Origin of the sequence: Seonamhaeicola sp. (assembly GCF_028281565.1) — a bacterium.
GTDB lineage: Bacteria > Bacteroidota > Bacteroidia > Flavobacteriales > Flavobacteriaceae > Seonamhaeicola.
In genome coordinates this window covers 173,014-230,684 of record NZ_JANQJQ010000021.1, presented here as the reverse complement: position 1 = coordinate 230,684, position 57,671 = coordinate 173,014, and the positions used below count along the sequence as shown (strand labels likewise).

The following is a 57,671-nucleotide window of genomic DNA, read 5'->3' as shown; positions in this document are numbered from 1 at the left end:
CTTGTACCACATAGTGATCGATAGTTGGCGCAAATACGTTCATTAATAATATGGCCAACATCACACCTTCCGGATACGCCGGGTTGAATACGCGAATCATAATGGAGATAAATCCGACTAAGAAACCGTAAATCCACTTTCCTTTATTGGTTTGCGACGCAGTAACGGGGTCTGTTGCCATAAACACCGTACCAAAAGCAAAACCACCAATTAATAGATGATGCCACCATACAGTGCTCATCAATCCGTAAAACTTGCTACTTTCCGCAATCACTCCGGCATCAACCACCCAATTGAAAATTAATCCCATGGCAATCGCTCCTAAAGCTGACGATAACATAATTCTCCAGCTTCCTATTTTCGTGAAGATCAGAAATAAGCCTCCCAGCAATATTAATAAAGTAGAGGTTTCACCGACTGACCCCGGGATAAACCCAAGGAACATATCCATGATGCTATGGTCAACCGGGTTATTCTGTGCTAAACTCCCTAAGATAGTTTCACCGGAAATAGCATCAGGTGTTCCGGCACGTTCAACTGCCCCGTGAACCCAAACCTTATCTCCGGACATCCAGGTAGGATATGCAAAGAATAAGAAGGCTCTAATAGTTAAGGCAGGATTTAAAATATTCATACCCGTTCCTCCAAAAACTTCTTTACCAATTACAACACCAAAAGCGACTGCAACCGCCAACATCCAAAGCGGAATATCAACCGGTACAATAAGTGGTACTAACATCCCTGTCACCAGGTACCCTTCTTCCACTTCGTGTTTTTTGATTACTGCAAATAAGAATTCTATGGCTAAACCAACCCCGTAAGATACCACTACCAAAGGCAGGATCTTAAGAGCTCCAATCCCCAGATTTTCTAAGGTCCAAAATTCACCACTAAAAAATGACATACCTCTTGTAAAATCACCAATAGCGGCATTGTGTTGGTAACCTGCATTAAACATTCCAAAGATCAAACACGGTACCATAGCCATAATAACTATATTCATGGTACGCTTTAAATCGTCGGCAGCTTTTATATGGGTCCCTCCGTGAGTGGTCTCATTCGGCAAGTACAAAAATGTATGAATGGCATTAAAGGCAGGTGCCATTTTAGTGCCCTGATACTTTAATTTAAGTTTATGAAATTTACTTTTTAGTCCCATTATCCAATCTCTTTAAGCATTAAGTCTAAACCGTCTCTTATTATTTTTTGATGTGGCTGTTTAGACACACAAACAAATTCTGTCAACGCAAAATCTTCAGGAGCAACTTCATACATTCCCAAAGCTTCCATTTCATCCAGATCTTTATACATACAGGCCTTTAAGATCTGTAACGGATAAATATCTAAAGGAAACACCTCTTCATAACCACCGGTAACCACAAATGCTCTGTGCTCCCCATTAGTATTTGTATTTAAATCGTATTCTTTCCTAGGGTTTAACCATGAGAACGTTAACGCTCTGGAAGTCGATACTTTATTGAAGATCGGTTTGTTCCATCCGAACAATTCATAATCGTCACCTTCCGGAATTACGGTAATAACATTGCTGTAATAATCTAAGGCGCCATCAGGCTGCACTTCTTTTCCACTAAGCACATTACCGGAAATAATCCTGGCATTAGCATCTTTAGCGATTCCCTTATCGTAAACCATGGTTGATACCTCACTACCTATTTTCGTAGAAAAATACCTGGGAGATTCAATTGAAGACCCCACTAAAGCAACTACGCGTTCGGCATTGAATTTTCCGGTCAACAATAACTCACCTATAATGACTAGGTCCTGAGCACTGACGGTCCAAACAACCTCGCCTTTGTTTATTGGATCGATCTTATTGATCAGCGTTCCTACATTTCCTGACGGATGCGGGCCAGACACTTTGTGAATGGTTGCTCCTGAAACAGATGCCAACGGTGAATTAGAATTTTTACCTACTGACATGTGAACGGTTCCCTCTGTTAGTTTTCCTAAAGCGGTAACCGCCGCTTGCAATTCAGCTTCTTTTCCTTGTAGTGTAAAATCCAAATCGGCAGCTAAAGGGGCGCTGGCATAACCTGAAACAAAAATAGCTTTAGGTGTCTTGTCCGGATTTGCAATAACATCGTACGGACGTTGTTTTACAAATGGCCAACACCCGGAGTTCAGTAATTTATCCAATACTTCTTCCCTGGTTGCAGCATTTACATCAAGTGTTCCGTTGTCCTGATATGTTTGCGATTTGTCTGCCTGAATTTTAATGGCTAAAATTCGTCTTTTTTCACCACGTACAATTTCCGATACTTCTCCTGAAACCGGAGAAACAAATTTTACATTTTCGTTAGACTTATCATGAAAAACAGGACCTCCTGCTTTTACTTTAGCTCCAACTTTTAAAATCAATTTAGGAATAACGCCGTGGAAATCTTCAGGTCTAATGGTGCAAAAATTGCTTACTATTGCCGTATCTAACGTTTTTTCGGCTGCACCCTTAAGTTTAATGTCTAGACCTTTTTTAATGCGAATGTCGTTTGACATATTTTTTCTATTGAGATTAGTTGTCTAAAAATCGGTGCAAAAGTACAAATTTAATATGCAGTTTTCATAATAAAATACGTAGAAATTTATGAGCTTTAACATATGTCAGACTTTAGGCATTAAATTTGATTATATTTACACCAAACTACTTGTACATGTCAATAAAATTCATTCCGGTTTTTATCCTTTTTTTCAGTATAAATATTGGTTATGGTCAACTAAATGAGGTGACCCCTCCTGACTTTATAAAAACCGTTAATTTTAAGGGAAGTACGCCCGAAACTCAATTACCGGTATTAAGGTTGGGCGATCCCCTGGTATTGGAATTTGACGCTTTAAATGGGAATGAAGATGATTATTATTATAAAATTCAGCACTGTAACTTTGACTGGACCCCTTCTATTTTAGCTAAAACGGAATATTTGGATGGCTTTGACAACCAACGCATCAGAAATTATGAAAATTCATATAATACACTTCAAATTTATTCGCATTATAAATTAACGGTCCCTAATCAGTTTACAAGACGCCTAAAAAAATCCGGCAACTATGTAATTAGCATCTTTGACAGTTATGACGAGTTGGTGTTTTCAAGAAAATTTATGATCTACGAAGACAGGGCCGACGTTGGCTTAAGCCTAAAACGTTCCAGGGACATTCAATACATTGAAGAAAAACAACGCGTAGATATCATCATTGCCCCAAGAGGTATGCAGCTTAATAATCCCATGCAAACTGTAAAAACTTTGGTAGTACAAAACAATAATCTGAATACGGCTATTTCAAACTTAAAACCGCAATACACGGTTGGTAATCAGCTTATTTACAAATACGATATAGAGTCCAGTTTTTGGGGTGGCAACGAGTACTTATATTTTGAGAATAAAGATGTAAGAGCCGCCAGCAACGGTGTACAGCGTATTGAATTACAAGACCTGTATCACAATTACTTATTCACTAACATTCAACGCAGTAACAGGCCTTATACCTATAACCCGGACATTAACGGGAACTACCTAATTACAAATATCAACAATGTGGATGTAAGTATAGAATCCGATTATGTTTGGATCCATTTTTCATTGCGGCCAAACCCCGATTTTGATACTAACACCAGCGTTTTTGTATACGGCAATTTTAACAATTACGTTATTAACGAAAGTAATAAAATGACCTATGATCCTTCAGGAAGGGTCTACAGGGCTTCTATATTATTAAAACAAGGGTTTTACAATTACAAATACGTGACACTGGATGACGACACCATTAATGAAGGTGCTATTGGCGGCAACTTTTACCAAACCGAAAACAACTACAAAGTATTGGTGTATTACAGAGATCTGGGCGGGCGTTATGACAAAATTATCGGGTTGGGAGAAGCCAGCTCTGTTAATATCAGTAACTAAATAATTTAATAAGATCCCTTTGTCAAGGGAATGGCAATTTCGACGGAAACTCCGACGTTATACAGTACATCGGGGAATTCTTTTCGATTAAAACAGCATTTTAACTAATTTTTTAATTGTAGCCATTAAAAAATACTATTTTTGCTGTTTAAACGTATTGTATATCAGTCAATAAAAGTTTTTTAATCTCTTATTGAGATTCCCATTTTCATGGGAATGATAATTTTATAGGAAACCACGACGCAAAGCGTCGCGCAATTCTTTTTCGATTAATTCATGGTACAACAGGTAACCAAAGGCATAAAGATTTCGGTGGAAACCACTTTCGAAGGCTCATTTTATAGAAACTATAAAATACAGTACGCTTTTGGTTATAAAGTCACTATAGAAAACCAAAGTAAAGATTCCGTACAACTTCAGGCACGTCATTGGGAGATTCTGGATGCTTTAAATAATGTTGAGATTGTTGATGGCGAAGGAGTTATTGGTAAAAAACCGGTTTTAAAACCTGGTGAATCTCATACTTATACGTCCGGATGTTTATTAACCTCACCGTTTGGTGCTATGCAAGGGTATTACAGTATGGTAAACTTTACTACTACCAAAAAGTTTAATGTAGCTATCCCGACATTTAAGCTAAGTGCGCCTTTTGCTATAAACTAGGAAGATTACCCAATTTTAAAATAGAGATTCTTCACTCTAGCCTGTCTTGAGCGACAGTCAAAAGATTCAGAATGTCATAGTATTAACTTTCAATTCTTTCAAACCTAAAAACAGTGCCGTTTTGCTGTATATGAAAGAATTTACAATTGGAATAATGTACAAACTCAAACCGCTCCTGATAAGTAAACATGTTATCTTCAACTTTAAAAAGGGCATCCACATCAATATGACCGTAAGGTGAGAGTCGCCTAAAACGGTATTCCAGTTCATTTTCCGTTTCATGCAATTCAAACCAGGCACCAGCTGCTATACCGGAGAGCCATTGTGCGGCTTCATGAATTTCATCATTAGGCTTTGGTTCTAAAGTCCCAACCAAATTTACTTCATGATCTTTGAGCTTATCCAAAAAACAACGTAAATTTTCACTTTTCTGTGAGCCCGTAAATTCAGAGAGCACTCCTGCTTGAGAAACTTCATAAACATGGTTTTCGGTATCAGCCAACAACACATTACCAACTGTACTGGGTGTAAACCACTTTGATTTAACAAGTCGTTTTTTAATAACCTGATCCGTTACCGAAGCAATCAAACTATCGGTTACAAAACGGGCACAATTGCAGGCATCTTTTATAAACGCAGCATAACGAATAAAATGCTTTTCCTGCATCATGGTTATATGTCTTCTGGCCTTTTCATAATCCACTGCCTTACAAACCGACGCTACTAATTTACCATCACCATGGGTTAACTTGGGATGTGTTCCCAAAAACTCTAAAATGGTATTTAAATTCTTTATCTCATCACCGTCAATCTTGGCTTTTAAAGGGAAGTCAAGTTCATTATCGGTATCTCGCCCGCGTACACGTCCGGTTGGTTCCGGGGTTATATAACGCCCAAAATCATGGTATTCCAAAACACCTGTAGTCTTATTAATCAGCACTAAAGCCGCATGGCCAGCACGTAAATAATCTTTCTTGCCAATACCTAAATAGCGTAAAAAAGGAGAAAACCACTCTTCAGAAACCATCACAATAGTTTCCGGATAGGCCAGCGTTAAAATAATTCCGGTACTATTCATTAACTATCTGCGGTAAACTAAATGTTTTATTAGCGATAGTTCCGTCCTGAAGATTTTCATAGGACATGTCTACGGCATCACCCTGTTTTTCAACCTGTGTAATACTGGTGGTTTTTACAAAATACCTGTCCATAATAACACCATAATCCTCATTATCGCCTCCAGCCTCTTTATGAAACGTCAATATAGATTCGGCATTCAAATCATTTTCAGCTTTAAATATCTTAAACCACCGTTGTCGCTCCTTTTTCATGGCTTCCGTATACAACGTTGAAGACGACCATAATTTGGGTTCTAATGGTAATTCCGAAACATGTTTTTTGCTTCCGTCCCAAACCAATTCAAAAAGCTGCAAACCGGCAGTCCAATCCACTATCACCATAGTAAATGGTTCAATGCCCTTTAAATCATACTTACCCACAAGAGAAATTACATCCTCTGCAATCATGAAATCCTTAGCCACCACACCCCTGCTTTTTCTATATTCGGCCTGCCTTTCATGAATAATAAAACCGCCGTTAAGCACACAAATCAATCGGTTTTTTTCGCTTACACCAATCCAGGTTCCTTCTGATAATTCATCTTTAGGAAACAGTGTCTTAACGCCTTCAATAGTATAAAACTCCGGCGAAGACGATATTCTGTTTGGTGCTTCATCTCTATTTGAAGTGAGCACAAAATCATTAGTTCCTTTAGGGATAATTGTTACGGTACACATGAAATCTGTAGTCTTAATATCGTGTAGCAACTTACAAAAAATAAATAAAAATTAACTAGATTTTAAGAAGTTCTGTTTTTAATTAATAATTAAAATATTCGTAAATTTGCACCCAATTCACTGAAAATTTTTTAATAAAAATAGACATATTATGGGAAAAGGCTTTTTTAACGTACCAATTGCGGTCAATGAACCTGTAAAAAGTTATGCTCCGGGCTCTCCTGAAAGGGAGGCTGTTTTACAGGCTTACAAAGACATGTTTAACAGTAAAATTGATGTGCCTTTATATATAAATGGAAATGATGTTGAAACCGGAACTACCAGGATGATGTCTCCTCCTCATGATCACCAACATATTGTTGGCACCTATCATTTAGCAGAACAATCCCATATAGAGGATGCTATTGCTACAGCTTTAGAGGCCAGAAAAACCTGGTCTCAAATGCCCTGGGAACAACGTGCCGGTATCTTTTTACGAGCTGCCGAACTTATTGCAGGACCATACAGAGCCAAAATAAATGCCGCGACCATGATAGCGCAGTCTAAAACCATTCACCAGGCTGAAATTGATTCGGCTTGTGAGTTAATAGATTTTTTGCGCTTTAACGTGCAGTTTATGACTGACATCTATGCTGAACAACCGGAAAGTACTTCTGATGCCTGGAACCGGATTGAGTACAGGCCCCTTGAAGGGTTTACTTATGCTGTTACACCATTTAACTTTACTGCTATTGCCGGTAATCTACCAGCTTGTATGGCCTTAATGGGTAATGTGGTTGTCTGGAAACCCAGTGACAGTCAAATATACTCTGCCAAAGTCATTATGGATGTATTTAAAGAAGCCGGTGTACCTGCAGGTGTCATAAATGTTGTTTTTGGTGACCCTGTAATGATCACCAATACGGTTTTAGCCAGTCCTGATTTTTCCGGATTGCATTTTACCGGTTCTACATTCATCTTTAGAGAACTGTGGAAACAAATAGGCAATAATATTCATAACTATAAAACCTACCCGAGAATTGTTGGAGAAACCGGTGGCAAAGACTTCATCGTTGCGCATAAATCGGCTAATGACAAACAGGTAGCTACAGCCATTTCCAGAGGCGCCTTTGAATTTCAGGGACAAAAATGTAGTGCGGCCTCCAGAGCCTATATACCACAAAGCATATGGGAAGACGTAAAAAACTTTGTCATAGAGGACGTAAACTCTTTTAAAATAGGATCTCCCGAAGATATGAGCAATTTTGTTACGGCTGTTATTCACGAAGGGTCTTTTGATAAATTGGCTAAATATATTGATCAGGCAAAAGCCGATGCTGACGCAGATATTATAGTTGGTGGCGGTTATGACAAAAGCAAGGGGTATTTTATTGAACCAACGGTTATTGTTACTTCAAATCCGAAATACACTACCATGTGTACCGAATTATTTGGGCCGGTGATCACTATTTATGTCTATGAAGATGATGCCTATTCCGAAACGTTAAAACTGGTTGATGAGACCAGTGAATATGCGCTTACCGGAGCTATTCTTGCTACTGACAGATACGCCATAGTTGAAGCCACAAAAGCATTACAAAATAGTGCCGGTAATTTCTACATTAATGATAAACCTACAGGAGCCGTTGTTGGCCAACAACCATTTGGTGGTGCCCGGGCTTCCGGGACTAACGATAAAGCCGGAAGTGCTCAAAACCTGTTGCGTTGGGTCTCACCAAGGATGATCAAAGAAACGTTTGTAACGCCCACAGATTACAGGTATCCATTTTTAGGAGCATAGGAGGAAACAGTACACATAATACTTCAATAAAAAAGCAATTAGGAATTATTCCTAATTGCTTTTTTCAACATTGCTACTAATCAAAACAAACGTGTTTCAATGTTTAATACCCCTTAAAGCCTTACTAAACCACGCTCCCGTTAGCCTAGAAAAAAACATATTATAAAGTGTGGTACATAAGATTAATGGGGGTCAATCTTTTTTTACAATCAAATATTATATTTTATTACAATATCTCACTTACCTACAAAACTATTTATTTTGCTTTTAAGCACCTAAGCTAACAAGTAGAAAAAGCACTACGCACTTACTACGCATCTTGTCCATAAATATCCTTAATAGAGCGTGTTAGAACAAATATCTTTATATTCTAATGTCTCTTTTCTTCTAAAATGGCATCCTTTTTTACCAGGTAAAAATTAAAAAGTTTATTTTTTCAATTAAATTTGAAAATAAGTGTCCCCTTATCCATTCTAACATACGTCTTAATAATATAAACCTTAAAAATATTCAATTATGAAAGAATTTATGATGATTTTTGTTGGAGCAGATTACGCTGATTTAGGCCTGTCTCCGGAAGAATTGCAAACCAGGATGGGCAAATGGTTTGCCTGGAATGATAAAATGTCCCAGGCCGGTATCCTTCGTGGCGGTAATGCTTTAACACCACAAATAAGACGTGTTGTTGGGAAAAACAGAACTGTGACCGATTTAACTTCGGCGGAAGTTAAAGAAATAGTTGGCGGGTATTATCTGGTAGAAGCCAAAGACTTTGACAGCGTTCAGGAAATTGCCGAAGACTACCCGGATTATGATTTGGGCGGTACAGTAGAAATTCGTGAAATCATGGTTTTTGATCGCTAATGGAACCTAAACTCATAGACCATCTTTTCCGTTATCACAGCGGAAAGATGGTTTCTGTTTTAACGAGAATTTTTGGATTATCAAATCTTGAAATTATTGAAGATGCCGTTCAGGACACCTTTATAAAGGCAAGTATCTCCTGGAGAAGCAAACAACCTGACAATCCTGAAGCTTGGCTGACTCAGGCAGCTAAAAACAGGGTTTTAGATATTTTCAGGAAACTTAAAGCTGAGCAAAAACACCTTCCAAACATCAATCAGGGAACGGACGCTATTGCCATAAATGATCTCTTTTTAGATTCTGAAATAGAAGACGCACAACTTAGAATGATCTTTACCGCTTGCCACCCTAAATTAGATTCAAGAGATCAGATCGCTTTTGCTTTAAAAACGGTTTCCGGGTTTAGTATTAAGGAAATATCATCGGCATTGCTTACCAAAGAAGACACCATAAAAAAACGCTTGTCAAGGGCCCGTAAGGCTATTCAAAAATCCAAACTAAAGTTTAAAATTCCACAAGGTAAATCACTTCCGCAACGCCTGGAAAATGTCATGGAAGTTCTTTATTTAATTTTTAATGAAGGATTTCATTCAAACAAAAAGGAGATCCTGATCAGAAAAGAACTATGCGGAGAAGCCATAAGACTCTCCCAACTTTTGTTGAAAAACACCTTAACCAGAACACCTGATGTTTATGCTTTATGCGCTTTAATGTATTTTCATGCTTCCAGGTTAGAGAGCAAAACCAATACCGAAAATGAGCTGTTAGATCTAAAAAATCAGGATAGAAGCAAATGGTATTTTCCTTTGATCAAATTAGGCAACGTCATGATGAATAAAGCGGTGGAAACCGATGAATTTTCATGTTATCATTATGAAGCCGCTATTGCTGCAGAACATTTACGGGCTGCCCGTTTTGAAGACACTAACTGGGATAAAATTTTACATTGGTATCAGTGTTTAAACGCGTTACAACCCATGCCTTCCAACCTCCTTACTATGGCGGTAGTTTGTTTACAAAATAAAAATTACAACATGGCAAAGCACTATCTTGATCAGTTACAACCGGAAGATTTTGAATCCCGATCTTACCTTTATTTTGGTGCTTTATCAGATTATTATAACGCAACAAATAGCCCTGATCAAGCCTTAAACTATTTAGACCTGGCCCTGAATTCCGTGAATAATTCCCTTGAAAAAGAGTTTTTATTAAAGAAGAAAACATCGTTACTAGCCAGGTTGAAACACTAGTATTACTTTAAAATAATTTTCTTTTTGAAGATACCATTCTCCGTTTTAATTTCTAAAAGATAAACGCCATTGCTAACGCTTACAGGTATGAAAATATTTTTCCTGGTGCGATACATTTCATGTTTAACCTCCTGACCAAGCATGTTATATATTTTAACATATGAAACAAAAGTATTCACTTTGTTGATTACCCTGATTTCAGAAGTCTCTGTATCATAGTAAGTAATGAAGTCATTGGAAAGCGTATTGATCTCATCTGAACCTAAAGATTGACCTGACGCTTGAAATACCAATTTAAATCTGTCATTATAGACTCCCTCTTCCAAGTAAATTTCAAATGGTTCCTCATTTATCTGAAAGGTTTCTCCCGTTACATTATCTTTTATGTATAAAGAAGGATTAGGTTCTATATTTTCCAGAGCATCAACCCTTATTCTGGCAATCCCACTGCTTTTAACTATAAGCCCTAACAAAAACTCCTGAGATTCATTGAATTCATCAACTCCCTGAATTACAAACTTGTCGCCATTTATATTCCAGTACATATCCTCTTCACTGACATCCACCATAAAAGCATCATATCCTAAATCAAAATCTAATGACGCCTTCATATGAGCCCCTAATACCAATTGCCTATGGTACCCGGAAGGAGAATGGTAAATCAATCTAATTATAGGAGTATCATCTTTAGTATTTTCAATTTCCTTATTAGTAACACCTTTTCTCTTAGCAGGCTTTAAAAACAAAGATGTTGAACCATTTTCTGTTGCAAACACACGTTGGCTGTTTTTAAACATAATATCTCCTCCATCTACAACATCGATCGGTGTTCCATTGTTATCATCAAAGCCATCCAATGCAGTGCTAACAAAAAAGCCTTGATTTACAGGAATGTATTGCCCCGGAACTTTGGTTCCTGTGGCAGCACTCCCTCCATTGGAGGTATTATTAATTCGTGCGTCATTCGAAATAGCAGCCGCTCCACCCGTTAAATTTCGCGTAGCATAACCACCAACATAATCTTTCAAATTATGCGAGTTCTCTTCTCCAAAATGATCCCAAAAATATAAAGCGCCATTGAATATGGTTCCCGTTGCATTGTTACCGCCATCTGCCGTACTCATATTATCAAGAATAAACGCTGTAGCATCAATAGCTGATGGGTATGGATTACCAATTAGGCGATCAACATCTCCCGAAGTTTTATCAAGTTCTAAAATTATATCCCCATTATTGGGCAAGCCTTCAAACACGTAATTTTGCTGATTGACAATTGAAACTGAGCCTGAAGTCCCTTTCATTGTGAACCCTTCTCCCGGGAGTAACGATGATGTTTCATCAATCTTTTCCCAGGCGTTATAATCGTCATCATCACCATAAAACTTATACATCCAGTAAGAACTGACAGTTCTGGCAAACCCCGGAGGTGGCGGTGTACCATCACTGGCATTAGGAGAAGCATCAAAAGTCAGATCCTGGTAAAGCCCTGAAATGGTTCCATCGTGCAAGACTCCTGATATAGTGTGATTAGCGTTAGTGCTGGACACACCTGTACCACGTGTAGCGGTATTACCGGACCTTGGCCCTACAGAGGATGACCAATAATTATAATTAAATCCGTTGGCTGTGCCTTGTTGATCTCTTTCAATATAACCGCCGCTATCTGCGTCAATAATGCTCCCATCGGTTTGTATTAACTGAGACTCCCCAACCAGATCAATCACGCCGTCTAACTCTAAATAACCGGAAATAGTCAAAGCCCGACCGGAGTTTGTCTCATCCTGATCTTCTCCGGGATCAGAAACTGTTAAAGTCCCTGTAGTAGAGATAAGCCCCAGCAGGCTGATATTTCTGTCACCGGAACTAACATCATTGGTTAAATCAACAATATTCCAATCAATAGAAGTGGTACCATCCAGTCCCGTAGTGTTAGGAATGTATAAATTATCATAATTCAACCAGGTTGTATTGGTATCCCAGCTGGAATCCCCATCGGTTTCATACGGCAATGGTGCCGATACTATTTGTGATGATTTGATTTCATGAGGTGTGCCATCTATACCATAACCGGAACTATCAAATGCGGTATTGGAATCCAATGGATAATACCCCCGCAAATTAGTCCATAACAACCCTCCGGAAATATTTACCGGTAGTGTCATACCTTTAACATTAGTGGTATTTTCCTCTATATGCTGATTCATCATCTCCCTTATTTGAGTAGCTGTTAAGGCTACATCCCATACCCGGGCTTCCTGAATAGCACCATTAAAAAAATTAACGTTTATCGGTGTTGTTGCGTAATTCGCCGTTTCTGCTCCTATTTTAAAATGTTGCGGTACATCTAATGGAGCTGCTGAAGGAGCCCCTGATATCACTTCAATACCATCTAAATATAATCTTGCCGTAGTACCGTCATAGGTGGCTGCAATGTGATGCCACTCATTATTCGGAATAGCGTATGGTGACGTTACGTTTAGCACTTCACTATTGGCATTGTCATACCAGGTCAAGTTAGGATAGCCATTATCTATGGTTAAATGATAGCCTGTTTTTAAAGTCAGATCCGTATTTCCTTTAGATATAATTGTGCCCTTAGCAACGGTTGCTTCCTGTAACACCCAGGATTCTAAGGAAAATGAACTTGTCAAATCATGATTATCTCCAAAGTCAATATACTCATCAACGCCGTCGAAATCAACCAAATAATCAATAACATTTATGGAATAGTCTTCTACTTCACCATCAAAACCGGAATCACAACTTGACGGATAACTTTGCCACTTTGTGGCAACACGCATTTCAGTTAAACCAATTTCAGCATTTGCAGGTACTGTTATTGATAATGGGGAATTTGATGTCAGGCCGTCTACCACGTTTGTGGCAGACCCTAAATCATATGCTTCTCCGGCATCATCATAATCTCCATCATTATTCCAATCTATCCAGGCAATGGTAAACACCTGAAAATTCCCGTCTGTATTTACCCTTACCGTTAAATCATGTGTTGAATTTTTATAAACATTAGTGGATAAATTGGTAAAATCTTCATAGGCGTTATCCTTTGGTATCTCATTGTCTGCATTACTAATGGTATTAAACGATACGAATGTAACACTGGTGTTATAATCTGTACTTCCGTTGGAGCTGCAATACTCGCCTTTTCCCTGAATAAGAAAAGTGTATGGGTTTTCATCAGAATCATTATTTGCTATAGAAACCATTGCTAAATGTGTCCCTGATGTGGTGGGGTCATAGGTAATACTAAAAGTGGTACTTCCGGCTGCGGCAATTGGAGTGGACGGATTAGCAACCAAAGTAAAATCTGCCGTACTACCTATAATTACTATATATGGGCTGGGGTTGTCTAAAGTCAAATCTGTGCTTCCTAAATTTTGAATGGTATAAGTACGAGTTACTGAGGTTACCCCGGAAGCTTCAACTTCTCCAAAATCGGTATGATCACTTAATGAAATAGCTGTATTTCCATCTAAAATACTGATGCCGTTTCCTAATACATTCATTTCAGGGCCAGGATATGTAGTTTGTAAAGCACTTAAATCAACAATTTGTATTTCATGAGATACTGTATTACCACTTCTATGCACCCAATGAGCCGCCTCTGTAGTTGAATTTAAGTAATAATTTCTCCACCCCCTCCCATAAGCGGTTCCGTTACCACTGGATGTTGTTGACCCAACAATAAATGCTTGATTTACATCTGTAAGCCCCGCAGCTGTTATGTCAATAGTTGTTTGTCCTGCACTATTTGTTGTATTTTGGAACCTGGTAACATTAAGCCCTGAATTCGTCAAGACATGTACAAAATGCCTGTTAGTACCTGCAGAATCATGATTGCTATGAAAAACCCAATCTACACTTTGATTGTTTGACCCTGGTTCCAAAACCGGCCATAAATCTGATATGTTGTCATTGGCACCACTGGCTCCGGTATCGGCTCTAAAATGCCCAAAAATTACGGCATCGCTCCAGGAAGATACATTTGTTGCAGAACCCGTACCGGCAGATCCATCCCGCAAAGTTATAGTCCCGGTATCAGCATTTACAGCTCCTGAATCACCATGTAATACCGTCCAATTTGCTCCGGTAAATTCCACAACAGTTATATAAATCGTTACATTATTTCCATTGGAACCCTTCTGTACTCTTAGTGTAGTGGCATTTTCCAAATAAGCCACTGCCGTACCTGAATCCGCATCATTACCGGTAGCATTATTAATAATTCCCGTAATGAAAGGAATACACTTATTGGCATTAACAACACCTGATATAGCCTGGGTCGTGCTATTGGTAGTACCATTGAGAGCAATAGCATACCGTCCTCTTACAATAAATTCATTATTACCATTGGCTGCTCCAATATATTCCCATAAAGAGCTATTAAACCTGGCATCTCTACTATCAGATCCTGAAGCTCTGTAATAAGTTAAGGTATTAACGCCGGTAAGTTGCCTGGCCCCGGACATGTCGTCACCTTCTTTGTTTCCTGAATGCGTGTTTGGACCTCCGTGTGTTTTACGATTATTATTAGCTAATTCCACAACGCTATTTAAAGAACCGAGCGTTGTAAATGACGTATTGGTTCCGCCTGTATTCCCTACTTCATCCTGAATATGCTGAACCTTAAAATCAGCCGTTTGGGAAAAAGCCAAGTGAGCAATTCCCATAAATAGAAGCAATAGATGGAATTTTATTTGATTCGAGAGCAGATCAATCCCCATGTATTATAACGACCTTTAAAAGGTCTTATTTTTTTGTTTGAGAGTAATAGCAATTATAATTCAACGATACAAATCTAACATTTTTTAACAAATTGTAAAAATAATTCTACTTTGGCAAGAAATATGATGGTAATAATTGTGTGTTTTTAAAATATGTTTAAATTTATTCATTGACACAGTTGCATTTTTAACGCTGTATGCCTTAAATAAATGAAAAAGATTATCTTATTTACCTTGATTGTATTTCCATTAGTGGTATTGGGTCAAGCCAATAAACTTTACCGAAAAGCCCTGAGAACTGTTGATTTAAATGAAAAGGTAAACCTTCTTGACCAGGCTATAGCCATAGACCCTAATCACCTTGATGCCTATTTTCAAAGGGCTTTGGTAAAAAATGATTTAGGGGATTATAGTGGAGCCATTGTAGATTATTCCAAAATAATTCTAAATAAACCGGATGCTGATAGTTATTTTAACCGGGGAAATTCCAGGTTCAGCTTAAAAGATTTTGTCGGTGCCAGGAACGATTATGCCAAAGCGTATGAATTGGACTCTAATTTTATTGATGCCCTATACAGTTTAGCATGTGTAAAATATGATTTAGAAGACTATAATGGTGCCATAGAAGATTTTAATAAGGTTTTGAAAATAGCTCCTAATTTTCCGGAAGTTTATATGCTCAGGGCTGCATCGTATAAAGCTCTTAATAAGCTTAAAAAGGCCTTAGAGGATTACACCTTAGCCATCTATATTTCACCTAATGCGAATACGTATTACAACCGTGGTGTGTTCTATATGGACATTAATTACTATGCAAAAGCCAATAGAGATCTCACTAAATCGATTCGAATAAACAGTAACAATACCTTTGCCCACTTTTATAGAGGGGCTTCGTTTATGCTCCTGGGAAAATATCAAAATGCCATTGAAGATTTTTCCAATGCACTGGTATTGGATTCTATGGATTTTGATGCCCTTTTAGGTTTAGCCTTAACGTATTATAAAATGAACGACCTCTCAAAAGCGAAACTTCATTTAAATAAAGCGAATGCCATTTTAAACCCTGACGGCAAAACCAATAACCTGGATATTTATAAAAACACCTATTGGTATCAAAACCAATATTACTTCTTTGTGAACAACATTCAGGCGTTAGAAAAAGCTGTTCAAAACTAGCCCCTAAACTTCAACGGTAAGTACACCAATTTCTTGGTTTCAAAGAAGTCTTCAGAGTAATAATCGGATAAATTATAGATAGAAGCGGTGGTATAACTTTTAAGCTCTTCCTCCAAATCACCGCCTTTCAAATAAAGAATACCATTTTTTAAATCGTGGTTTTGTTTTTTAGCAATTTTACCTTTTACCCAATGCACAAAAGTTGGCATGGCAGCAACGGCCCTGCTTACTATAAATTCGTATGTATCATCTATTGCTTCCACCCTACTATGGGTGGTCTTTACATTGGTTAATCCCAAACCATCAACTACCTGATTGACTACTTTTAACTTTTTTGCAATGCTATCGACCAAATGGAAAGAGCATTCCGGAAACATAATTGCCAATGGAATTCCCGGGAAACCACCGCCCGTACCAACATCCATTATTTTCGTACCGTCCTTAAAGGTTATTAACTTTGAAATAGCCAAAGAATGCAACACATGGCGCAAATAAAGTTCATCTATATCCTTACGGGATACCACGTTTATTTTTAAGTTCCAATCTTGATAAAGTGCCTCTAATTTTTCAAATTTTGAAATCTGGTCATCAGTAAGATCCGGAAAATATTTTAAGATGAGTTGCATTCTGTTAAATTTTCAACAAAAATATGTTTTTTATGTGCATATTTTTATAAAAAAACGTTACTACTTAAGTTGGTTTATACCTATCTTTGCCCGTTGTAAACTATAAACCTTGTTAAGGATAAGATAAATTCATAGTATGACGAAACAAACCCTTTCATTTTCCAGAATAGATTCTGCAAAGTTTTTTAGGACCTTAAATAAACGCGTTAACAGTTACTTTAAAGACAATAATATAAAACGTACCGGAAACTGGGAATTATATACCAAAGCTATTTTTATGTTTGCCGTATTTATAGTTCCGGTAGTTCTAATCCTTACTATAAAAGATCTTCCTGGTTGGGCACAGGTGTTATTAATGATCACTGTGGGTATTGGTATGGCAGGTGTAGGTATGAATGTTATGCATGATGCTAATCATGGCTCATTTTCCAGTAAAAAATGGGTTAACAAATTAATGGGAAGCAGTATTTACATATTAGCCGGAAACGATTATAATTGGAAAGTACAACACAATGTTTTACACCATACATACACAAACATTCAAGGACATGATGAAGATATTGATGCCGGTAGAATCATTAGATTTTCCAAACATGCCAGATGGTTTAAATTTCATAAATACCAAAGGTTTTATGCCTTCTTTTTATATGGTTTCCTAACTGCAAATTGGGCTATTACAACAGATTTTACACAGACGTATCAATATTTAAAGAGAAAACTGGCCTACGGTAAATTTCCTAATCCGGCTACGCAATGGACCAAACTAATCATTGGAAAGATTGTGTATTATGCTATTTGGATTGTTTTACCGCTAGTCTTAGGTTTTGCCTGGTGGCAAGTTTTAATTGGTTTCTTTATTATGCATTACACTGCGGGATTAATTTTAAGTGTAATTTTTCAATTGGCACATGTAATGCCTAACACGGAAATGCCACTTCCCGATAAAGATGGTAATATGAAAAATACCTGGGCTATTCATCAGTTATTTACTACTTCAAATTTTTCTCCTAAAAGTTGGTTGGTTGGATTTTATACCGGTGGATTAAACAGACAGGTAGAACACCATTTATTTGCTAATATCAGCCATATTCACTACAAAAAAATAGCTAAAATAGTCAAGGAGACCGCACAGGAATTCAGTTTACCATACAATGAGTACAACACATTCTGGAAGGCTGTAGCAGAACACTACAATCAATTAAAAATACTGGGAAGAAACCCTGGCCTTGCATAAAACATATAATTTACCTTATAAATAACTAATTAAAATGAGCTTACTATCTGACAGAATTTTAAATATGTCAACGTCTGCAACTTTAGCTATGGCAGCTAAAGCGAGAGAACTTAGAGGAGAAGGAAAAGATATTATCGGATTAAGTCTTGGAGAGCCAGATTTTAAGGTACCCGATTTTGTAAAAGAAGCTGCCATTGATGCTATAAACGAAGGGTACAATTCATATACACCTGTTGATGGTTACGGCGATTTAAAAGATGCTATTATCACTAAATTTAAAAGAGATAATAACTTAACATATACGCCTTCACAAGTTGTGGTTTCTACCGGTGCCAAACAAGCTCTTTTTAATGTTGCCGGGGTGATGCTTAATGATGGTGACGAAGTCATTTTGCCATGTCCGTACTGGGTAAGCTATTCTGATATTGTAAAATTATTTGGTGGAGTTCCTGTAGAAGTTAAAACTTCTATAGATACTGATTTTAAAATGACTGCTGAACAATTAGAGGCTGCCATAACGCCTAAGACAAAAATGATGTGGTTTAGCTCACCATGTAACCCAAGTGGGTCTGTTTACAGTAAAGAAGAACTACAAGCCTTGGTTGACGTTTTTGCAAAACACCCTGATATTTATGTGGTTTCAGATGAGATCTACGAACATATTAATTACGGCCAGGGCCATGCAAGTATTGCTGAGTTTGAAGCAATGTACGATCGTACCATCACTGTAAATGGTGTTTCTAAAGCCTTTGCCATGACCGGATGGCGTATTGGATTTATTGGTGCCCCTGAAAAAATAGCCAGAGCCTGTAACAAATTGCAAGGCCAAACAACCAGTGGTGCCAACTGTATTGCTCAGCGTGCAGTAATTACGGCATTAAACGAACCGCCATCACGTATTAAATATATGATTGACGAGTTTAATGTACGCCGTGATTTAATTTTAGGCTTACTAAATGATATTGAAGGCTTTAAAAGTAATACCCCCGGAGGTGCTTTTTATGTATTTCCCGATGTAACCCACTTCTTTGGAAAAACATTACGAGATAAAAAAATAAATAATGCTACGGACTTTTCGCTTTATTTGTTAGAGGAAGCTTTAGTTGCCACAGTTACCGGTGATGCTTTTGGAAACCCGGATTGTATTAGAATTTCTTATGCGGCTTCGCAAGATCAAATTATTGAAGCCATTAGAAGAATTAAAGAAGCTGTAAGCTAAGACAATAAATTTATATTTAAAAAAGCCACTAAATTTTAGTGGCTTTTACTTTTTATCCCTTGTGGTAAACTACAACTACAAGGTATAAATAACAATTGAGTTAGTCTATGCTCAAAAAATCCTTTTTACTCCACTATTACTTTTTTGTATTCAACGCCTTTCCCTTGTCCATACACCATTCTTAAAATATAAACACCGGCTTCCAATCCGGAGGTATCTATAAGGGCATCCCGGCTAGATCTGGAAAGCGTTCTTTTTGCACTTGATTTTAGTACGTCCTGCCCATTCATATTACGCAACGAAAATTGCATATCATGCAGTCCTTGCTTTTTAATAGTCTTAATATCGGTTTCCGCATTTAAAGCAATCTTTATTATGTCATTAGGCGCATCAGAATAAACCATGTAATATCCCCAACCACATCCTGATCCTACGGGAATATATAAGGTCATGTTTTTAGATTCACCACATTCGTTTGTAATAGTGGCAAAAATATAGGCATCATTATAAAATTGTTCTATCTGGGCGCTACAACCATTCTGAGAAAGGACCTGACCATTATTTGGGTTCCAGTTCACAGTCATATTAGTACAAACTACACCATCAATCCAAACCGAAAACGGCTGATTAAGGCAAATCTCCCATGGACCAACGATAGTAGCTGTAGACACTGATGGCGCATCAATCACTTTAACACTTTCTTTTTTGACTTCTTTTGTAACGCAACCGTTATCCAGTACAAATACAATATCATATTCTCCATTTTGGCCATTCTTAGGGTCAATAGAAATAGTCCCGCTTTGCCCATTGTCAATAGTTGTTGTCACAGAATGAAATTCGCTAGCTGCATTGGTTCCCTGATCATGATGCCTTACTTCAATGGATATTAGCTCAGTATTTTTAATATTCCCGGAAAACGAATAGGTCACCTCGGGGTCGTTAGAACACATAGTATCAACCCCTCCTGTTATCTGTGGATTTCCCCAGTCAATTTGCCCTGCACACTTTGCAAAATAAGAGAAAGCCGTGTCGCTGGTCCCAAACCCTGCATATACATGTCCAATCAGTGCATGCCTGAACAAAGGTTTGTCGGTCCATTTAGAAACCCAATCCCAGCCCCTTCCCTGTGGATCCGGTGAAAAATCGGCACTGTGGCCGGATCCCATATTATATATATCCTGGTGAAGATTATAAAAAACCTTATCGGCCAGGTGTTTTTTTGAATAAGCCAGTTTTTTGTAACTATTATCACCACCATAAACAGCATCTAAATATTTTCTCACGGCTCCCATAGAATCATCAGGTGCTTCATCATGGTCCATCCAGTATTTTGCCGTGGTCCCACCGGGTTCCGAAACATGGAAAGCATAATAATGGCAATTGTACAGCCTGGAAGCAGGGCCTATAATTTCGGCATGCCAGTTTTTATCGTCAATTTCATCATTCCACTCATCTTCCAAATCCTGAATTTCTGTTGCACTGTATTCGGCGCCTTTATCATATACATAAACATTCGTGTTATTTGGTGTTTGTACATAAATGGATTGAGAAAACCCTATAGTAGGTATCAGGGATAACAATAAAAGTGCGGGCAATTTTTTCATAAGGTGTTTAGTTTAAAAGGTTGATGTATAAGCTATTATTAAAGTTACTTATAATTTCAACACAAACTATTTCCGCCTTTTAAAATTGTGGTTTTTCCACATTCCCTTAAACTCAATAAAACAAAAAAGGCTGCTCCCGGAAGCGGCAAATAACCGGAAAATGTTGTACTTCAACTTGATTCAGTACAAACGTTTTGCCTAAAGGGTTATAATAGCTCTCTAAGTTCTTTTGTGGATTTCTGCCAAAGTTTATCTTGAGCCCTTCGTCCCGGTTCAGGACGGGCTAAAGTTGAAAGGTAGGAATGACAAAATGAATACGGAAAGCTCGCCCTGTTTTTAAAACAGGGAACTTCCTAAAAATATTTTACTAAGAAAATATAAGGATGAGAATAATTACGAAGGCACAAACTTTTAAAGCAATGGCCATACCCGGAGTAAATTGGTATTGTCTGTTTTTAATGCGTTGCTTAATACCAAAAAGTGAATGCGAATTCTTGTTGCAAAAATTGCGCTTTACGATTTTTTTATACGATGAATTTAATAAGCCTTCCGGTTCAAAATCTTGTTCAATTAGTACTGTTTCCATGATGAATAATTTTATTAGTTTGTATAAGTATGACGCATAATCAATAATTTTGTTACACTAACTACTTAAAGATCAAATAAAAACAAGTATAATAAAGTAAATTCATCATTAAAAAAAAGCTGCCAAACCAGGGTTCAGCAGCTTTAAAATTGAATTGTTACATTAAAAAATAAAAGCCCTTATTAAATTTTAAATAACAACGTACAAATAACAATAATTTAACAATTGCTTTGATGTGGTTTTACCACATATTTTTCTTACGCTCATGGAATGCCGTAAAACTATTTATACTTTTGGATATTGACAATACTTCGCACTATTTTAAATATAGTACCTCATGGGAATAAGAGAGTTAAACTTATTAATAATTGAAGATCATAAAATCATAGCTCATGCTTATAAAAACATTATTGAAGAAATAACTAACATTAATTTCAACATTGATTTTGCAGAAAATTGTGATGAAGCAGCAGACAAAATACAAGATGAAAAAACAGACATTTTTATACTGGATCTTCAACTTCCAATTTCGGAAAACGAACGTTTTATCTGCGGTGAAGATCTGGGCTTATTAATCAGGAAAGAAAATCCCAATTCTAAAATAATAATATTAACTTCAATTACGGATCAGGCAAGAATACTAAGTATTTTAGAGGAGTTACACCCGGAAGGGTTTATGGTTAAAGCCGATATTGATTCAAACGATTTGAAAACTGCCGTACTACAGGTTTTAAACGGAAAACAATTTTATAGTAAAACCATTGAAAGCCTTTCAAAGAAAACTACTATTAACGGTGTAACCATTGATGATTTTGATCGACAAATATTATATCACTTATCCATGGGTGAAAAAACCAAAAATCTTTCAAAATTCATACCGCTTTCCACACGTGCCATAGAAGTAAGAAAAACAAAACTTAAAACACTTCTTGATTCTAATAATGACCCCAACTTTAATCTGGTTAAAGAAGCCAAAAAATTAGGTTTTGTATAACTTATCGGTTCCGCCAGAAGAAAGGTGTAAATAAAATAAGTACTGTAAAGAGTTCCAAACGTCCAATAAGCATTAAAAAAGACGCCCACCACTTTGCCAATGGCGGTAAAGAAGCATAGTTATTCACCGGTCCGAAATCACCCAATGCTGGCCCAACATTACCCAATGTTGATGCCGACAGACCAATGGCAGATTTAAAATCAATCTGGAACATAGAAAACACCAAACTGCCAATTATAAATGACAGCATATACAGAATAAAGAATGCCAGTACATTAAATACAATAAACCTGTTAATAGCTTTTTTATTATAGCGCACCGGTACAATAGCATTTGGATGTAATGTTCGTTTGAATTCCAAAAATCCGTTTTTGATCAATATCAAATGACGCACCACTTTTACACCACCGGAAGTACTCCCTGCTGAGCCACCTAAGAACATAAGACCAAAAAAGAACACTACTAAAAAAGGGGTCCACATGGTGTAATCTGCCGTAACAAAACCGGTAGTGGTGATGATGGCCAATACTTGAAACAGCGAATGCCTAAAGGCACTTTCACCTTCACCTAAAACCATAGGATGTGCCACAGAAGACGCACTGACATCTGCTTTAAAATAAATGATAACCGCAGCAATAATGGTAAAAACAGCTATAAACTTAAAATAGAGTTTAAACTCTTCGTCCTGGATTATTTTTTGCACTTTGCCTTTAAATGCAAAATAACTCAATACAAAATTGGTCCCGGCCAGGAACATGAACAACATGATAATATATTGGATAACAGGCTGACCGTTCCAATGTGCGATACTGGCATTTTTAGTTGAAAACCCACCTGTTGAAAGCGTACATAAAGCATGATTGATGGCATCAAAAAATGACATTCCTGCCACATTCAACAGAATGGTTTCTGCAGCTGTATACCCAAAATAAATAAGCCATAAACGTTTGGCCGTATCCGTAATTCTAGGGTGTAATTTATCACCACTTGGCCCCGGGGCCTCGGCTGCAAAAAGCTGCATCCCTCCAATGCCCAGTAATGGTAAAATGGCAATGGCTAACACTATAATTCCCATACCGCCAATCCAATGGGTCAAACTTCGCCAAAACAAAATACCTTTCGGCATCGCTTCTATATCATTTAAAATAGAAGCTCCGGTAGTGGTATACCCTGACATGGTTTCGAAAAAAGCATTGGTAAACTCCGGAATACTTTGAGTTAAAACATAAGGCAATGTTCCGGAAAGGGACATAATCAGCCAACCAAAAGTAACCACAACATATCCTTCACGTTTATTTATTTCCTTTTTGTGCTTTCTGGTAAATAGCATACCAACTGCTCCAACCAGTAATGTAATGATACCGGCAAGAAAAATTTGGAACGTGACACCGTCTTTATAAAGTAAGCTTACTAAAGCAGACAGCAGCATAAAACCGCCATTAAACAATAGTAGTAAACCCAAAAAGTGAAAGATGATTTTATAATTAAGCTTCATTTGCCGGAACTAAAGGAACAATTTTTCAACGCGTTTAATAGACTTTAGCAAACAGCATACCACTACTCTATCCCCTTGCTGAATAACAAAATCACCAAGTGCAATCATACCTACGCCATCTCTAATAACACCTCCGATAATAGCGGTTCTTGGAAAATCAATAGATTTTATGGTTTTATTACAAACAGCTGATGTTTCTTTGACCTCAAACTCTAACAATTCGGCATTCAGGTTACTCAGCTTGGTCATGGCCACCACTTCCCCTCTACGGATATACCTGAAAATATTATTGGCCGCTAACAGTTTTTTATTGATCAATGTTTCTATGCCAATGGAATGAGACAGGTCAAAATAGTCCATATTTTCAACCAAAGCAATGGTTTTTTTGACCTCTTTGGATTTTGCCACCAAGCAAGACATAATATTGGTTTCGGAATTTGGGCCAACCGCAATAAAGGCATCCATTTCCCCTATATTTTCCTCATCCAACATATCAACATTGCGACCGTCACTATTAATTACCAATACTTTAGTGAGTTCTTCGGCTATTTCAAATGCTCTGTCCCTGTTACCTTCAAAAAGTTTTACGTTAAGCCCTTTTTCACTGAGGTCCCTGGCAGTTTTATAGGCAATTTTGGTTCCTCCAAGAATCATTACATTTTTAATTTCCCTATTCACTTTTCCTGTAAGCCTGCAGAGTTCATCAGCACCACCTTCAGAAGTGACAAAAACTACATTATCGCCCCGCTTAAACTTAGTATCGCCTCTTGGGATTATAGTGTATTGTGTACCGAAACGCTGAATGGCAATGGGTACAAAGTGAATTTCAGGAAAAATTTGGGCGGCTTCCTTAACAGATTTCCCAATAAAAGATGCCGTTTTGGAAAGTGTTAATCCCGCCATGGTTAAAGCACCATCTTCAAATTCGTAATTTTCATTGAAAGACGACTGCTTTAAGGACAACTCAATTTCGGCGGCAGCTAATGCCTCCGGAGAAATAAGTTCATCTATCCCAAATTTTGTAAAGCCAACTTCATCCTTATGATGAATAAATTCAGTATTTGTAATTCTTGCAATGGTTTTATGAGCTCCAAGTTGTTTGGCTAATACACAAACCGTAATATTAGTAGTTTCACTTGACGTTACGGCTATAAATAGATCTGCGTTATTTATACGCGCTTCTTTTAAAACAGCAATAGATGTAGCATCTCCTCGAACAACTCTAATGTCCAATTGTGCATCTGCGTAAGCCAAACTCTTTTTATTGGGGTCTATTAAGGTAATTTCTTGAGATTCGTAAGACAATAATTTTGCCAAATGAAATCCAACTTCACCAGCTCCAGCAATAATTATTTTCATTTCTGATTAATCATAAAAAGTAGAGCAAAAGTACATTAATTTTTTCATTTAAAAATTCACAAAAACTAAATGAAAAAATTTATGTATTAACAAAGCAATGCCCTGAGCTGGTCGAAGGGTGGTTCTTGAAGAAATATACTTTAAAATACACATGGTCATATCAAAATGGCACATTACAATATTTACTCAGGTATTTCTTTTTCATTTTTTAAAGTAGGAATAAATTATGTAGGTTTGCCAAAAATTATTGGTTTGTCAAAAATAAAACCTTATAAAGACAGCAGCTTAGGCAAGAAAGAACAGGTTACTAAAATGTTTGATAATATTTCGGGTGATTACGACGGATTAAACCGCGTGATCTCTTTCGGAATCGATGTCAAATGGCGAAAAAAAGTAGTTAAGCTTGTTAAAGAAACCAACCCCGAATCTATTCTTGATATTGCTACCGGAACAGGTGATTTAGCCATAAATTTAGCCGAAACCAATGCCTCTAAAATTGTTGGTTTAGACATTAGCAGTGGCATGCTGGATATTGGTAAGGAAAAAGTTAAGAAGAAAAGCTTGGAAGACAGGATTGAAATGGTTTTGGGCGATAGTGAACATATGCCTTTTGACGACAATACTTTTGATGCCATTACGGTTGCTTTTGGGGTTAGAAATTTTGAAACCCTGGAAAATGGCTTACAAGAAATTTACAGAGTACTAAGACCTAACGGCACTTTTGTTATTTTAGAAACCTCAGTTCCTAATAAGTCACCGTACAAACAGGGGTATAAATTTTACACTAAGAACATATTACCATTAATTGGAAAAATGTTCTCTAAGGACAGAAGTGCTTATAGATATTTGTGTGAATCGGCATCCGTTTTTCCATATGGTGAAGCTCTGAACAATATTTTACGTAAAATTGGGTTTATTAATGTTGAAGATTTTCCACAAACCCTTGGTGTGGCAACAATTTATAAATCATCTAAATAATAAATATGAAGCAGTTTTTTGCATTAATATTATTTTTATTTGCTCTACAAACCTCTAGTGCTCAGTTATTTAAGAAGGAAAAAGTAACCTATGATGCTAATCAAGGCAGAGGGTCTACGGATAATAACCTCCTGCGTTGGGGGTATTATTTAGGAGTTAGCAATTACGATTTTAACTTTGATTACAACGAAGATTTACGCGATATTTATGTTAGAAGAAACCCTGGATTTAATGTTGGTTTAATAGGCAACCTGCGTATTAACAGTTTTTTGGATTTACGCTTAGAGCCCGGTTTAATGATCACCAGCCGAGAACTAATTTATAGTCAAAGTCATTTTAACGGCATGACGGTTTCTGAAAACGATCTAACCAGAGAAGTTAAATCTACATACATACATGTCCCTTTATTATTAAAGGTTTCAACCAAACGAATTAATAACTTCAAGCCCTTTATTGTAGGTGGTTTTTCAACGGCTTTAAATTTATCCAGTAACGAAACCAATCCGGAAGATAACAGTAGCGGACAATTTAGAACTACAAAAAACAATATTTTTTACGAACTTGGTTTTGGTATAGATCTATATCTCTACAATTTTAAGTTCACCCCTTCCATTCGCGGTGTCTTTGGTATTAATGACGAGTTGGTTAGAGATAAAGACCCTTTAAGTCCCTGGACCAGTAACGTAGCCAGTATGAAAACCAGAGCTGTTTTTATAAACTTTACGTTTCAGTAGATTTCAGTTTTCAGTGAACAGTTACAGTTCTCAGTTTTATTTACTTCAAGCTTCTAGCTTCTCCTAAACTCACTCAACAAAATGGCTGTGGCCGAGGCAACATTTAAACTTTCGGTGACTTGAATATCTCCAAATCTCGGGATTGAAATTTTTTCTTTTATTAAGGCTTCAACACTACCTGAAATGCCGTTAGCTTCATTCCCCATAATCAAAACCCCTTTATCCGGGAGTTCCGATCTGTAAACATTATCGCCTTCCATATAAGCTCCAAAAGATGGTAACTCAGTATCATTTAAAAAGCCGACCAAATCAACATAACTAATATTAACTCTTGTAATAGAGCCCATAGTGGCCTGTATCACTTTCGGATTAAAACAATCTACTGTTTCCTTACTACAAACCAAATCTGAAATGCCAAACCAGTCACAAAGTCTTATGATAGTTCCCAGATTCCCGGGATCCCTAACATCATCAAGTGCCACAATCAATCCGTTTTGGGCTATTGGTTTTGACTCAGGAATTTTAAAAACCGCCAATGCTTTGTTAGGTGTTTTTAAAAAGCTGATTTTTTTTAATTCTGCCTCAGAAATTAAAAATTCATTTTTGGCATCAATGTTGAAGGTTTCAGTCGTATATAGGGCATGAAGCACTAAGTTAGATTGCAACAGTTCGTTTATTGTTTTAACACCTTCAACAACAAATAAACCATGCTGCTGTCTATATTTTTTTTGCTTTAAACTCGTTATTAGTTTTATCTGACTTTTAGATAGCATGTAATCGGTTTTATGTTATAAAGAAAATGAAAATATCCGGTTATAATTATCTAAGTTTAAAATTATTTAATTAAACAATTCAAATGAGCATAATCTCAAATCATTGCGGATTTAGGTGAGAAATGATTAAAATTCATGTGAATTACTGATTGTATCCAAATTTTTTGAAAATTTTCAGAAATCAAAAAATTTTAAACAGATGAAATAGTGTATTTTTGAGCAAGTTTTTGCGTACACTATTTCTGTTAACTAAAAAAGTGTAACCCAAATTAATTGTAGTTCCATTTGAAAAGACTTCTCTCTAAAATATTAGTTTTCTTATTATTTATTGAATGTTTTACGGGTTGTGAAGCTACAAAGCGGGTAGCAGAAGACGAATATCTGTTAACAGACAATACGGTCCTGATAAATGGCAAAAAAGAAAGTACCGAAACCATTAACAATTTAATATCACAAAGCCCCAATCGAAAAATTTTAGGAGTCCCGTTACGGTTACATTTATACAATTTAGCCCGGGAAAACAGAGATTCTTTATTTGAGGTTTGGCTGGACAAAAATCCAAAACGCAGAGAACGACTAACGAGAAAACTTTCTAAAAAGCAGATTGACAATTTAAAGGCATCATCAGTCGGGTTTAATAATTGGCTCAAAAGAACCGGTGAGGCTCCGGTAGTTTTAGATGAAGCCAAAACGAAAAAAACGAAAAGAAGACTGGAACTTTACTATAAGGCAAACGGTTGGTTTGATAATGATGTTTCTTATGAATTAAACAAAACAGATAACAAACGTGCCAGCGTAACCTATAATATTACAACCGGAGCACCAAAAATTATCGACTCTATTTATTCAACTATCAGTTCTAAAATAATAGACTCTATTTATAAATTTTCTGAGGAAGAAAGTATCCTTAAAAAAAATGCGCAATACAGAGATGTTGATTTGGTTAACGAAAGGGACCGGTTAACCGATGTATTTAGAAATTCAGGAGTTTATCATTTTACCCAGGAAAATATAAGTTTTGATGTTATTAGAAATAGTGAGAATGACGATGTAGATATTGATATTTTAATAAGTGACAGAGCTATAACAACACCGGATTCTATCAGAAGAGAACCTTTTAAAATTTATGATATCAGAGAAGTTAATATCATTACGGATTACACATTTGAAAAACGTAATCAACCTTTTCAGGACTCCATTAGATTTGGAGGATACAACTTGTATAGTTACGGGAAAATGCGTTACAAGCCAAGAGCCTTAACGGATGCCATTTTTATTACACCGGGAGATATTTTCAGAGATAGAGACCGAACGTTAACTTATAGACATATTAATCAGTTACGTACTTTTAAATATCCGAATATTGAATATGAGGAGAACTTAGATAATTCACTTTCCAGTACCATTAAGCTGGCTCCTTTAAAGAAGTTTAGCTTGAGCATGAGTACCGATATTTCGCAAAGCAATATTCAAACCGTTGGGTTTTCAGTAAATCCAAGCCTTCAAATCAGAAACATTTTCAGAGGGGCTGAAACCCTACAAGTTTCGGCCATTGGTTCTGTTGGTGCCTCAAAAGACAAGAACAATCCCGATGATCCGTTTTTCGATATTAATGAATTGGGGCTTGATGTTAAACTTACCATACCCCGGCTACTGTCACCATTTTATACGGAACGCATTATACCAAAACATATGTCGCCTAATACCAGGATCAGTTTGGCTACTACGGGGCAAACTAACATTGGGCTAGACAAACAAACGCTTAGTGGAACCATTAATTTCAATTGGTTTCCTAATAGCAAAAAAACAAATCGATTGGACCTGTTTAATGCCCAGTATGTTAGAAATCTTAATATTGATAATTATTTCGATGTTTATCAGAATTCGTTTGATCTTTTAAATCAAACTGCTAAGGACGTTAATTATACCATAGATGATTTAACTAAACCGGAGGGCGCCAATGCTTTTATAGATTATGCCTTAGGCTCCCCGACACCATCTGAAATTTCAGAAGATCAATTAAGAACCATTAACGGTATAGATGAAAGAAAAGAACGTTTAACGGAAGACAACCTTATCCTCTCATCCAGTTTCAGTTTTACCAATGATGGAAGAACCAATTTATTTGATGAAAACTTTTCAATCTTTCGTTTTAAAGTAGAATTTGCGGGTAACTTACTGGCAAATACATCAAAACTTTTAGGGCTTAAAAAAGATGAAAATGACCGCTATGAACTATTTAATGTAGCCTTCTCTCAATATGCTAAAACCGAATTCGAGTATACAAAACACTGGGATTTAGGAAGAAAGAATGTCATAGCCTTCAGAAGTTTTTTCGGTATTGCTATTCCTTACGGAAACTCCACCAACATACCATTTTCCAAGAGTTTCTTTGCTGGTGGTCCCAATGACAACAGGGCGTGGACAGCTTATCGCTTAGGCCCGGGAAGTTCTCAATCTGCTAACGAGTTTAATGAAGCCAATTTAAAGCTGGCCTTTAACATTGAACAACGCTTTAACATTTTTGAAAACTTAAACGGGGCTCTCTTTGTTGATGCCGGAAACATCTGGAACGTTTTAGACGATGTTGAAAATGAGAATGCTACCTTTACAGATCTTAAATCTTTAAAGGACATTGCTGTAGGCTCCGGTTTTGGCCTCCGTTATGACTTTAGTTTTTTTGTATTTCGTTTTGATGTTGGTTTCAAAACTTATAACCCGGTTTATCAGGATACCGGTAGATGGTTTAAAGATTATAACTTCTCCAATGCTGTTTATAATATAGGTATTAACTATCCTTTCTAGTAGTCTTATTAGTATTTCACACTATAACGTTTTAGTGTTATTTTCTCTTTATCAATGCAAAAAATCAGCCGTAATTATGTAAAATTTAATTACTTTTGGAGCCACTAATTACTAAATTAAATTTAAAACAGAAATGGGACATAATATTAAACCAGGAGTTGCTACGGGATATGAGGTACAGGAGATCTTCAAATTAGCAAAAGAAAAAGGATTTGCTTTACCGGCTGTAAATGTAATAGGTTCAAACACTATTAATGGAGTATTAGAAACTGCAGCAGCATTAAATGCTCCCGTAATCATTCAATTTTCAAATGGTGGCGCACAATTTAATGCAGGAAAAGGGTTAAGTAACGAAGGGCAAAATGCCGCTATTAAAGGTGCCATTGCAGGAGCAAAACACGTACATACCATGGCAGAAGCTTACGGTGTTCCGGTAATTTTACATACAGACCACTGTGCTAAAAAATTATTGCCCTGGATTGATGGCTTATTGGAAGCCAGTGAACAACATTTTGCGGAAACCGGCAAATCACTTTTCAGCTCGCATATGATTGATCTTTCCGAAGAACCAATTGAAGAGAACATTGAATTATGTAAGCAATACCTGGAGCGTATGAGTAAAATGAACATGACTCTTGAAATAGAATTAGGTATTACCGGCGGCGAAGAAGATGGTGTTGATAATACCGATGTTGACGATTCCAAACTTTATACACAACCGGAAGAAGTAGCTTACGCTTATGAAGAATTGAGCAAGGTAAGTGACCAATTTACCATTGCTGCTGCATTTGGTAATGTTCATGGCGTTTACAAGCCGGGTAACGTAAAATTAACGCCTAAGATCTTAAAGAATTCTCAGGAGTATATTTCTGAAAAATATGGCGTAGGCCATAATCATATCGATTTTGTTTTCCATGGTGGTTCCGGTTCTACAGTAGAAGAAATTAGAGAAGGCATTAGCTATGGTGTTATTAAAATGAATATTGATACAGATTTACAATATGCTTTCATGTGTGGTATACGTGACTACATGAGTAATAAATCAGATTATCTGCAAGCTCAAATAGGAAACCCGGAAGGCGATGATGTCCCTAACAAAAAATTCTACGATCCCCGAGTTTGGGTTCGTGAAGGAGAAAAATCGTTTGTAGAGCGTTTAAAGAAGGCCTTTGAAGACCTTAACAACGTAAACACTTTATAAAATCAATATTTTTAAATTTTATATACTAAGGTTCTGATTAATTCAGAACCTTTTCTTTTGCGTACATTTCAAAAAGTAATATGCGTGCATTATAATAAAAATACAATGGTGTTACCACAAAATTAAAAAAAGGTTTAATTTTGTCGTCAGGCTAAAATTTAAATTGTAAATCAATATGTCTTGGTTTAAAAGAAAAACAAAAGGAATAACCACATCTACCGAGGAGAAAAAAGATACTCCTAAAGGGCTTTGGTACAAAACGCCCACCGGTAAAATTGTAGATACAGAAGAGTTAGAACAAAACTTTTATGTAAGTCCCGAAGATGGTTATCACGTCCGAATAGGAAGTAAAGAATATTTTGAAATACTTTTTGATAATAATGAATTTAAAGAGCTGGATTCCGGTTTAGAATCTAAAGACCCTTTAAAATTTGAAGACACTAAAAAGTACCCGGATCGCTTAAAAACAGCCCAGGAAAAAACCAAGTTAAAGGATGCTGTAAGAACAGCTGTTGGAAAATCAAAAGGCAAAGATTTAGTGGTTGCCTGTATGGATTTTAGCTTTATCGGCGGTTCTATGGGAAGTGTTGTAGGTGAAAAGATAGCGAGAGCAGCAGACTATGCCTTAGAACATAATATACCTCTTATGGTGATCTCTAAATCCGGTGGTGCCAGAATGATGGAAGCGGCCTTGTCATTAATGCAACTCGCAAAAACATCCGTTAAATTGGCGCAATTAGCCGAGGCTAAAATTCCTTATATTTCTTTGTGTACAGACCCAACTACAGGCGGTACAACGGCTTCGTTTGCCATGTTAGGAGACATTAATATTAGTGAACCCGGAGCTCTAATTGGTTTTGCCGGGCCACGTGTGGTAAAAGACACCACAGGTCAGGACTTACCGGAAGGCTTCCAGACTTCAGAGTTTTTGTTGGAACACGGGTTCTTAGATTTTATCACTCTACGTAGAGACTTGAAAAACAAGGTGAATCAGTATCTAGATTTAATATTGAACCAACCTTTAAGAGCATAAAAAAAAGCGACCCATTTTGGTCGCTTTTTCTTTTTGACCATATACGCTTGCAAATCAATAAAAAAGCGTATATTTGCCGCTCGAAAGAAAGGCTTTCGAATACATAAAAATCATTTACAATAATATTAGCATGTATTTAACAAAAGAAATTAAAGAAGACATCTTCGCAAAACACGGAAAAGGAAAAAATGATTCCGGTACTGCGGAAGCGCAAATTGCGTTGTTTACGTACAGAATTAACCATTTAACCGAGCACTTAAAAAATAACAGAAAAGATTATAACACTGAGCGCTCTTTAGTAAAATTGGTAGGTAAGCGCAGAGCGTTACTAGATTACTTAACTAAGAAAGATATCTTAAGATATCGTGCCATAGTTAAAGAATTAGGATTAAGAAAATAATTAAAAGAGGCTTTCACAGCCTCTTTTTTGTTTAAATATAACTCTCACGAAAGAGTATAACTCTCGTAAATAAGAAGCTAATTATAGTTTTTCATTGGTCATACACAACAACTACACAACACAACGACCATTGTTTAATTAGAATTAAAAAAATTTATGATTCCAAACGTATTTAAAGAGGTCATAGACCTTGGTGACGGTAGAGAAATTTCTATTGAAACCGGAAAATTAGCAAAACAAGCTCATGGTAGTGTTGTTGTGCAATCTGGTAACACGATGTTACTATGTACGGTAGTATCTAACTATGAAGCTGCCGATGTTGATTTTTTACCGTTAACGGTAGATTATCGTGAAAAATTTGCTGCTGCAGGTAGATACCCCGGTGGTTTTTTTAAGCGTGAAGCACGCCCAAGTACTGAAGAGATTTTAGTAATGCGTATTGTAGACCGTGTCTTGCGTCCGTTATTCCCAAAAGATTATCACGCCGAAACACAGGTGATGATTCAACTAATGTCATTAGATAAAGATGTTATGCCGGATGCTTTAGCCGGTTTAGCAGCTTCTGCAGCTATTCAGTTATCTGATATTCCTTTTGAAACACCAATTTCTGAAGTTAGAGTTGGACGCCTTGATGGTGAGTTTATTGTTAACCCAAGTTTTTCACAATTAGAGCAATGTGATATTGATATGATTATTGGGGCTTCCGAAGACTCTGTGATGATGGTGGAAGGTGAAATGAGTGAAATATCTGAAGAAGAAATGGTTGAAGCTATTAAAGTAGCTCACGAAGCTATTAAAGTTCAGATTGAAGCTCAAAAGCGTTTAATAGCTCAGGTAGGTGCTAAAGAAACGCGCGAATACGAACCTGAGGTGGAAGACGAAGCCATACTTGAAAAAGTAAAAGCATTTGCTTACGATAAATGTTATGAGATTGCAAAAAGTGCTTCTTCTAAAAGTGACAGAGGTTTAGCATTTTCTGAATTAAAAGACGCGTTAAAAGCCGAATATACCGAAGAAGCATTAGAAGAGGTAGGCGGATTGGTTTCTAAGTACTTTAGCAAAGTTCAAAAAGAAGCGGTGCGTAACTTAGTACTGGAAGAAGGTGTCCGTTTAGACGGTCGTCAAACTACAGAAGTTCGTCCTATTTGGTGTGAAGTTGATTATTTACCATCAACCCATGGTTCTTCTATCTTCACACGTGGCGAAACGCAAGCTTTGGCAACAGTTACTTTAGGTACATCCAGAGAAGCTAATATGGTGGATAATCCATCATTAGAAACTGAGGAACGTTTCTATTTACACTATAACTTCCCTCCTTTTTCAACAGGTGAAGCAAGACCTTTAAGAGGTACTTCAAGAAGAGAGATCGGTCACGGAAACTTGGCACAACGTGCTTTAAAGCGAATGGTACCTGAGGATTGTCCTTATACTGTACGTGTTGTATCAGAAGTATTAGAATCTAACGGATCATCTTCTATGGCAACAGTTTGTGCCGGAACTATGGCATTGATGGATGCCGGTGTGCAAATGACAAAACCGGTTTCCGGAATTGCTATGGGGTTGATCTCTGATGGCGAACGTTATGCCGTCCTTTCCGATATCTTGGGAGATGAAGATCACTTAGGTGATATGGACTTTAAAGTAACTGGTACTGAAGATGGTATCACTGCCTGTCAAATGGATATCAAAATCAAAGGATTAAGCTACGAGATTTTAGTAAATGCATTACAGCAAGCTAAAGACGGACGTATGCATATCCTTGGTAAATTAACCGATACTATTGCTGCACCTAATGCTGATGTTAAGGCCCATGCTCCTAAAATGGTGACTGCTACGTTGCCAAACGATTTAATTGGTGCCTTTATTGGTCCTGGTGGAAAAGTGATTCAGGAATTACAAAAAGAAACCGGAACTACGATTGTTATAAATGAAGATCCTGTAACGGAAGAAGGGATTGTTGAAATTTTAGGAACCGACCAGGAAGGTATTGATAAAGTTTTAGCCGCTATTGATGCTTTAACCTTTAAACCGGAAGTTGGCAGCGTTTATGAAATGAAAGTTACCAAAATATTAGATTTTGGTGCTGTAGTGGAATATGTTGAAGCACCTGGTAATGATACCTTGATTCACATTTCTGAATTAGCTTGGGAACGTACTAATAGTGTTACCGATGTTATTAACATAGGAGATACCATTGATGTAAAATACTTTGGTTTTGACCCTAAGACGAAACGTGAAAAGGTTTCAAGAAAAGCCATTTTGCCAAAGCCTGAAGGTTGGCAACCAAGACCTCCAAGAGATAATAATAACAGAGGCAGGGATAATCGAGGACGCGACAATCGTAATAGAGATAATCGCAGAGACGATAGAAAACCCAGGGAAAATAAGAAAGAAGATTAATTTCTTTTTTCAACAAATAAAAGGCCTCTCACTTTGAGAGGCCTTCATTTTCTTAGATGCTCAGTACTTGTCCAACCAATCAAAATGCTTTTTAATAATGGCTTCTTTATTGGTTTCTATATGGTTTACAAGGGCCTTGGCTATATCCGATAAGTTCTTGGAACTTAACCAAATTAAGTTCCAATTGGTAATAATAGGTAATTGTTTTACAGGGATAATTTGTAATTCACCAATAGCAATAGCATTCTTAATACCTATTAATGGCATGATAGAGCACCCTAAACCAGAGATTACAGCTTGTTTCAGGGCTTCATTAGATTTTAATTCCATCTTTTTATAAGTTGAAATTTTTCTGGAATCGATAAATTTTTCCATGGCTAACCTGGTGGCAGACCCCTGTTCTCTGTATATCAACGGCAGTTTTTTAAATTCCGAATACGATAAATATTTGCCTTTGTGCTTATAGTCCCTGCCGGAGACCATAAATAACTTATTTTCCATCAACTCGATCCTGTTTATTTTTAAGTGCTTTGGAATAGTAGATACCATGGCAAAATCAACCTCATTATTTTCTAAAGCTCGCACAACTTCTGCCTTATTGGTCACATCCATAATAAGATCTACCCCCTTATTTTCATTCATAAAATCCGACAAAAAATAAGGCATAACATATTTTGCAGTTGAGACTATAGCTATTTTTAGCTTTCCGGCAAGCTCACCCTGAAAGGACAACGCTTTATAATTAATAGCTTTGACTTCATTAACAATATTTTCAGCGGCTTTAGCAATTTCCGCTCCAAATTCCGTGATATAAATCTTCCGGCCCACTACTTCAAAAAGTGGTGTTTTAAACTGTTCCTGGAATTTTTTTAATTGAATGGACACTGCCGGTTGTGTTAAATAAAGGGCTTCCGAAGCTTTCGTAACACTCTGTAATTGAGATACCTTAAGAAATATTTCCAGCTGATGCAAAGTATAGTTCATAAAAAAAGATTATATATTATATAATAAATATAAATAAAAATATATAAATAAAAATACTAAACTTTGCAAAAAATAAATCAAATGAAAGAAATTTTCAATAACAGTTCAAAAAAGTCACAACAAAGACCAGGGACACTAAATGAAATATTGATGTTTTCAATGTTTATAGGCATTTTGTTTCTGTCCACAACACGCAACAACCTGTTTTTAAAGGAATTAATAGTGTGTGGATTTATAATCTTTTGTGCTGTTATTGGTGCTCAATTAAATAACAAAAATTAAAACAGTCCTAAAAAGTCATATGGATTTACATTTACTTATAGACAACCTTACAAACCCGGCTTTATTATTTTTCTTTCTGGGAGCCATTGCTGTTCAACTTAAAAGCGACCTGAGGATTCCCGAAAACTCTTCAAAGTTTATTTCTTTATACCTATTATTCGCCATAGGGTTTAAAGGCGGGCAGGAATTAGCTCATAGTGAATTTGACATGGAAATTCTTTGGTCCTTGCTTTTTGGAATATTTCTGGCAGTGGCTATTCCGGTTTATGCTTACTTTATTTTAAGAAGAAAGTTTAGTATAGAAAATGCTGGTGCCATCGCCGCCTCTTACGGATCTGTCAGTGCTGTTACTTTTGTAACCGCCATTTCATTTTTAGAACTGGAACAAATAACATTTAGCGGCCATATGGTAGCTGTTATGGCCCTAATGGAAGCGCCTTCTATTATGATTGGTTTGCTACTCATCATGCTTTTTAAAGGCGGAAAGAAAAAGTCTGACATTCCACTCAAAACGGTCATACAACATACGCTTTTTAACGGAAGTGTTCTGTTAATACTGGGAAGCCTGGTTATAGGCTTTATGGCAAATGAAACTCAGGCCCAAGGCATTAAACCGTTCACTACCGACATCTTTAAAGGATTCCTTGCTGTATTCTTATTAGATATGGGTATAACAAGCGGTAAAAAACTAAACGAGTTTATAAAGAAAGGGCGGTTTGCGCTTTTATTCTCTATAATCATCCCAATAATCAATGGCAGCATAGTTGCTTTTTCAAGCGGTACTTTTGTAACCGGAACGGGTAACAGACTGTTGTTCGCCATCTTAGCAGCCAGTGCTTCTTATATTGCCGTACCCGCTGCTATGAAAATTGCAGTTCCAAAAGCCAGCCCAAGTTTGTACATCCCCATGGCATTGGCTATAACATTTCCCTTCAATATTACTTTGGGAATGCCCCTTTACCTATACATTATTCAAAACACATTTTAAATTAAATACAGATAAATCATGGAAAACGCTTTAACAAAAATGACATCCCAGAAAACGAAACAACAAAACATTGACCTTATTGACGGTACTTTCAATGCGTCCGATGCCGCAGATATTATAAATGCAGTGCTCGATGTTAAAATAAACTATCATAAACTTAAAAGGCTATCTATTACAGAAGGCAATGTATACGACTTATGTGAATATGATAATGGCAGGATCAATGAGCTTATACAAGCTAAAGAAAATGCCAAATTGTTTTTTAACAAGGTTAGACATTCCGGAAAAAAATTAAGAATTAACGGTTTAATCACCATAGAAGAGATTGCATAAATTTCATATTTCTCATTGTAATTTGAGTTAGTTTTTCTGTTAGTTAGTAAAACCCATCAAAAGCGATTTTTGATGGGTTTTATTTAATGGGTTTTATATGTTACACAAACTTATTTACAAAAAAACTACTACACTAACTTCTCAAGTTGCTCCAGAATTCACTATAAAAATTCCGGGTTTCTAATAACTCCTTGATTTGAAATTTCAACCTCATATAAGTTTTAAGAACAGGCTTTTTATCATCTCAAAATCAGTTATTTAAATTAACAAATGTTAATAAAAACAGTGATTTATGTGACTTTTTAAAAGATTTTGTGTCCAAAAGACAGAAAATAGGAAATATTTTGAAACTTTTTGTAACATTATCCGACATATATACGTATAACTACTGAATGCCCAAATATTCATAATTTAATTACAGGAGATTTTTAGATGAGACAACTTAAAATTACGAAGCAGGTAACCAACAGAGAAACTGCATCGTTAGATAAATATTTACAGGAAATTGGCAAGGTAGACCTTATTACAGCCGATGAAGAAGTAGAGTTAGCACAACGTATTAAAGCTGGTGATCAAATAGCTTTGGAAAAGTTGACTAAAGCTAACTTGCGTTTCGTGGTATCGGTAGCAAAGCAATACCAAAACCAGGGTCTTACGTTACCGGATTTAATTAACGAAGGTAATTTAGGATTGATCAAAGCAGCACAACGTTTCGACGAAACACGCGGATTTAAATTCATATCGTATGCGGTTTGGTGGATCCGTCAGTCTATCTTACAAGCTTTGGCCGAACAATCCCGTATTGTACGTTTACCTTTAAATAAGATCGGTTCCATTAATAAAATTAACAAGACATTTGCCTTTTTAGAGCAAAGTCATGAGCGTCCGCCAAGTGCAGAAGAGATTGCAAAAGAGTTGGATATGACCATTAATGATGTTAAGGAGTCTATGAAAAACTCCGGGCGTCATGTAAGTATGGATGCGCCACTGGTTGAAGGTGAAGATTCTAATTTATACGATGTGTTAAATAGCGGGGAATCTCCTAACCCGGATAAAGAATTATTACACGAGTCGTTACGCACCGAAATTGAGCGTGCTTTAGAAACTTTAACACCTCGTGAGGCAGATGTTATTCGTTTGTATTTTGGTTTAGGGAACCAACACCCTATGACGCTTGAAGAAATTGGGGAAACCTTCGATTTAACGCGTGAGCGTGTAAGACAAATAAAAGAAAAAGCTATTCGTAGATTAAAACATACGTCTAGAAGTAAAATATTGAAAACTTATTTAGGATAATACTCAAATAACTCCTAAATTACGGCAACAACAGTTACACATAACTGTTCGTTTTTTGATTGATGAAAGAACCCCCGGCTGATTACCGGGGGTTTGTTTTTAGTCCCCCAATCTGTAAAAAATTAAATTTTGTACTCAAAAAAATATAAAATTTAGCTTCCTTTCAGGAACCATCCTTCCACCGGCTCAGGGCATTGCTTTGTAAGTCTATAATTTTTTTCATTTGTTTTTTTATAAGTTTTCAAATGAAAAAATTCATGTACTTTTGCATCAACTTAAAATTACTACCTCTAATGAGTTCCAAGTTAATTGCACCTTCCATACTGGCAGCAGATTTTGCAAACCTTCAGCGTGATATAGAAATGGTAAACCAAAGTGAAGCCGATTGGTTTCACATTGATGTCATGGATGGCCATTTTGTGCCAAATATATCTTACGGTATGCCTGTAATTGAAGCTATAAAAAGACATGCAAAAAAACCTTTAGATGTTCATTTGATGATTGAAAAACCGGAGCGATACATTGAAGAATTTGCAAAAGTTGGTGCGGATATCATTACGGTACATTATGAAGCGACCGTTCATTTACACCGAACACTTAGCCAAATTGAAGCTACCGGCTGTAAAGCCGGTGTTGTTTTAAATTTAACGACGCCCGTTTCGGTTTTAGAAGATATTTTGCCAAAATGTTTTATGGTTTTACTGATGTCTATTAACCCTGGTTTCGGAGGACAAAAATTTGAAGATATGACTTATAACAGGGTTGAGAAACTTCGAAAAATGATTGATGAGCAAGGCTTGGATACACGTATAGAAATTGATGGCGGTGTATCCAACAAAAACATAAAAGCACTTGTTGAGGCCGGAGCAGATACTTTTGTTGCCGGAAGTTATATTTTTAAAAGCAGCAACCAGATCGAAACTATTAAAGACTTAAAGGCTTTAGCTAATTCTTAAATCTGTTTTATAAAATAATTCAATAAATCGGTTGTGGTAACTATGCCTACCAGTATGCCATTATCTACTATGGGCAGTGCGTGAAATTCTCTTTCAGCTAATATTTGCGCTACTTTTTTAATAGATGTTTGACTAGTTACGGTAACCACATCCCTAGCCATCACCTGTTCTATAGTAAACATATTGAATACTACGGAATCTACGGTATGGCCATTCTCTTCTGAGACTTCAGCATAACTAATTCGCATTAGGTCAGTATAACTTAACATCCCTATAATAACCTCCCCGGACACCACCGGCATATGTTTGATCTTATGACGTTTAAAAAGCTTTTCAGCCCTTTCCAAATCATCAGACCGTGTTAAAGCAATGACATTCTTTGTCATAATAGAGGAAACCGGAATATGATGTCTCATAACGTATAAATTTAAGCTTAGTAAATGTATTCAGCTAAACAAAAATTAGAATTGCTTCAAAAGGTATTTGATCAAATCTGTGGTGGTTACTATACCAACCAACTCATTATTTTCTACAACCGGTAACGCGTGAAACTCTTTACTTGCTAATATTTCAGCTACTTCTTTAATGGAGTTTGACGGTGATACACTTGCTACCTTTTTCTTCATAACCTGATTAATACTAAACATGTTATACACCATAGCATCAGCATCACTATCGTATTCATTGGTAATATCAGAAAAGCTTAGGCGCAATAAATCGGTATAACTAAGCATCCCGATAACCGTTTTTCCTTCTACCACAGGGATATGTCTTATGTGATGATGTTTAAACAGGTATTCGGCGGTTTCTAAATTGTCCGTCTTTTTTAATGTAATGACAGACTCGGTCATTATCGTTGAAATTGGTGCTTTACGTATCATGACATGTCTTTTTTAGTTTAGCTACCTTTAAAATTATTAAAGAGTGGGGTTTTAAAGTATGATAAATGTCATGTGAAAATCTAGTAACCGGCAAAGTTGAAGTTTAGCATTTGCCGTATGGTCTTATAAATTTTCGGAAATTGGTTATTAAATTCCTGAGGTGTTTCTATAAAACTTTCAATGGCCACGGCCACAAATTCAAACCGATTTGTAAAAGCATAGTCTCTAAAATAATCTGAAGTCATAAGTGCTTTTCTTAACCCCTCATCTTCAGATAATATTTCAGATAATTCACTAAAAGAATCACTAAAAATAGTAGAACTGATGTCCCGTTCTTTAATACTGTTTAAATGAATGGCATGACTAAACTCGTGAATCCCCAAATTCAAATTGTCTTTTCCGTTTTCAAAGCCCTTTTTAAAATCTTTCCAAGACAACACCAATGCTTTTAATTTAGGGTTGAATTCCCCTTTATGATAGGCATCATTGGTTCTGGAATAAAATTCATCGGGATAGATGACTATTTTAGAAATTAAACCAATATAAAAATCCCTGAAACCAAAGGTTAACATTACGGCAGTTGCTGAGATTAACACTTTCATTTCTTCTGTTGGCTTAACCCCTTCCCTTCCTATAAAATCTTTGTCTTTTATAAACGACGCTAACCTGTGTTCAAAATAAGGCCTATACTCTTTTGGGAGTTTATTATAAAACGTAAAATTCCTTTTTAAAATTGACTTTTGAGATGGGCTTAACTTCCTTTTGAATAAATAAAAATGCGTATAAAGTGGTTTTTTGTGTTTTATAACGTAAGCCATTTCTATTAACTTAATGGCATAGCGCAATACCATATAAAGTAAAACCGCGAATAGAATCGCTAAAATTAACTTGCTTCCTAAGTTATAATTTTCCAGCACTAATTTTATTTTATGCTATAACGCATTTACACGGATAAAATTACAACAAACGCCTTTAAGTTCAGGTTTCCGATTAAAAAATAAAGTGGTCTAAATTTTTAGTTATGGTTTTTATTTTTTAATTGCTCATTTGCTTTTTTTATACGTTGTAATTGCTTACCACTTAGACCATGTTTATAAAAATATTCAGGGTTCATGTGGTAAACCTCATGTCTTTTCATTTCAGCGTCGTGGACGTCCAGACTTAAATCGCAATCAAAACGCATTAATATACTCATACCATGCTTCCATGAAAATGCAGGCGATAAATGTGAAATCCCCCAGGTTATACCTCGTCCATTACCATTACTGTTAAATGCATCCGGTACAAACGGTCCGGGAGCACCTGGCATCATTTCAACTATTGAGGCAATTTCAAAATTAATACCATCCTCCGCATACTGAATAGTAAAGTGTTCATTTCCATCTTTAAGCACCATGGCTGCCATACCTTCTTTAAATGGAAACATAACGGTTTCGTGACCAGAATTAATAACAGGATTTAATGGACACTTTTCAAAAGGACCAAGTGGGTTTTTTGAGATAGCCAACCCGGACATTCTAACCAATTTTGGGTCCCCGTCAAAATCTGATTTGTAATACAGGTATATCTTATCTTTATAAACAAAAGGGTGCGGGTCATGAATGGAGTATTGGTCCCATTCCCCTTCTTTTCCGTTGTTAACAGCAATTTTATTGTAGGGTGTCCAGGGGCCATCAGGTGAATCTGCATAGGATACCGCCACCGGACAGTCATCACCCCGTTTTCCGCTGGCCTCCATAAAACCTTGATAATACAAGTAGTATTTACCTTTAAACTTCAATATATCTGCTGTTGAAACCGAACGCCACCCTATATTGGGTTTAGGTGGTCTAGGTATTGCAACACCTTGCTCTTCCCAAGTAAACCCATCGGTACTGGTTGCATACCATATTTCTGATAAATCCCAATCAGCAGAAGGTATGCTATCATTACTTTTTTTTGCTCCTTGCGGTTTGGTTGGCGTATTTCTGTAGGTGTACCATACATAGTATTTTCCATTTTCAAAAATAACCTTTGAAGGGTCTCTACGCGAAATTGTTCCATCATAACCATTATAGTCAAAACCTTTAAGCTCTGTATATTTAAACTGTGTATAAAGTTCATTATGCTCCGGACGCGGTGCCATGTATTGGGTGTAATTTCGTTCCATAGCGGCACTCAACTCCCTATCCGGTTTTTCCTTAGGAAGTTTAAATGGAAACCCTTCCTGTGCATTTAAAGTTAGGCTGCCCGTGAAAAAAAATGCGAGCATACAATTAAAAAGTTTAAAAGATTTCATATTAAATAGATTTAGTAGTTTTTATTTTCGAACCAGTTAAAACTTACTCTGTTATAACTTTTACGACCATAGGACAAGTATATAGTCTCATTAGCTTACCATTGGGCATTGCCCGGTTTGGTTCAAAACCAAACATTTTTAGCAACAAAACCAAATAAGAATGGACATAAAGCCTTCCTAAACAAGAATTTATCAAATTCACCAAAAGTATAAAGTGACTTAAAAATTTAAGCCACTTTATTAACAAACTTAATTAAACTAAAACTAACTCAATTTTAAAAAGTTATATCATTCATCAGGACTAATAAGCCGGGTCCTGAGTTAAAACCCCTGGCTGTAAATCTAATTGTGCTTGAGGAATAGGGAAATGATCATCCTGACCAGCCGTATAAGTTGCTCCCTGAATCCAAAGCAATTTATTATCCGATAACTCCGATGCCAAATAAGCATCGATGGTTTCTTTATCTATCCCCCACCTAACTAAATCCTGAAAACGCATACCTTCCAACGCAAATTCTAAACGCATTTCATGTCTAATTGCTTTAAGCGCATAGTCTTTATCGGGAAATGATGAATATAAACCTAATAAATAATTCGCCGCTGGTTGACTTTCATCAATTACAATGGGATCTCCGGACCCAAATGTTGTGTTAGCTACTTTGCCCATCACAATATCGTCCTGCGCTCGTTGCCTAATTAGGTTAACCATATCTCTCGCAGTCGCAAGGTCATTCTCTTCCGCAGCTACTTCAGCACGCCATAATATAACATGCCCTAACCTAAGCACTCTCCAATTATTACCATTTAATCCGGCTGACCACGTTGGTGTTGCAACAGATATTATTCTGAAATTACGTTTATAGAACATATTTTTCTTATTCAAAAACGGTCCCATACCTGCCTGATCTAACATCCAGTCACCACCACTCATAGGGCCCCAATCTAAGAAAGGAATGCCGCGCCTTGCTATAGTCCAATCTACCCTGGGATCCAATAATTCATCAGTAGGTGTAAACGGATCTGTATCCAATAAACCGTAATCTTCAAGTAACAAATCATCTTGAAAAGTATCCAGTAATGGTAATCCATTTGAGTCAACTTTAAATGCATTAAACAGGTCAAAACTAGGAGCACTATAGGCACAGCAAAGCCCCACATCTGACCCCCTGGGGTATAGGGTTCTGTGATCAGCCCCGGCATTATGGTCTCCGGCGCCATCATTTACGGTATACTGTACTTCAAAAATACTTTCCGCATTGTTTTGCTTTTCTTCATCATGATTATCATAAAAATGATCCATTAATTGAAATGGCCCATTATTAATGATATCATCCAACAATGGTTTTGCCTCTGCAAATTCTTTTTGATGCATGTGAACCTGAGCCTTTAAAGCTTTCGCAGCCCATCGGGAAGCACGCCCCACATCAGAGGGTGCTTCATCCATGTTGTTATCTATGCCCCACTGTAAATCGGCTTCTATATCGTCCCAAATTTCTCTATCGTTAGGCACTTCTCTTGCTACAACATCTTCTGTAATATAAGGCACTTTTTCTATTTTACTTCTCAGTTGAAAATGAAACCAGGCGCGTAGCCATCGGGCTTCTGCTTCTAACTGCCTTGCCTTTTCAGGAGCAATTCTATCTCCAGCATTTCTAAGAACATTTAAAACATCATTAGCCCGGGCAACACCATCAAAATTGCCTCGCCACATATCAGCAACCCATGGATTGGACGGATCTGTCTCATAACGCTCAATTAAATTAATTTGAGCCCAACCACCGGTTTGGTCGCCACGGTGCATATCATCAGAGGTCACATCACCCCAAACCCAATTGGTCACAGAGGCTCCACCGGCACCACCGGCACCTCCTTGTGAGTATCCATCAATTAATGAATAAGCTCCTATTAAAATTAAATCTGCACCTTCTTCTGTTGCTAATGTCTCAGGTGTTACAACTCCATTTGGAAAATCTGTAATAAAATCTTCGCAAGCACTAAAAACAATACCAAGGATTGTTAATAAGCTAATTTTTAAATACAATCTTTTCATATTATAATTTTTTATTTTTTACATACTAATATTTAAACCAAAAATGAACTGTTTTGGAGTAGGCCATGTTCCAAGATCAAAACCTCTATCGATTTCCGTTAAAGGGAAAGTTGGAGGAGCAATCTCGACATCAAGACCGGAATAATCGTCAAACAAAGTGATTAGGTTAGTTCCCATTATATATAACCTCATGTCTGATAAGCCAAACTTATCCAGAAACGGTTGTGGTACATTGTAACCTATTTGGATATTTTTCATTCTTAGGAAAGAACCATCTTCAATCATATCAGAATGGGTATTCTGTTCAAAGCTTGTACTACTGGATGCCTTAGGCAGTACCGCATCGGCATTATCATTCAGATATGGGCTACCCCATGAACGAAATAGTCTATCTTTAGATTTAGGCCCCTGGAATAACCCATAACGCGTAAACCTTCCATAATAGTTAAGTAAATCATTGCCCACACTGGTATACCAGATCATTGACAGATCAAAATTTTTATAATTGAAACCAAGATTTAAACCGGCCGTAAAATCAGGGTGTGGATTCCCTATCCAGGTACGATCATCGGGTGTAATTTCTCCATCACCATCAACATCTCTGATTTTTAAGTTCCCAGGCTCATTATAGGATCCATTGGCCGGATGTGCATCTGCCTCGGCTTGTGTCTGGAAGATACCGTCTACTACATAACCAAAAAATTCCGGAAATGCTCTACCAGCCTGAGCCCTTGTGTATGTCTGACTACGCTGAACCCTTCCAGAAATAAATTCATCCGGGTTATCAGAAAGATTTAACACCTTATTCTTATAAGTAGTTACATTTAGCCCTATGCTATATCGAAAATCTTCGTTTACTTGCTTATTAAAGTTCAATTCAATATCAAGTCCTTTATTTTCAACATCTCCAATATTGACGAACGGGGCACGTGCTATACCTTCTACATCTGGAATTGCCACCGGAAATAATAGATCTCTTGTTGTTTTATCCCAAACATCTATACTCAAGTCAAGACCAAATGCCAATGTAGCATCCAAACCAAAATTTGTAGTTTCCGTGGTCTCCCATACGGCATCAGGGTTTCCTTTGGTAATGGATTGATACCCCAAAGAAATGGTGTTATCACTTCCCGTAATACCATAATAAGAATTACCCAGACCAGAACCGAATGTTGTATAACCATTAAGGCTTCCTCCAACATTGTCGTTTCCTGACTGTCCCCATCCAGCTCTTAATTTTAACTGACGTAACCAGTCACCGGTATTTTCCATAAAAGGTTCTTTAGAAATTACCCAACCAGCTGATACTGCCGGAAAGGTTGCATATTTGTTAGCTTCAAGAAAGTTAGACGACCCATCACGACGCACTGTTCCTTCAATCATATACTTACTATCATAAGAATAAAATAGTCTGGAAAATATAGAAAATAAAGACCCCTCTGAAGTTCTGGAACCATTAGTAACATTATCGGCACCCGCACTCAATTCATAAAAATCCTCGTCTGTAGCAACAAATCCTGCTCTTCCTGCCGATATTTCATCAAATTCATTTTGGGTTGCTTCCGCTCCGACCAATATATCAAAGCTATGCTTTTCATCTATAGTTTTTGAGTAACTCAAAGTATTGGACCAGTTCCATGTAGTGAAATTAGATCTTACCTCAGATAAGCTATTAACTTCAGTACCATTAGTATTTTCCGGATCTCCAAACCTGGGATTATGATTGCTGAACCAACTCATATTATAACCAAAAAGCGACTTAACCCTTAAATCCTTAATAGGCTTAACCTCGACAGAAAAATTACCATTCACATTCAATGTCTTTCTTAAATCTCTTCGTTCCCGGAAATTAACCCCCAATGGGTTAGGTCCGTCATTCAGATTCCCACCAACAATACCCCCTGCAAAATTTCCGGCTATGTCTCGAACAGGAATTAATGGGCTTGTAACTATAATGGAGTTAAAACTAGAGCTATTTCCTGAACTCTCGCTTAGCGTAACTCCTAATCGCTGACCAATGGTCAACCAATCTGTAAGCTCAGAATCAACATTACTTCTAAACGCATATCGCTCAAAGCCAGTGTATTTAAACACACCTTCCTCATTAAAGAAGTTCCCACTCATAGCATAAGTAGTTTTCTTGGAACCTCCGCTAACGGAAATTGTATAATCTTGTAAGAGCGCCGAGTTGTATATTTCATCCAACCAATCCGTTCCATTTTTATTGGTTAAGGTAATGGGGTAGTCTCTTTCTACATATAAAGAGGGATCTGCGGCAGGATCTCCTATAGATGCTCCATTAGGGAATAAATAATCATTTACTGTGGTACCAAAAATATCATTAGGATCAAACTGGAAGTGTGCATGGTTAACAGGAATACCGTCATTAGTCTGTTCCAGCCATATCATTTGACCAATCAACTCAGGATCGGTCATAAAATCATATTTGGCGTTATTTACACCAACCCCCGTTCTAACATTAAATTCTACTTTTGCAGCCTGTTCCTTACGACCGGTTTTAGTTTTTACTAAGATTACACCGCTGGCGCCACGGGCACCATAAATGGCTGTGGAAGATGCATCTTTTAAAACTTGAATGGACTCAATTTGGGCTGGAGGGGGTAAAGCTGCCCCAATAACACCATCTACGACATATAGTGGATTGTTACCGTTAATACTACCAATACCCCGAATTCTAACCTGTGCCTGTTGACCCGGACGCGCTGAAGCTACAACCGTTACACCGGAAGCACTTCCCTGAAGAGCTCGGGTAGCATCTGCCCCTGGTTGTTGTTCTATAAAGTCATTATCAACTTTACTCACAGCACTAACTACGTCCGTTTTCTTTCTGGATCCATATCCGATAAGAATAACCTCTTCTAGCGACTGAGCATCTTCTACCAGCTGGATATTAATTGTTGTATTGGTTCCAACTGTTACTTCCTGTGTTAAAAATCCCGTATAGGAAAAAATCAATACATCTCCTTGATTGACTTTAATACTGTAATTCCCGTCAAAATCTGTAGCCACACCAGTTGTAGTACCTTTTACTAAAACATTGGCTCCAATTAATGGCTGATTGGACTCATCTGTTACGGTTCCACTAACGACAATTTCCTGAGGCAATGTTTCAATAACATCTCCAACTTTTTTTGGAATGTCAGGAGCTATTTTTTTCGTAAGAAATATTTGCCGGTCTATAACATTATAATCTGTTTCGGATGTACTAAACATCTCCGCCAGAATCGTACCTATTTGCTTTTTCTTGACTTTAATGCTTAAAATACGGTCTAAGTCAACATCTTTTATTTTATAAATAAATCGAAATTCTGTGGTACTTTCTATTTCATCTATCAATTGACCGATAGAGATATTATCGAAATCTAAAGAAATTTTGGTTCGTTGTGAATAAGAAGAATTAGCGTGTAACCCAAACGCAGTAATTATTATAAAAAGAGAACTAAGCTTCATCTTTAAATCAAATTTTAATAATAAAAATGGGCGTACTAATCCATTAAGTAGTTTTTTCATACTTTTGTAATGTTAAAAAGTGATTAATTAATTTAGTTTAATCACACCTATAAAATCGGGGAATGCGTCACCATTTTCCGATTTTTTTATTCCTGAAGTCCGGAATAATTTGATGTGTTGGTTATTTAAATGGTGTGTGTTTTATTCTGTCATAGGCAATAATTAGTTTAGTTAGTTATAGTTGATATATGGTTATTCAATGGTAATGTTTTTTCCATCTATAGTAAAACTGATGGCATAGGTGATTTTGAGGTATTCCAGAATTTTTTCAATAGGTACCTCAGTGAAGCTGGCATTAAATTTTTCATAGGCCAAATCTTCATTATTGTTTGTTATAGACACATCATAGTGGCGCTCTAACTTTTTTAGAATGTTGTTAAAAGGCATATTTCTGAAAACCAATCCGCCATTTATCCAGGATGTATAAATACTTGTCACAACCCGTTCGGTTGCGATGTTTAGTTCCGCTTTATTAAAACTTCCTTTAAACCCAGGTTCCAACACCGTATGGCCGAGGGCTTCGTTTTGAGCATAAAGATCTACAGAGCCTTCAACCAGTACTACATGAGATTCGGCATCTTCGGGATAGCTGGACACATTGAATTGGGTTCCCAGAACCTTGACATTCAAATCATCTGCGTTGATTATAAAAGGATGCGCTGTGTCTTCCGAAACATCAAAATAAGCTTCGCCAACAAGAAAGACCTTCCGCTCCATCCCATTTAAAAACTTAACCGGGTATTTTAGCGAGGTACCTGCGTTTAAATGTACTCTGGTACCATCAGACAGTTGTAGTTCAAATCTTTTACCATAGGGTACCCTAAGCGTATTATAAGTTAGTTTTTCCGGTGCCGCAGCATTATCATATACCAAACGATTGCCTTCTTGTTTTCCTATAATCTTTCCACTCTTGTCGGTTACCTGAACCGTACCATCCTCCGAGATAATTTTCGTTCGCCCATCTTCTAACTCCAATGTTATAAACTCTTGTTCCGGACGTATGGTTTCATCTACACCGTTTCCAAAAAATCCTTGTTGATAAAAATACCCAATACATAGAAACCCAATAAAGATAGCTGCCGCAGCATACTGCCATATAAATCGTTTCCTTTTTTTAACGCCTTGCTTCTCAGCAGCAGCCAAAACTTTCTGATAAATTCTGGTTTTGGTTTCTTCTTCTATTTCAGGAATATCCTGAAGCAACTGCATAACCTCTTCCACACTTGGAAGCTCATTGGAAGTGTTAGCTTTTTGAAAATAAGCCACTACCTCTTTTATCTCGGCTTCGGTACACTCATTTAAAATAAACTTTTGAAGAAGTTCTTTCATACTCTGGTTACTAAATTGATTTGTTATTCCCTGCTCCACATAATATAATACAGTTGAGAAAGTGGTTTGTACTACTCTTAAGGAAAAAAAATTAATCTACTTTAAATGATAGGCGTAGAATATGGCTATTTCAACAATTCTTCAATGATTAAATTTCAGAAAAATCTCAATAGAAAAAATAAAGAATTACAACGTCATTCACCGGTTAAAGAAAAACAGGGCTATAATCAAGGACATATCACCGTGAACCTGAATTAAATGCCTTAAGGTTTCAAGGGCTTTGCTCATCTGGCTTTTAACAGTGCTTATGGAAATACCTAATTCCTCACTGATTTCTTTATAGCTTTTGCCCTGGTACCTGGACATTTCAAAAATAAGCCTGCGTTTAGGAGGTAATTGGGATATGGCTTCATTTTTAATTCTTTCAATATCAGCTTCCAGAATCCTTCGGTCAGCAGCATTTGCATAGCGCTTGCCCTTATAAAAGATCTCTTCCCTTAGCTTTTTATTGTTTGCCGCTTTTTGTAAAAAATTGAAGGCATGGTTTTTAGCAATAGTATATAAATAGGATTTAAAGGACTGCTTAGGGTCTATATTTTCTCTGTTCAACCAAACTTTTAGAAAGGTGTCCTGAACAATACCCTCGGCAAATTCGGTCGACTTTATGATACTTTTACTATAAACATAAATATCCTGATAATAGATATCAAAAAGTTTTTTAAATGCTTTCTCATTGCCTGAACTAAGTTCCTTAACTAATAATTTTTCATCATATTTGCCTTCCTTAATCATTAATTTACATAATTTTTATAGTTTTAGACCAAAAATACATTATTGACAAATTTAGCACCTGTATCTTGGCATTCCGGCATTTTTTCAGGACTATTATAAAGGTTTCTGCATACAATGTTATTATTTATTATTTAAAAATCAAATTTATAAACTAAAAAAATTCATGACAAAAACGGCACTTGGAATTCTTATTTTAGCGTTGACGATCTTGAATTCGTGTTCGAAAAAAAAATTGCCACCTGTACCGGCGAGTGATAAACATTTCTCTTTAATAAATTCTGAGCACACAGGTATTACTTTTGCTAACAATTTAACTGAAACTGCCGAAGAAAACCATCTCATCAATGAAAGTTTTGTTACCGGTGCGGGGGTTGCCATTGGTGACATAAATAATGATGGCTTACCCGACATATATTTTTCCGGAAATCAAGTAAATGATAAATTGTACTTAAACAAGGGCAACCTGGTCTTTGAAGACATTTCGGAGAAATCAGGGATAAGTCAGTTTAGCTCCTGGTCTACCGGAGTCACTTTTGCCGATGTTAACTCAGATGGTTACCAGGATATTTATGTATGCAAGAACCCCGTTAATAAAGATCAGTCCGGTAAAAACTTATTATTTATAAACAACGGAAACTTAACTTTTACGGAACAGGGTACATTATACCGGGTTGATGATGATGGAAATTCCATTCAGGCTAATTTTTTTGATTTTAATAAAGACGGGCTTTTAGACATCTATTTAATCAACCAGCCTCCGGGATATGGGAACCGTGCGAAAGGCAAAAACCCGCTCAGATATAAAAGTCCGAGATACCAGGATAAGCTTTACAGAAATTTAGGTGGCACACAGGGTTTTGTTGAATTATCCGGTATAAGCGGCACAAAAAATATTTCCCATGGTTTATCGGCCAGTATTGGCGATATTAATAATGACTCCTGGTCCGATATCTACGTTGCCAACGATTATGACAAACCTGATCTGGTCTATCTCAATAACAAAAATGGTACATTTACAAACATTGCGGACCAAGCACTCAAACATATGTCAAATTTCAGCATGGGGAGTGACATTGCCGACTATGATAATGATGGCCACCTGGACATTTACGTTGTGGATATGGTAGCCGAAGACCACAAACGCATAAAGACCAATATGGGAGGTATGAACCCGGAGGACTTTTGGGCCATTGTTGACAAAGGATGGCATTATCAATATATGTTCAACACATTGCAACGTAATAACGGTAATACCTCATTTAGTGATTTAGCTCAATTGGCCGGTGTTTCTAACACCGACTGGAGTTGGGGGCCTTTAATAGCAGATTTCGACAATGACGGTTTAAAGGACATTTTTGTCACAAACGGTATTAAACGCAACATGCGTTATAGCGATGTTAGGAACCGCTATAAAGTCATTCTGGATAGTCTTACAAAAGAAGCATACAAACAAGGCAAACAACGTAAAGATTTATTAGACATACTGGCCCTGGCCAAAATGGCACCCACTGATAAACTGAACAATTATATATACAAAAACAACGGCGACCTTACATTTGATAATAAAATAGAAGCATGGGGTTTTAATTACCCTACATTATCAATTGGTGCCAGCTATGCTGATCTTGATTTAGACGGTGACTTAGACCTAATTATTAGTAACATTGATGAGGAGGCTTTTATATACCGAAATAACACTTCGGAGCGAAATCTTGGAAATTTTTTGAGAGTAAAATTAAAGTCCCCTAAACGTACCAACCTTTATGGTTCCAGAGTTAAGCTTTATAAAGATGGTTCCTTGTGGCAAATGGTAGAACTGACCAACAACCGGGGCTATATGTCTAAAAGTGAAGACATCGCCCATTTTGGATTAGGTGAAACAGAACAGGTTGAACGTGTTGACATTATCTGGCCTGATGGAAAAACAACAACTTTAAAGGATGTAACATGCGACCAACTGGTAGTTGTTGCACCAAAAAAACTTCAAGATCAAGAGGAAAAGCATAAAGAAACTCCGGTTTTTAAGGATATCACCGGTACTGCTCAGCTTCTGTACACCCATACGGAAAGTGATTATAATGATTTTTTAAAGGAGGTCCTTCTGCCTCATAAAATGTCTCAATTTGGCCCTTATATTTCTATAGGTGATGTTAACGGCGATACATTAGACGACTTTTTCATTGGAGGTTCCGCCGGAAATTCAGGGACCCTTTTTATGCAAAATCCTGATGGCCGCTTTAAAGAAGAAAAAAATGACGCCTGGTCAGTTGATAAAAACTGTGAAGATATGGGTTCTACCCTGTTCGATATTGATAATGATGGTGACCTGGACCTTTTTGTTGTTAGTGGCGGCAACGAATTTGAAAAGAACAGCAACCTACTTAGAGACAGGCTGTATATTAACGACGGGCATGGAAAATTTAAAAAAGCCACCAATGTTCCCGGGTACAAAATTAGTGGTTCTGTTGTTGAACAGGCAGACTATGATAATGATGGCGATATCGACCTGTTTGTTGCGGGACGATTAACCCCCGGAACATATCCGCACCCCACTAGCAGTAAACTATTGGAAAATCAAAATGGCTCTCTTAAAGATGTCACCGATGAAAGATTTCCCGAACTGAATAATTTAGGACTCATCACCTCGGCAAAATGGATAGACCTTAATAATGACAACCTCTTAGATTTGGTCGTAGTAGGTGAATGGACGCCGGTTATGACCTATATTAACCAGGGAGGAACATTCAGTAGTTACACTTATAATGGCCTTAAAAATTCCAACGGCTGGTACTATAAAGTGGAAAGTGCCGATATAGACAATGACGGAGATAACGATCTGGTTTTAGGAAACCTGGGGTTAAATTATAAATACAAAGCTACTGAAAGCACTCCTTTTCAAGTGCATAGTCTTGATTTTGATAAAAACGGCTCCAATGATATCATTCTTAGTTATTATGATCACGGGCAAGTATATCCGGTTAGAGGAAGGTCATGTTCTATTGAACAAATACCATCCTTAAAAGATAAATTCCCCACTTTTGAGTCATTTGGAGATTCAAACCTAAGCCAGATATATGGCACGGATTTAAACAATGCCCTAAACCTTAAAGCCTATACTTTTGCATCTTATTATGCTGAAAACATTGATGGAAAGGACTTTGTTCTGCACAAGCTGCCTAATCTGGCCCAAACATCCAGTGTAAATAATATCATCATTGATGATTTTGACCGTGATGATAATTTAGACATTCTGCTATCCGGAAATTTATTCGGGTCGGAAATTGAAACACCAAGAAACGATGCGGGTATTGGTTTATTTTTACGGGGTAATGGCGAAGGAGATTTTACTCCCATAACGGTAAATCAAAGTGGTTTTTATGCTCCGGACAACGCCAAAGACATGAAAAAAATTAAAATAGGGGCCTCTAATGCTATTTTAGTTGGTAATAATAATACTATGATCCAAATCTTTCAGTATTGACTTTAAAAGACCATCAAATACTATTATATAGGCGTATTTAATTAAGAAACTGTTTTTTTCTTGATAAAGTTAGAAGGCGAATCTCCAAAGAACTTTCTGAAACATTTGCCAAAATAACCGGGATCCGCAAAACCTACCATATAACTTACTTGTGCAATGGTTAACTCATTTTGCTCTAATAATTGAGCCGCTCTTTTTAAACGTACCATTCTAATAAAATCATTTGGCGACTGCCCTGTAAGCTTTTTAAGTTTTCTGAAAAATGTGGATCTGCTGGTATTCATATCAGACACCAAATCATCTACCCAATAAGAATCATTACTCATATGGGTCTCCATTAAATCCATTATTTTCTTTAAGAATTCCTCATCTAATGAATTCAGGGTTACTTTCTCCGGCGTTAATTCTTTTTCAGTCTGGAAACGCTTACGCATCAGGTCTCTGGTCTCAATAAGTTTTTCCGCTCTAACCGATAGGAGTTTCATTTTAAACGGTTTTGGAATATAAGCATCTGCACCGGATTCCAGTCCTTCAATACGATGTTCAACAGAATTCAAAGCGGTGAGCAGAATGATCGGGATATGACTGGTGCGAATATTGGTTTTCAGGGCGCCACATAATTCTATCCCATCCATTTCGGGCATTAAAATATCACTGATTATTAAATCAGGCATTTCTTTTAGGGCAACATTAAGGCCTTCTTTACCGTTTTCAGCTTCTAAAACATTATACTTTTGAGAAAAGCCCTCCTTAACCATCAATCGTATATCCGGGTTGTCATCAACCACTAAAACCGTATTCTCTAACTTAGTTTCGTCAATTTGCTGCTCCAATTCCAACGTTTCCATGGACTCTTCTAATTCTACGTCAAAATTGGTAACCACTTCAGAAACCGTTGTTTCAATCATTTCTTCGGGCAACAAATGCTCACTGCCCATCGGTAATTTAATTGTGAATTTTGTTCCACTTCCTTCTTGTGACTCTACATCTATTATACCGTGATGCAACTCCACCAAATCTTTGGTAATGGCCAATCCTATACCGGAGCCTTTACGGGTTCGCTTTCTCGTTTGATTTACCTGGTAAAACCTGTGGAATACATAAGGCAACTCTTCTTTTCTAATTCCCACGCCATTATCTTCTACTTCAATTTTTAAATACTTAACATTAAGGTCTTTATCGTTAATTTTAATTTCATTTGTACCGGTTGATTTACTCACTTTTACCTTAATTTGCCCACCCGGATTAGTAAATTTAATGGCATTAAAAATTAAATTGTTTAAAATCTTTTCCAGTTTATCCCAATCAAACCATATTTCCAAAGTCTTTAAGTCACTCTCAAAAGCAATCTCTAATTCATTTTTATTTGCTGAGGCTTTAAACGAATTGGTTATCTCCCTGACAAAACTCACAACATTAGATTTTGTGGCTCCTAATTTGGTCTCTCCAACTTCAATTTTTCTAAATTCCATAAGTTGATGTACCAATCGCAATAACGAATTGGCATTACGCTGAATCACCTGTAATTTTGGCTTTACTGACATATTATCACCAATATGCTCCAAAAGCTCTTCTATTGGATTTAAAATAAGCGTGATAGGTGTTTTAAATTCGTGTGAGATGTTTGTAAAAAACTGAAGCTTTAATCTATTGACATGCTCAATCTCTTTTTGAATTCTTACGGCTGCTTTTTCCTTCTCTCGTAAACCGTAATAAGAGATAAACGCAAAAATAACACCGGACATTAATAAAATATACAGCACATAGGCCCACCATGTATGCCAGAACGGCGGACTTATTCTAAATTTAAATTCTGCCGGAATATCGTTCCAAATACCATCATTGTTAGAAGCTTTTACCATAAAAGTATAACCACCCGGAGACAGATTGGTGTAATGCGCAAATGATAGTCCCTTAGAGTCTTGCCATCTATTATCAAAACCTACCAGCTGATACTGAAATTTATTCTTTTCCGGGGCGGCATAATGGAGTGCGGCAAATTCAAAAGTAAGGGTGTTTTCATGATGCTTTAACTTTATTGATTTCCCTGAATCTGACTGCAATTGATCTAAAATAACCCTGCCATTATAAGCTTTACCTATTTCGACCAACTCATTTTTAATTTTAAAACTTGTGAGTTTTGGTTCTGCTTTGATATCATTATCCTTAAGGTTTTTCGGATGAAACATATTGAGTCCTCTTAAGCCTCCAAAAAACAAATAGTCATGCTTATTCTTGTAATAAGCATTCTTCCTGAAGTTATTGCTCTGCAGGCCATCACCTTTATTAAGGTTTTTAAAGGTTTTGTCTTTCGGATTAAAACAAGAGATACCATTGTCAGTACTCATCCATAGTTTACCGGTTTCATCTTCAAGAATACCATAAACGGCATTATTTGCCAAGCCATCCTCTTCAGTAAAATGTTCAAAATGAACGTCCCCATTTTCACTTATGGTCATTTTATTTAAGCCACCTCCAAAAGTACCGATCCAATAATCTCCGTCTTTGTCTTCATGAATTGAAAACACCGAATTATGGCTCAGGCTATTTGGGTTAGCAGGATCATTAAGATAGGTTATAAACCGGTCACCATTACCATCTTTTCCTCTTACCAATACACTTAAACCTCCCTGCAGGGCTCCGATCCATACATTATTTTTACTATCCTCAAACAAACAACTAACAAAATCGCCACCAATGCTGTATTCATTATTCAGATCTGACTTATAATGAATTAAGTTGGAAAAATCATAAGTGTTATTCTGTTTTTTCTTTTCCCATTTTACAAGACCATTCCCAAAAGAACCAAACCAAAGCGCTCCCTGTTTATCTTCTAAAATAGAAAACACATTAGGTAA

42 protein-coding genes (2 of these 42 only partly in view) are annotated in these 57,671 nt (G+C 36.8%); 21 read left to right on the top strand and 21 right to left on the bottom strand.

The window, feature by feature from the left end:
* Positions 1–1,159, bottom strand: the 5' portion of a protein-coding gene (locus tag Q0983_RS10705) for an NADH:ubiquinone reductase (Na(+)-transporting) subunit B (RefSeq protein ID WP_299552618.1). 47 nt of this gene lie to the left of the window's left edge; only the first 1,159 of its 1,206 coding nucleotides appear in the window; it begins with the start codon at positions 1,157–1,159; its stop codon lies off the left edge, out of view.
* A complete protein-coding gene (locus Q0983_RS10700) occupies positions 1,159–2,514 on the bottom strand; it encodes a Na(+)-translocating NADH-quinone reductase subunit A (protein WP_299552615.1) in 1,356 nt (451 codons plus the stop codon). The genes Q0983_RS10705 and Q0983_RS10700 overlap by 1 nt, the downstream gene beginning before the upstream one ends.
* A 155-nt stretch (positions 2,515–2,669) precedes the next feature.
* Here Q0983_RS10700 and Q0983_RS10695 point away from each other — a divergent pair, with 155 nt between their 5' ends.
* Both Q0983_RS10695 and apaG read left to right on the top strand, forming a co-directional pair.
* Positions 2,670–3,920: a DUF5103 domain-containing protein gene (locus tag Q0983_RS10695; RefSeq protein ID WP_299552612.1), complete on the top strand. Its 1,251-nt coding sequence runs from the start codon at positions 2,670–2,672 to the stop codon at positions 3,918–3,920.
* A gap of 276 nt (positions 3,921–4,196) precedes the next feature.
* Entirely contained in the window at positions 4,197–4,583 is a 387-nt protein-coding gene (gene apaG / locus Q0983_RS10690) for a Co2+/Mg2+ efflux protein ApaG (protein ID WP_299552609.1), read from the top strand.
* 82 nt (positions 4,584–4,665) lie between these two features.
* Here apaG and Q0983_RS10685 read toward each other — a convergent pair whose 3' ends face one another.
* Both Q0983_RS10685 and Q0983_RS10680 read right to left on the bottom strand, forming a co-directional pair.
* Positions 4,666–5,661: a DUF6695 family protein gene (locus tag Q0983_RS10685; RefSeq protein WP_299552606.1), complete on the bottom strand. Its 996-nt coding sequence runs from the start codon at positions 5,659–5,661 to the stop codon at positions 4,666–4,668.
* Entirely contained in the window at positions 5,654–6,379 is a 726-nt protein-coding gene (locus Q0983_RS10680; RefSeq protein WP_299552603.1) for an NRDE family protein, read from the bottom strand. The genes Q0983_RS10685 and Q0983_RS10680 overlap by 8 nt, the downstream gene beginning before the upstream one ends.
* Before the next feature lie 151 nt (positions 6,380–6,530).
* Here Q0983_RS10680 and pruA point away from each other — a divergent pair, with 151 nt between their 5' ends.
* From pruA to Q0983_RS10665, 3 genes are all read left to right on the top strand, one after another.
* Complete coding sequence (gene pruA / locus Q0983_RS10675) at positions 6,531–8,159, top strand: L-glutamate gamma-semialdehyde dehydrogenase (RefSeq protein ID WP_299552600.1); 1,629 nt, start codon at positions 6,531–6,533, stop codon at positions 8,157–8,159.
* A 516-nt stretch (positions 8,160–8,675) separates the two neighbouring features.
* Positions 8,676–9,023, top strand: a complete 348-nt coding sequence (locus Q0983_RS10670; RefSeq protein ID WP_299552597.1) for a YciI family protein — start codon at positions 8,676–8,678, stop codon at positions 9,021–9,023.
* The gene (locus tag Q0983_RS10665; protein ID WP_299552594.1) at positions 9,023–10,273 is read left to right on the top strand and encodes a sigma-70 family RNA polymerase sigma factor; all 1,251 of its coding nucleotides are present in this window, start codon (positions 9,023–9,025) and stop codon (positions 10,271–10,273) included. Before Q0983_RS10670 ends, Q0983_RS10665 begins: the two co-directional genes overlap by 1 nt.
* A gap of 2 nt (positions 10,274–10,275) precedes the next feature.
* On the opposite strand, the gene Q0983_RS10660 is transcribed toward Q0983_RS10665, so the two are convergent.
* Positions 10,276–14,961 carry a LamG-like jellyroll fold domain-containing protein gene (locus tag Q0983_RS10660; protein ID WP_299552591.1) on the bottom strand — a complete coding sequence of 1,562 codons (4,686 nt, stop codon included), beginning with the start codon at positions 14,959–14,961 and terminating at the stop codon, positions 10,276–10,278.
* 264 nt (positions 14,962–15,225) lie between these two features.
* On the opposite strand from Q0983_RS10660, the gene Q0983_RS10655 reads away from it, so the two are divergent.
* Positions 15,226–16,191: a tetratricopeptide repeat protein gene (locus tag Q0983_RS10655; RefSeq protein WP_299552588.1), complete on the top strand. Its 966-nt coding sequence runs from the start codon at positions 15,226–15,228 to the stop codon at positions 16,189–16,191.
* Here the strand turns inward: Q0983_RS10655 and rsmG are convergent.
* Positions 16,188–16,817, bottom strand: a complete 630-nt coding sequence (gene rsmG / locus Q0983_RS10650) for a 16S rRNA (guanine(527)-N(7))-methyltransferase RsmG (protein ID WP_299552585.1) — start codon at positions 16,815–16,817, stop codon at positions 16,188–16,190. The two genes, Q0983_RS10655 and rsmG, sit on opposite strands and share 4 nt — an antisense overlap.
* A gap of 136 nt (positions 16,818–16,953) precedes the next feature.
* Here rsmG and Q0983_RS10645 point away from each other — a divergent pair, with 136 nt between their 5' ends.
* Both Q0983_RS10645 and Q0983_RS10640 read left to right on the top strand, forming a co-directional pair.
* Positions 16,954–18,051, top strand: a complete 1,098-nt coding sequence (locus Q0983_RS10645) for an acyl-CoA desaturase (protein WP_299552582.1) — start codon at positions 16,954–16,956, stop codon at positions 18,049–18,051.
* A 34-nt stretch (positions 18,052–18,085) separates the two neighbouring features.
* Positions 18,086–19,270, top strand: a complete 1,185-nt coding sequence (locus Q0983_RS10640; RefSeq protein WP_299552579.1) for a pyridoxal phosphate-dependent aminotransferase — start codon at positions 18,086–18,088, stop codon at positions 19,268–19,270.
* Positions 19,271–19,395: 125 nt separating this feature from the next.
* Here the strand turns inward: Q0983_RS10640 and Q0983_RS10635 are convergent, their stop codons facing one another.
* Entirely contained in the window at positions 19,396–20,874 is a 1,479-nt protein-coding gene (locus tag Q0983_RS10635; RefSeq protein ID WP_299552577.1) for a T9SS type A sorting domain-containing protein, read from the bottom strand.
* Between the two features lie 367 nt (positions 20,875–21,241).
* The gene (locus Q0983_RS10630; protein WP_299552574.1) at positions 21,242–21,460 is read right to left on the bottom strand and encodes a hypothetical protein; all 219 of its coding nucleotides are present in this window, start codon (positions 21,458–21,460) and stop codon (positions 21,242–21,244) included.
* A 337-nt stretch (positions 21,461–21,797) separates the two neighbouring features.
* Between Q0983_RS10630 and Q0983_RS10625 the strand changes: the two genes are divergently transcribed.
* Complete coding sequence (locus tag Q0983_RS10625; protein WP_299552572.1) at positions 21,798–22,454, top strand: response regulator; 657 nt, start codon at positions 21,798–21,800, stop codon at positions 22,452–22,454.
* 1 nt (position 22,455) lies between these two features.
* Here the strand turns inward: Q0983_RS10625 and Q0983_RS10620 are convergent, their stop codons facing one another.
* Both Q0983_RS10620 and trkA read right to left on the bottom strand, forming a co-directional pair.
* Positions 22,456–23,949, bottom strand: a complete 1,494-nt coding sequence (locus Q0983_RS10620; protein ID WP_299552524.1) for a potassium transporter TrkG — start codon at positions 23,947–23,949, stop codon at positions 22,456–22,458.
* A gap of 9 nt (positions 23,950–23,958) precedes the next feature.
* Positions 23,959–25,308: a Trk system potassium transporter TrkA gene (gene trkA / locus Q0983_RS10615; protein WP_299552519.1), complete on the bottom strand. Its 1,350-nt coding sequence runs from the start codon at positions 25,306–25,308 to the stop codon at positions 23,959–23,961.
* A 252-nt stretch (positions 25,309–25,560) separates the two neighbouring features.
* On the opposite strand from trkA, the gene ubiE reads away from it, so the two are divergent.
* Together ubiE and Q0983_RS10605 are read left to right on the top strand one after the other, a co-directional pair.
* Positions 25,561–26,286 carry a bifunctional demethylmenaquinone methyltransferase/2-methoxy-6-polyprenyl-1,4-benzoquinol methylase UbiE gene (gene ubiE, locus Q0983_RS10610; protein WP_299552516.1) on the top strand — a complete coding sequence of 242 codons (726 nt, stop codon included), beginning with the start codon at positions 25,561–25,563 and terminating at the stop codon, positions 26,284–26,286.
* 5 nt (positions 26,287–26,291) lie between these two features.
* Positions 26,292–27,020, top strand: a complete 729-nt coding sequence (locus tag Q0983_RS10605; protein ID WP_299552514.1) for a porin family protein — start codon at positions 26,292–26,294, stop codon at positions 27,018–27,020.
* Positions 27,021–27,073: 53 nt separating this feature from the next.
* Here Q0983_RS10605 and Q0983_RS10600 read toward each other — a convergent pair whose 3' ends face one another.
* A complete protein-coding gene (locus Q0983_RS10600; RefSeq protein ID WP_299552511.1) occupies positions 27,074–27,793 on the bottom strand; it encodes an RNA methyltransferase in 720 nt (239 codons plus the stop codon).
* 285 nt (positions 27,794–28,078) lie between these two features.
* Between Q0983_RS10600 and Q0983_RS10595 the strand changes: the two genes are divergently transcribed.
* The 5 genes from Q0983_RS10595 to Q0983_RS10575 all read left to right on the top strand — a co-directional run bounded on the left by Q0983_RS10595 (position 28,079) and on the right by Q0983_RS10575 (position 35,632).
* Positions 28,079–30,598, top strand: a complete 2,520-nt coding sequence (locus Q0983_RS10595; RefSeq protein ID WP_299552508.1) for a BamA/TamA family outer membrane protein — start codon at positions 28,079–28,081, stop codon at positions 30,596–30,598.
* Between the two features lie 133 nt (positions 30,599–30,731).
* Entirely contained in the window at positions 30,732–31,799 is a 1,068-nt protein-coding gene (gene fbaA / locus Q0983_RS10590) for a class II fructose-bisphosphate aldolase (RefSeq protein WP_299552505.1), read from the top strand.
* A gap of 175 nt (positions 31,800–31,974) precedes the next feature.
* Positions 31,975–32,832, top strand: coding sequence for an acetyl-CoA carboxylase, carboxyltransferase subunit beta (accD, locus tag Q0983_RS10585; RefSeq protein WP_299552502.1), 858 nt, complete (start codon positions 31,975–31,977; stop codon positions 32,830–32,832).
* A gap of 130 nt (positions 32,833–32,962) precedes the next feature.
* On the top strand, positions 32,963–33,232 hold the full coding sequence (gene rpsO, locus Q0983_RS10580; RefSeq protein WP_299552499.1) for a 30S ribosomal protein S15: 270 nt from the start codon (positions 32,963–32,965) through the stop codon (positions 33,230–33,232).
* Between the two features lie 156 nt (positions 33,233–33,388).
* Positions 33,389–35,632 (top strand): polyribonucleotide nucleotidyltransferase, encoded by a 2,244-nt coding sequence (locus Q0983_RS10575; protein ID WP_299552496.1) that lies wholly within the window; start codon positions 33,389–33,391, stop codon positions 35,630–35,632.
* A 60-nt stretch (positions 35,633–35,692) separates the two neighbouring features.
* On the opposite strand, the gene Q0983_RS10570 is transcribed toward Q0983_RS10575, so the two are convergent.
* Entirely contained in the window at positions 35,693–36,616 is a 924-nt protein-coding gene (locus tag Q0983_RS10570) for a LysR family transcriptional regulator (RefSeq protein WP_299552493.1), read from the bottom strand.
* 301 nt (positions 36,617–36,917) lie between these two features.
* Here Q0983_RS10570 and Q0983_RS10565 point away from each other — a divergent pair, with 301 nt between their 5' ends.
* The 4 genes from Q0983_RS10565 (at position 36,918) to rpe (ending at position 40,471) form a co-directional block, all read left to right on the top strand.
* The gene (locus tag Q0983_RS10565) at positions 36,918–37,886 is read left to right on the top strand and encodes a sodium-dependent bicarbonate transport family permease (RefSeq protein WP_299552491.1); all 969 of its coding nucleotides are present in this window, start codon (positions 36,918–36,920) and stop codon (positions 37,884–37,886) included.
* A gap of 18 nt (positions 37,887–37,904) precedes the next feature.
* Positions 37,905–38,219, top strand: a complete 315-nt coding sequence (locus tag Q0983_RS10560; protein WP_299552488.1) for a hypothetical protein — start codon at positions 37,905–37,907, stop codon at positions 38,217–38,219.
* Positions 38,220–38,651: 432 nt separating this feature from the next.
* Entirely contained in the window at positions 38,652–39,515 is an 864-nt protein-coding gene (locus tag Q0983_RS10555; protein WP_019387909.1) for a sigma-70 family RNA polymerase sigma factor, read from the top strand.
* Positions 39,516–39,808: 293 nt separating this feature from the next.
* Positions 39,809–40,471, top strand: a complete 663-nt coding sequence (gene rpe / locus Q0983_RS10550) for a ribulose-phosphate 3-epimerase (protein ID WP_299552484.1) — start codon at positions 39,809–39,811, stop codon at positions 40,469–40,471.
* Here rpe and Q0983_RS10545 read toward each other — a convergent pair.
* The 8 genes from Q0983_RS10545 to Q0983_RS10510 form a co-directional block, all read right to left on the bottom strand.
* Positions 40,468–40,887 carry a CBS domain-containing protein gene (locus Q0983_RS10545; protein WP_299552481.1) on the bottom strand — a complete coding sequence of 140 codons (420 nt, stop codon included), beginning with the start codon at positions 40,885–40,887 and terminating at the stop codon, positions 40,468–40,470. The two genes, rpe and Q0983_RS10545, sit on opposite strands and share 4 nt — an antisense overlap.
* A gap of 45 nt (positions 40,888–40,932) precedes the next feature.
* Positions 40,933–41,352 carry a CBS domain-containing protein gene (locus Q0983_RS10540; RefSeq protein WP_299552478.1) on the bottom strand — a complete coding sequence of 140 codons (420 nt, stop codon included), beginning with the start codon at positions 41,350–41,352 and terminating at the stop codon, positions 40,933–40,935.
* An 80-nt stretch (positions 41,353–41,432) separates the two neighbouring features.
* Entirely contained in the window at positions 41,433–42,269 is an 837-nt protein-coding gene (locus Q0983_RS10535; protein WP_299552475.1) for a zinc-dependent peptidase, read from the bottom strand.
* Positions 42,270–42,367: 98 nt separating this feature from the next.
* A complete protein-coding gene (locus Q0983_RS10530; RefSeq protein WP_299552472.1) occupies positions 42,368–43,603 on the bottom strand; it encodes a family 43 glycosylhydrolase in 1,236 nt (411 codons plus the stop codon).
* A 328-nt stretch (positions 43,604–43,931) separates the two neighbouring features.
* Positions 43,932–45,680: a RagB/SusD family nutrient uptake outer membrane protein gene (locus Q0983_RS10525; protein ID WP_299552469.1), complete on the bottom strand. Its 1,749-nt coding sequence runs from the start codon at positions 45,678–45,680 to the stop codon at positions 43,932–43,934.
* Between the two features lie 18 nt (positions 45,681–45,698).
* Complete coding sequence (locus tag Q0983_RS10520) at positions 45,699–49,211, bottom strand: TonB-dependent receptor (protein WP_299552466.1); 3,513 nt, start codon at positions 49,209–49,211, stop codon at positions 45,699–45,701.
* Positions 49,212–49,403: 192 nt separating this feature from the next.
* Positions 49,404–50,540, bottom strand: a complete 1,137-nt coding sequence (locus tag Q0983_RS10515; RefSeq protein WP_299552464.1) for a FecR family protein — start codon at positions 50,538–50,540, stop codon at positions 49,404–49,406.
* A 198-nt stretch (positions 50,541–50,738) separates the two neighbouring features.
* Positions 50,739–51,332: an RNA polymerase sigma-70 factor gene (locus Q0983_RS10510; RefSeq protein WP_299552461.1), complete on the bottom strand. Its 594-nt coding sequence runs from the start codon at positions 51,330–51,332 to the stop codon at positions 50,739–50,741.
* A 163-nt stretch (positions 51,333–51,495) separates the two neighbouring features.
* On the opposite strand from Q0983_RS10510, the gene Q0983_RS10505 reads away from it, so the two are divergent.
* Positions 51,496–54,813 carry a VCBS repeat-containing protein gene (locus Q0983_RS10505; RefSeq protein ID WP_299552458.1) on the top strand — a complete coding sequence of 1,106 codons (3,318 nt, stop codon included), beginning with the start codon at positions 51,496–51,498 and terminating at the stop codon, positions 54,811–54,813.
* Between the two features lie 41 nt (positions 54,814–54,854).
* Here the strand turns inward: Q0983_RS10505 and Q0983_RS10500 are convergent, their stop codons facing one another.
* Positions 54,855–57,671: the 3' portion of a two-component regulator propeller domain-containing protein gene (locus tag Q0983_RS10500; protein WP_299552455.1), read on the bottom strand. 1,353 nt of this gene lie beyond the right edge of the window; the window shows 2,817 of its 4,170 coding nt (coding positions 1,354–4,170); its start codon lies off the right edge, out of view — the gene reads right to left on this strand; the stop codon is at positions 54,855–54,857.

Coding starts and splice junctions, on each gene's coding strand:
- Q0983_RS10660 (WP_299552591.1), bottom strand. CDS start 14,961: ATGGGAATTGCTCACTTGGCTTTTTCCCAAACGGCTGATTTTAAGGTT.
- Q0983_RS10570 (WP_299552493.1), bottom strand. CDS start 36,616: ATGAACTATACTTTGCATCAGCTGGAAATATTTCTTAAGGTATCTCAA.
- Q0983_RS10695 (WP_299552612.1), top strand. CDS start 2,670: ATGTCAATAAAATTCATTCCGGTTTTTATCCTTTTTTTCAGTATAAAT.
- Q0983_RS10605 (WP_299552514.1), top strand. CDS start 26,292: ATGAAGCAGTTTTTTGCATTAATATTATTTTTATTTGCTCTACAAACC.
- Q0983_RS10520 (WP_299552466.1), bottom strand. CDS start 49,211: ATGAAAAAACTACTTAATGGATTAGTACGCCCATTTTTATTATTAAAA.
- Q0983_RS10700 (WP_299552615.1), bottom strand. CDS start 2,514: ATGTCAAACGACATTCGCATTAAAAAAGGTCTAGACATTAAACTTAAG.
- Q0983_RS10525 (WP_299552469.1), bottom strand. CDS start 45,680: ATGAAAAGATTGTATTTAAAAATTAGCTTATTAACAATCCTTGGTATT.
- Q0983_RS10530 (WP_299552472.1), bottom strand. CDS start 43,603: ATGCTCGCATTTTTTTTCACGGGCAGCCTAACTTTAAATGCACAGGAA.
- Q0983_RS10630 (WP_299552574.1), bottom strand. CDS start 21,460: ATGGAAACAGTACTAATTGAACAAGATTTTGAACCGGAAGGCTTATTA.
- Q0983_RS10685 (WP_299552606.1), bottom strand. CDS start 5,661: ATGAATAGTACCGGAATTATTTTAACGCTGGCCTATCCGGAAACTATT.
- rpe (WP_299552484.1), top strand. CDS start 39,809: ATGAGTTCCAAGTTAATTGCACCTTCCATACTGGCAGCAGATTTTGCA.
- Q0983_RS10665 (WP_299552594.1), top strand. CDS start 9,023: ATGGAACCTAAACTCATAGACCATCTTTTCCGTTATCACAGCGGAAAG.
- Q0983_RS10620 (WP_299552524.1), bottom strand. CDS start 23,949: ATGAAGCTTAATTATAAAATCATCTTTCACTTTTTGGGTTTACTACTA.
- Q0983_RS10655 (WP_299552588.1), top strand. CDS start 15,226: ATGAAAAAGATTATCTTATTTACCTTGATTGTATTTCCATTAGTGGTA.
- Q0983_RS10670 (WP_299552597.1), top strand. CDS start 8,676: ATGAAAGAATTTATGATGATTTTTGTTGGAGCAGATTACGCTGATTTA.
- fbaA (WP_299552505.1), top strand. CDS start 30,732: ATGGGACATAATATTAAACCAGGAGTTGCTACGGGATATGAGGTACAG.
- Q0983_RS10505 (WP_299552458.1), top strand. CDS start 51,496: ATGACAAAAACGGCACTTGGAATTCTTATTTTAGCGTTGACGATCTTG.
- accD (WP_299552502.1), top strand. CDS start 31,975: ATGTCTTGGTTTAAAAGAAAAACAAAAGGAATAACCACATCTACCGAG.
- Q0983_RS10565 (WP_299552491.1), top strand. CDS start 36,918: ATGGATTTACATTTACTTATAGACAACCTTACAAACCCGGCTTTATTA.
- Q0983_RS10645 (WP_299552582.1), top strand. CDS start 16,954: ATGACGAAACAAACCCTTTCATTTTCCAGAATAGATTCTGCAAAGTTT.
- rpsO (WP_299552499.1), top strand. CDS start 32,963: ATGTATTTAACAAAAGAAATTAAAGAAGACATCTTCGCAAAACACGGA.
- trkA (WP_299552519.1), bottom strand. CDS start 25,308: ATGAAAATAATTATTGCTGGAGCTGGTGAAGTTGGATTTCATTTGGCA.
- Q0983_RS10640 (WP_299552579.1), top strand. CDS start 18,086: ATGAGCTTACTATCTGACAGAATTTTAAATATGTCAACGTCTGCAACT.
- Q0983_RS10680 (WP_299552603.1), bottom strand. CDS start 6,379: ATGTGTACCGTAACAATTATCCCTAAAGGAACTAATGATTTTGTGCTC.
- Q0983_RS10575 (WP_299552496.1), top strand. CDS start 33,389: ATGATTCCAAACGTATTTAAAGAGGTCATAGACCTTGGTGACGGTAGA.
- Q0983_RS10540 (WP_299552478.1), bottom strand. CDS start 41,352: ATGATACGTAAAGCACCAATTTCAACGATAATGACCGAGTCTGTCATT.
- Q0983_RS10510 (WP_299552461.1), bottom strand. CDS start 51,332: ATGATTAAGGAAGGCAAATATGATGAAAAATTATTAGTTAAGGAACTT.
- rsmG (WP_299552585.1), bottom strand. CDS start 16,817: ATGCAACTCATCTTAAAATATTTTCCGGATCTTACTGATGACCAGATT.
- Q0983_RS10560 (WP_299552488.1), top strand. CDS start 37,905: ATGGAAAACGCTTTAACAAAAATGACATCCCAGAAAACGAAACAACAA.
- Q0983_RS10545 (WP_299552481.1), bottom strand. CDS start 40,887: ATGAGACATCATATTCCGGTTTCCTCTATTATGACAAAGAATGTCATT.
- Q0983_RS10635 (WP_299552577.1), bottom strand. CDS start 20,874: ATGAAAAAATTGCCCGCACTTTTATTGTTATCCCTGATACCTACTATA.
- Q0983_RS10515 (WP_299552464.1), bottom strand. CDS start 50,540: ATGAAAGAACTTCTTCAAAAGTTTATTTTAAATGAGTGTACCGAAGCC.
- Q0983_RS10555 (WP_019387909.1), top strand. CDS start 38,652: ATGAGACAACTTAAAATTACGAAGCAGGTAACCAACAGAGAAACTGCA.
- apaG (WP_299552609.1), top strand. CDS start 4,197: ATGGTACAACAGGTAACCAAAGGCATAAAGATTTCGGTGGAAACCACT.
- Q0983_RS10600 (WP_299552511.1), bottom strand. CDS start 27,793: ATGCTATCTAAAAGTCAGATAAAACTAATAACGAGTTTAAAGCAAAAA.
- pruA (WP_299552600.1), top strand. CDS start 6,531: ATGGGAAAAGGCTTTTTTAACGTACCAATTGCGGTCAATGAACCTGTA.
- Q0983_RS10625 (WP_299552572.1), top strand. CDS start 21,798: ATGGGAATAAGAGAGTTAAACTTATTAATAATTGAAGATCATAAAATC.